The organism is Novipirellula herctigrandis, assembly GCA_007859835.1.
GTDB lineage: Bacteria > Planctomycetota > Planctomycetia > Pirellulales > Pirellulaceae > Novipirellula_A > Novipirellula_A herctigrandis.
This window is the reverse complement of sequence record SJPJ01000001.1, coordinates 2063797-2121467: the sequence shown is the minus strand read 5'-3', so window position 1 is coordinate 2121467 and position 57671 is coordinate 2063797. Positions and strand designations below refer to the sequence as shown.

Annotated in this window: 38 protein-coding genes and 1 pseudogene (1 of these 39 running past the window's edge); 22 read left to right on the top strand and 17 right to left on the bottom strand. The window is 53.8% G+C overall.

Annotated features, from left to right (window positions below; translation table 11 throughout):
- Positions 1 to 182, bottom strand: the beginning of a protein-coding gene (locus tag CA13_RS07575; RefSeq protein ID WP_146395322.1) for a DUF7674 family protein. The gene continues 190 nt to the left of window position 1, outside the view; 182 of the gene's 372 nt are visible here — the first part of the coding sequence; it begins with the start codon at positions 180 to 182; the stop codon falls past the left edge of the window.
- 401 nt (positions 183 to 583) lie between these two features.
- Between CA13_RS07575 and CA13_RS07570 the strand changes: the two genes are divergently transcribed.
- The 15 genes from CA13_RS07570 (at position 584) to CA13_RS07505 (ending at position 24607) form a co-directional block, all read left to right on the top strand.
- Positions 584 to 1093: an RNA polymerase sigma factor gene (locus CA13_RS07570; RefSeq protein ID WP_146395321.1), complete on the top strand. Its 510-nt coding sequence runs from the start codon at positions 584 to 586 to the stop codon at positions 1091 to 1093.
- 3 nt (positions 1094 to 1096) lie between these two features.
- On the top strand, positions 1097 to 2254 hold the full coding sequence (locus CA13_RS07565) for a hypothetical protein (protein WP_146395320.1): 1158 nt from the start codon (positions 1097 to 1099) through the stop codon (positions 2252 to 2254).
- A 697-nt stretch (positions 2255 to 2951) separates the two neighbouring features.
- The gene (locus CA13_RS34825) at positions 2952 to 3122 is read left to right on the top strand and encodes a hypothetical protein (RefSeq protein ID WP_419194057.1); all 171 of its coding nucleotides are present in this window, start codon (positions 2952 to 2954) and stop codon (positions 3120 to 3122) included.
- Entirely contained in the window at positions 3112 to 4374 is a 1263-nt protein-coding gene (locus CA13_RS07560) for a cation:proton antiporter (RefSeq protein ID WP_146395319.1), read from the top strand. The genes CA13_RS34825 and CA13_RS07560 overlap by 11 nt, the downstream gene beginning before the upstream one ends.
- On the top strand, positions 4371 to 7091 hold the full coding sequence (locus tag CA13_RS07555; RefSeq protein ID WP_419194056.1) for a cation-translocating P-type ATPase: 2721 nt from the start codon (positions 4371 to 4373) through the stop codon (positions 7089 to 7091). Before CA13_RS07560 ends, CA13_RS07555 begins: the two co-directional genes overlap by 4 nt.
- 191 nt (positions 7092 to 7282) lie before the next feature.
- On the top strand, positions 7283 to 7642 hold the full coding sequence (locus tag CA13_RS07550; protein WP_146395317.1) for a SpoIIAA family protein: 360 nt from the start codon (positions 7283 to 7285) through the stop codon (positions 7640 to 7642).
- 147 nt (positions 7643 to 7789) lie between these two features.
- Positions 7790 to 11359: a WD40 repeat domain-containing protein gene (locus tag CA13_RS07545; RefSeq protein WP_419194055.1), complete on the top strand. Its 3570-nt coding sequence runs from the start codon at positions 7790 to 7792 to the stop codon at positions 11357 to 11359.
- Positions 11360 to 12985 (top strand): Gfo/Idh/MocA family oxidoreductase, encoded by a 1626-nt coding sequence (locus CA13_RS07540; RefSeq protein ID WP_419194054.1) that lies wholly within the window; start codon positions 11360 to 11362, stop codon positions 12983 to 12985.
- A 40-nt stretch (positions 12986 to 13025) separates the two neighbouring features.
- Complete coding sequence (locus tag CA13_RS07535; protein ID WP_146395315.1) at positions 13026 to 13886, top strand: sugar phosphate isomerase/epimerase family protein; 861 nt, start codon at positions 13026 to 13028, stop codon at positions 13884 to 13886.
- 393 nt (positions 13887 to 14279) lie between these two features.
- On the top strand, positions 14280 to 17852 hold the full coding sequence (locus CA13_RS07530) for a glycoside hydrolase family 88/105 protein (RefSeq protein ID WP_146395314.1): 3573 nt from the start codon (positions 14280 to 14282) through the stop codon (positions 17850 to 17852).
- A gap of 81 nt (positions 17853 to 17933) precedes the next feature.
- Positions 17934 to 19484 carry an alpha-L-fucosidase gene (locus tag CA13_RS07525; RefSeq protein WP_419194053.1) on the top strand — a complete coding sequence of 517 codons (1551 nt, stop codon included), beginning with the start codon at positions 17934 to 17936 and terminating at the stop codon, positions 19482 to 19484.
- A 210-nt stretch (positions 19485 to 19694) separates the two neighbouring features.
- Positions 19695 to 21353, top strand: a complete 1659-nt coding sequence (locus tag CA13_RS07520) for a DUF5060 domain-containing protein (RefSeq protein WP_146395312.1) — start codon at positions 19695 to 19697, stop codon at positions 21351 to 21353.
- A 2-nt stretch (positions 21354 to 21355) separates the two neighbouring features.
- Positions 21356 to 21808, top strand: a complete 453-nt coding sequence (locus CA13_RS07515) for a hypothetical protein (RefSeq protein ID WP_146395311.1) — start codon at positions 21356 to 21358, stop codon at positions 21806 to 21808.
- Between the two features lie 343 nt (positions 21809 to 22151).
- Positions 22152 to 23702, top strand: a complete 1551-nt coding sequence (locus CA13_RS07510) for an arylsulfatase (protein WP_146395310.1) — start codon at positions 22152 to 22154, stop codon at positions 23700 to 23702.
- 20 nt (positions 23703 to 23722) lie between these two features.
- A complete protein-coding gene (locus CA13_RS07505; RefSeq protein WP_146395309.1) occupies positions 23723 to 24607 on the top strand; it encodes a sugar phosphate isomerase/epimerase family protein in 885 nt (294 codons plus the stop codon).
- A gap of 190 nt (positions 24608 to 24797) precedes the next feature.
- On the opposite strand, the gene CA13_RS07500 is transcribed toward CA13_RS07505, so the two are convergent.
- Complete coding sequence (locus tag CA13_RS07500; protein ID WP_146395308.1) at positions 24798 to 25808, bottom strand: hypothetical protein; 1011 nt, start codon at positions 25806 to 25808, stop codon at positions 24798 to 24800.
- Between the two features lie 404 nt (positions 25809 to 26212).
- Here CA13_RS07500 and CA13_RS07495 point away from each other — a divergent pair, with 404 nt between their 5' ends.
- Together CA13_RS07495 and CA13_RS07490 are read left to right on the top strand one after the other, a co-directional pair.
- The gene (locus CA13_RS07495; protein WP_419194052.1) at positions 26213 to 27178 is read left to right on the top strand and encodes a family 16 glycosylhydrolase; all 966 of its coding nucleotides are present in this window, start codon (positions 26213 to 26215) and stop codon (positions 27176 to 27178) included.
- 51 nt (positions 27179 to 27229) lie between these two features.
- Positions 27230 to 29062 (top strand): sulfatase-like hydrolase/transferase, encoded by a 1833-nt coding sequence (locus CA13_RS07490; protein ID WP_419194051.1) that lies wholly within the window; start codon positions 27230 to 27232, stop codon positions 29060 to 29062.
- Positions 29063 to 29175: 113 nt separating this feature from the next.
- On the opposite strand, the gene CA13_RS07485 is transcribed toward CA13_RS07490, so the two are convergent.
- Together CA13_RS07485 and CA13_RS34820 are read right to left on the bottom strand one after the other, a co-directional pair.
- A complete protein-coding gene (locus CA13_RS07485) occupies positions 29176 to 29361 on the bottom strand; it encodes a hypothetical protein (RefSeq protein ID WP_146395307.1) in 186 nt (61 codons plus the stop codon).
- 309 nt (positions 29362 to 29670) lie between these two features.
- Complete coding sequence (locus CA13_RS34820) at positions 29671 to 29775, bottom strand: hypothetical protein (RefSeq protein ID WP_419195094.1); 105 nt, start codon at positions 29773 to 29775, stop codon at positions 29671 to 29673.
- Positions 29776 to 30253: 478 nt separating this feature from the next.
- On the opposite strand from CA13_RS34820, the gene CA13_RS07475 reads away from it, so the two are divergent.
- Positions 30254 to 32707, top strand: a complete 2454-nt coding sequence (locus CA13_RS07475) for a glycosyl hydrolase family 95 catalytic domain-containing protein (RefSeq protein ID WP_419194050.1) — start codon at positions 30254 to 30256, stop codon at positions 32705 to 32707.
- Between the two features lie 25 nt (positions 32708 to 32732).
- Here the strand turns inward: CA13_RS07475 and CA13_RS07470 are convergent, their stop codons facing one another.
- Both CA13_RS07470 and CA13_RS34815 read right to left on the bottom strand, forming a co-directional pair.
- Positions 32733 to 34136, bottom strand: coding sequence for a pyridoxal phosphate-dependent decarboxylase family protein (locus tag CA13_RS07470; RefSeq protein ID WP_146395305.1), 1404 nt, complete (start codon positions 34134 to 34136; stop codon positions 32733 to 32735).
- Positions 34120 to 34293, bottom strand: a complete 174-nt coding sequence (locus CA13_RS34815) for a hypothetical protein (RefSeq protein ID WP_419195093.1) — start codon at positions 34291 to 34293, stop codon at positions 34120 to 34122. Before CA13_RS34815 ends, CA13_RS07470 begins: the two co-directional genes overlap by 17 nt.
- Between CA13_RS34815 and CA13_RS34810 the strand changes: the two genes are divergently transcribed.
- Positions 34231 to 34377, top strand: a complete 147-nt coding sequence (locus CA13_RS34810; RefSeq protein ID WP_419195180.1) for a hypothetical protein — start codon at positions 34231 to 34233, stop codon at positions 34375 to 34377. The two genes, CA13_RS34815 and CA13_RS34810, sit on opposite strands and share 63 nt — an antisense overlap.
- Before the next feature lie 56 nt (positions 34378 to 34433).
- Here the strand turns inward: CA13_RS34810 and CA13_RS07460 are convergent, their stop codons facing one another.
- The 6 genes from CA13_RS07460 to CA13_RS34805 all read right to left on the bottom strand — a co-directional run bounded on the left by CA13_RS07460 (position 34434) and on the right by CA13_RS34805 (position 43978).
- The gene (locus tag CA13_RS07460; RefSeq protein ID WP_419194049.1) at positions 34434 to 37796 is read right to left on the bottom strand and encodes a DUF6797 domain-containing protein; all 3363 of its coding nucleotides are present in this window, start codon (positions 37794 to 37796) and stop codon (positions 34434 to 34436) included.
- A 40-nt stretch (positions 37797 to 37836) separates the two neighbouring features.
- Positions 37837 to 38565, bottom strand: coding sequence for an FG-GAP repeat domain-containing protein (locus tag CA13_RS07455; protein WP_146395302.1), 729 nt, complete (start codon positions 38563 to 38565; stop codon positions 37837 to 37839).
- Between the two features lie 126 nt (positions 38566 to 38691).
- Complete coding sequence (locus CA13_RS07450) at positions 38692 to 40239, bottom strand: sulfatase family protein (RefSeq protein WP_419194048.1); 1548 nt, start codon at positions 40237 to 40239, stop codon at positions 38692 to 38694.
- A gap of 321 nt (positions 40240 to 40560) precedes the next feature.
- On the bottom strand, positions 40561 to 41448 hold the full coding sequence (locus CA13_RS07445; RefSeq protein WP_146395300.1) for a LamG domain-containing protein: 888 nt from the start codon (positions 41446 to 41448) through the stop codon (positions 40561 to 40563).
- Between the two features lie 822 nt (positions 41449 to 42270).
- Entirely contained in the window at positions 42271 to 43746 is a 1476-nt protein-coding gene (locus CA13_RS07440) for a sulfatase (protein WP_146395299.1), read from the bottom strand.
- Positions 43747 to 43801: 55 nt separating this feature from the next.
- Positions 43802 to 43978 (bottom strand): hypothetical protein, encoded by a 177-nt coding sequence (locus CA13_RS34805; RefSeq protein WP_419194047.1) that lies wholly within the window; start codon positions 43976 to 43978, stop codon positions 43802 to 43804.
- A 996-nt stretch (positions 43979 to 44974) separates the two neighbouring features.
- Between CA13_RS34805 and CA13_RS07435 the strand changes: the two genes are divergently transcribed.
- Both CA13_RS07435 and CA13_RS07430 read left to right on the top strand, forming a co-directional pair.
- Positions 44975 to 47548, top strand: coding sequence for a beta strand repeat-containing protein (locus CA13_RS07435; RefSeq protein ID WP_146395298.1), 2574 nt, complete (start codon positions 44975 to 44977; stop codon positions 47546 to 47548).
- Between the two features lie 156 nt (positions 47549 to 47704).
- Positions 47705 to 49732 (top strand): glycosyl hydrolase, encoded by a 2028-nt coding sequence (locus CA13_RS07430; protein WP_419194046.1) that lies wholly within the window; start codon positions 47705 to 47707, stop codon positions 49730 to 49732.
- A 195-nt stretch (positions 49733 to 49927) separates the two neighbouring features.
- Here the strand turns inward: CA13_RS07430 and CA13_RS07425 are convergent, their stop codons facing one another.
- Positions 49928 to 51367: an arylsulfatase gene (locus CA13_RS07425; RefSeq protein WP_146395296.1), complete on the bottom strand. Its 1440-nt coding sequence runs from the start codon at positions 51365 to 51367 to the stop codon at positions 49928 to 49930.
- A 49-nt stretch (positions 51368 to 51416) separates the two neighbouring features.
- Positions 51417 to 52835: a sulfatase-like hydrolase/transferase gene (locus CA13_RS07420; RefSeq protein ID WP_146395295.1), complete on the bottom strand. Its 1419-nt coding sequence runs from the start codon at positions 52833 to 52835 to the stop codon at positions 51417 to 51419.
- 158 nt (positions 52836 to 52993) lie between these two features.
- On the opposite strand from CA13_RS07420, the pseudogene CA13_RS07410 reads away from it, so the two are divergent.
- Positions 52994 to 54459, top strand: a pseudogene (locus CA13_RS07410) (IS701 family transposase).
- A gap of 58 nt (positions 54460 to 54517) precedes the next feature.
- Here CA13_RS07410 and CA13_RS07405 read toward each other — a convergent pair.
- From CA13_RS07405 to CA13_RS34800, 3 genes are all read right to left on the bottom strand, one after another.
- The gene (locus CA13_RS07405; RefSeq protein WP_146395294.1) at positions 54518 to 55894 is read right to left on the bottom strand and encodes a Gfo/Idh/MocA family protein; all 1377 of its coding nucleotides are present in this window, start codon (positions 55892 to 55894) and stop codon (positions 54518 to 54520) included.
- Entirely contained in the window at positions 55891 to 57492 is a 1602-nt protein-coding gene (locus CA13_RS07400; protein WP_146395293.1) for a sulfatase family protein, read from the bottom strand. The genes CA13_RS07405 and CA13_RS07400 overlap by 4 nt, the downstream gene beginning before the upstream one ends.
- A partial coding sequence (locus CA13_RS34800; RefSeq protein WP_419194045.1) for a hypothetical protein occupies positions 57489 to 57671 on the bottom strand: 183 nt, incomplete at its 5' end. The genes CA13_RS34800 and CA13_RS07400, both read right to left, overlap by 4 nt.

The window sequence follows — 57671 nt, the reverse complement described above, 5'->3', positions numbered from 1 at the left end:
GTCACTGCCGCCGCAGCGAGCGCCGTGTAATTGTGCCTAAAGAAACTGCTGAATTCATCGCAGACCCCGTGTAGCGAGAACGAACCATCCTCATTGCGGCAGTAGTTACTGTCGGACTCCCACTGGGCTTCAAACGCAGGTGCCAGTGTAACGAATTTGCGGAGGAGGTCGCGTGGTCTCATAGCCGATGCTTTGACGCCCAACGTGTGTTTGGACGACAACCCGTTTGCCGCACCGTTTCATAGACTATTGTTGCGAATCGCTGGTGTCAAACTATGACTTACCGTACGCCATGGAAAATTCGTTTTTCACATGCTGAAAATGATCCATGGATCTTCCTCCACGAATATTCATCGAATCGAGGTTGGAATTTCCGCAAATTCCCTTTCTAGATGTATTCACCACCAAGTTTATTTTCAGATTGTTTTACACAATTCGGTTGGACGGCAGTTATTACTTTATATACACAACAACGTCGTTTCTTTGCCGCAAATACTCTGACTTTACGCAAGGTCGTCCCGATGCCCCAGATCCGAATTGATTGCCCTGCCTATTGGGTATTGAGTAGCGAGGTAAATTCAACATGAAGCGGTCAAAGCGAGTGGAGCGGTTCAATCGCTTGCGAGCGGAGCATTCGGAAATGTTGACTTCCGTGCTTTGGAAACTCGCTGGTGACCGCGAGGTGTTTGCCGAGGCGTTTCAGAATGCCCTGATGGGTATCTGGGAGCACATTGAAAAGCTCGATGATCAGCATGCTGGCGGGTACATCTACCGGATCACGCTGTCGGCAAACAGCAAAGCTTGGCGAAACCGACTGGGGCGAGACGGGTGCAGCGATCAAAGTTGGGGCGAAGCCGAGGCGTGCCCCGAAGACATGCTTGACCAAAATGAGACTGCAACCACCATCCGGCAAGCGGTCGCGGAACTGCCAACGAAGCAGTCTCAAGCGGTGGCGCTGAGATATCTCGAAGCACAGGACTACGAAACAATCGCTAAGCAGATGAGTTGTAGTCAGGCAGGTGCCCGATCACTTGTTTCCAAGGCAATTGCCACACTACGAACCAAACTCGAATCGTTCATCGAACAGGAGTAACCGATGCAAGACAACCGTATCGAAGGCATCCTGAAGGCAATTCGGAACGAACCCGTGCCGGATGACGTGCATGAACTTGCGACGCATATCACATCAGAATTCGAACAGGAATTCATTGTTAATGGACTATCCACTAGCCTCTGGGAGAGAGTCATGAAGAGTCGCGTAACTAGGTTTGTAGCTGCCGTCGCCGCTGTTGTCATCGGACTCGTAGGCGTCGGCGTGCTGATCGATGAGTCCGTCAGCTTTGCAGAGGTTGTCAAACCCCTGCTAAATGCTGGCACCGTTGAACTTGATTTTGTCGTCGGCGACGAGAAGGACGGCCCAATCGTCCATGATGTGGTCGTAGGATCGAAAATCCGGCGCACATTCTCGAACATGAACACGGTACTGATTATTGATCTCGACGCCGCGAAGATGCTCGCGTTGGAACCGTCGGACAAGAGTGCCGCCTTGGTTGACATCAAGGGGCCAGTTGAGAAAGGGACAAAGAACTATCTTGGAATCGTCAGGAACGTGTTGGCCGAAGTCGAAGCGGATCCTAACCGAACCGCACGCCCATTGGGTGAACGGGAAATTGACGGTCGAACTGCGGTCGGATTCGAAGTGGGTGGCAAGGATATGAAGCTGACCATCTGGGCCGATCCCGAAACGTCGCTGGCGATGCGCATCGAGATGCAGTATGGAGAGTCACGTACCGTGCTGAAGAACATTCGGTTCGATGTGGATACAAATGAATCGCTGGTCAGTATGGACGTGCCCGCAGGGTACACGCTGCAGGAAGCTACCTTCGATATGACTCAGTTCAGCGAAAAAGACTTTGTTGCCAGTCTAGAAGTGTTCGCGGAACAATTCGGTAATGGAGCGTTTCCCGATACTTTGAGTACGGAAGTCTATATGAAGCAAATGGCTGGATTGGCGGCAAAGATCGCACCACTGGATATTTCAGTGAATGAGAAAACACAACTCGGCATTCAGTTCGCTCGTGGGATGCTCTTTCTACAGAGCCTCGACCACCGAGCCGAGTGGGGCTACACCGGCAAGGGAGTCCAACTTGGCGACGCGGAGAATACGATCTTCTGGTACCAACTCAATGGGACCAAGGTGCGCCGCGTGATCGATGGTGACTTGAAGGTCCAAGAGACGGCGGTGGCGGAGTAGCATCGAGTAGCGAGTCACTCGGCGAGCCGATGGACCGAGCGAAGAACCCAGTAAAAAAAAGTCAGGGAAGTGGGCTCTTCGCTAGCGGACAGACCACTCTTTCGAATCGGACGGTCATCTCCGACCGCCGGATTCGCGAACAAGTCGACGTTTGGTTTTCGACCAGACGCCGGCTTCTTTCGTGCTTTTCCGCTCTGCGGGGAACGACCTAAGTCACTGCGTTTCGCTTTTCATTGGAGCCTGTGGGCATCGCGTTGCGGGTTGCTGAAAATAGCCACCTGATGGGCACTCGCCAACATGTCACTTGGTCACAACGGGTGCGCAAAGTCGATTGCAACGGCCACAATGCAAATTGCGGCTCGAACAATCCCGGAACATGAATGATTTGGTGAAGTGGTGTCTCGGTCGTTACCAACTTTTTTTCGCTCGTTGAGAAACTCGCCGGGAGGTTCGGCTGCACGATCAAACGCCGAAGGTCTCCACTACTTTCGATACGAACGTCCTGGAAAGTGCGCATGATTGCACATCGCGTGCACTATTGCACATGCCGACGTCTTACGATCGAAATAGGCAATGATATGAGGTGTGAATCATTCCTTTACGAGGAATCGCAAGTGATTGTTTCGCTTTGGCACTGTTGATGCTTTACTTGTTGATTGTGCGTTGGCTTTGCATCATAAACAGCAGGAGGATCGCGGTGAATGTGAAATCGGAGCAATCGCTATTCGTTCTTTTCGACCGTTGGCGAACCGAAGGTCGCAACGTATTTTTGCGTGTCGGCGAGGTTCGCGGCAGGGCGAAAAGAGCAGACGATATCGAAAAAGTTCTTGCCAGAATGAATGTCAAGAGTTTACCAGATGTCTCATAACTCGCTGTCCGCGATGCTGCTTGATCTCGCGATTCTGTTCTTTGCCACGTACCTGTTGTCGGCAATACTTCAACGAATTCGGATCCCGCCAATCTTGGGCGCGTTGTTTGTTGCGATGGCGGCTCAGTACACGCCGATCGGCCAGCGTTTGCTTGCGGAAGATTTGTACCCGACGTTCAGCTTCATGGCTGAATTGGGCGTGATGTTTCTATTGTTCTTCATCGGACTTGAAATTGACATCGCGGAAATGTCATCGCATGGTCGTGATATCCTGTTGCTCACGGCGATGGGAGCTGCTCTGCCGTTTCTACTTGGTCTCGGTGCGATGCTGGCTCTTGGCTATGGGTTGACGGTTGCACTTGTGGTCGGGATGACTCGCATTCCCACTGCGGAAGCCGTGATTGTACCGATCCTCGATGATTTTGGACTCCTGAAGACGAGAGTCGGCCAGTTTATTGTGGGAGTTGGAACGCTTGATGATTTCTTTGAGGTTATTCTAGTCGTCATCGTATCGGTATGGATTGGAGTGGGGGCAACGGATGCTGAAGCGTCGGCGAGCCACGAAGTTCTGATGGTTGCCGTAAGTGCGGTGGTGTTCGCTATGGTGTGTTGGTTTCTGTACCACTGGGGAATTCACTGGCTGAGCCAGATCGTTCGACGCGACACTCGCCAATTGGTGCTGTTGTCGATGGTGCTCTTGATCGGTTTCGGCGGCGTTTGCGAGGCAACGGATTTGGGAATGGTCGTGGGGGCGATTAGCGCAGGCATCGTAATGGCACCGCTCTTGAAAGAAGATAGACACGGTGAACAGGCGATGCGAGTGTTTCGGAGCATTGGTTATGGCTTCGTGGGAATCGTCTTCTTCTTGTGGATCGGTTTGAGCATTGATTTGGGAGGTTTGGTCGGTAACCCCACGTTGGCGATTTTGCTGTTTCTAGCAGCTTCGGTGGGCAAGGTCGGAGCCACATTATTGATGGTGCCCATGGGGCGACTCGGTATGCGTGAGGCATTGACGATCGGTATTGGCCTCGACGCACGGCTGACCACAGAGATCGTTGTAGCTCGACTTTTGTTTGATGCACAGCTAATCGACCTGTCTTTATTCACTGCATTGGTTGCCGCCGCGTCGCTATCGGCCATCACGGTGCCAGTCCTTTTTGCGGTCTTGGTCAACAAATGGAGCGATTACTTGATTCCCGAACGTCCGGCCGACAGCCCAATGATGGAGAAAGCTGAACCATGTCAACGATGAGCGATTCTCCATTGCAAACCGAAACGTTGCGACATTGTGTTTACGCGGCCGAGGTTGATGAAATTGCCGAGTCACTTCAGACAAACCTATCGCGTGGCCTGCGGGGCGAGCAGGTTGAGATTCGCTTAAAGCAGCATGGTCCGAATACCCTGCAAACGACAGCTGAAACGCATTGGTATGAAGTGGTTGTCCGGCAATTTACAGACATTTTGATTTTGATTCTTGTTGTCGCAGCGATTATTTCGGTTGCTGTTGGTGAGGTGACCGACGCCATTACTATCTTTGCCATCGTCGTCCTAAATGGGGCACTTGGGTTTGCCCAAGAGTGGAAGGCCGAGCGAGCATTAGAAGCGCTCCGCGATATGCTAAGTCCACGTTGTAAGGTCATTCGGGATTCAACAGAACAAGAGATCGATGCGGTGACGCTCGTGCCTGGGGACCTCGTTCGATTGGAGACGGGCGACGATGTTCCGGCTGACCTGCGATTGGCACAATGTGTGAATTTGAAGATGGATGAATCGGCATTGACTGGCGAATCCGTCTCCGTTGCAAAAGCTTCTGTCCCGGTTGGCGAAAACTCACCGCTGGCCCAACGACATTCGATGGTGTGGATGGGAACCGCAGTAACGAGTGGTCGTGCCATTGGCATCGTTGTTGCGACAGGTGAGCAGACCGAGTTTGGCCGCATCGCCACACTTACCGAGTCGATCGGCCGAGAAACAACACCCCTGCAACGTAAACTGGCCGTACTCGGCAAACAGCTTGGTTTTGCTGCCGTCGTGATCGCCATCATGGTGTCGGTCGCAGGTTGGGCAATGGGCAAACCACTGCTTGAAATGTTTCTTACCGGCGTTTCGCTTGCCGTTGCCGTGGTCCCCGAAGGATTGCCGGCGGTGGTGACATTGACGATGGCGTTGGGGATTCGTGCAATGGTCCGGCGCAAGGCATTGCTGCGTCGGTTGCGCGCAGCCGAAGGTTTGGGGGCGGCCACGGTAGTGTGTACGGACAAAACAGGTACGCTGACGCAGAACCAGATGACAGTGCGGACAATTTGGCTCTCCGGCGGATCGATCGATGTCACCGGTGTCGGCTATGATCCGGCGGGACACTTTGAGGTTGCTGGTGAAAAGATTGATTACCACCAACGCAGCGACTTGCTGAAACTGTTGGAAACAAGCTTGCATTGCAATCACGCCCGGCTGGATAGAGACGGCAATGGGTGGCAGGAGCGAGGCGAACCGACCGAAAGTGCGTTGGTTGTGGCAGCATACAAAGCGTGGCTCGAACCGGAGCGACATCCGCACGCGGTCCAGGAGCATTCGTTCGACTCATCGCGAAAACGGATGACCATTGTCGAACACGACAAAGACGGATGGGTGGCACATATCAAGGGTGCTCCTGAAGTGATTCTCTCTCGATGCACACAAGTCCTCGATGATGACCGAGTGCATGAGCTTACCGAAACGCGACGCCAGGAAGCCGAAGCCGCCTACAACGAGATGGCAAACGGTGGATTGAGAACGCTTGCGATCGCACGTCGTGAACTTCCGAGAAACAGTTCGTTAGAGGCTGATACAGTCGAAGAGAACCTGACGCTGTTAGGCATCGTCGGCATGATGGACCCACCTCGCGCCGAAGTGCCCGATGCAATTGGTTTGGCGCAGTCCGCGGGAATACGAGTTGTCATGATTACCGGTGACTCACCCGCGACGGCTCTGGCAATCGCTCATAGCGTGGGATTGCCTTCGACAAATGCGATCACAGGGCAAGAGTTGAACGAGATGGACGATGACACGCTGTCCGTAACACTTAACAATGACGTCGTGTTTGCACGAACGACGCCCGAACACAAGTTGCGGATCGTCGAAATACTGCAATCCGATGGTCACATCGTCGGCATGACGGGTGATGGTGTGAACGATGCACCAGCTCTGAAAAAGGCGGACATCGGAATCGCGATGGGATTACGAGGAACGGATGTTGCCAAGGGTGCCGCCGATATTGTTCTAACGGATGATAATTTTAGCTCGATCGTTGGTGCGATCGAAGAGGGCAGACGCCAGTACGACAATATCCAGAAATTCGTTCGATATCTGCTTTCCTCCAACACGGGTGAAGTCGTTGCGATTTTTGTCAATATCATCATCGGTGGACCGCTGATCTTGCTTCCCGTTCAGATTCTGTGGATGAACTTGGTCACCGATGGTATGACAGCGGTGGCGCTCGGCCTTGAACCAGCTGAGAAAACCGTGATGCAGCGACCTCCACGTAAACCTACTGAGCCGGTGCTTAACTGGTCCGGCATCGGAGTGATCTTGGGCTTAGGTGCTTACATTGGATTAGCAACATTGTGGCTGTTCCACCATTACTTAGGGCATGATGATCCCGAAACGGTCATGCTGGCTGAAACCGTTGCGTTCACCGGAATCGTTTTGATCGAGAAAGCAAACGTGTTGAATTTCCGGTCGCTCGACTCACCACTCTTGTCAGTTGGCATCTTCACCAATCCATGGGTCATCATCGCAATCGGTGTCACCGTCGGGCTGCAAGTCTGTGCCGTCTACGTTCCATTTTTGCAGACTGCGCTGCATACGACACCGCTACGTCTGTCCGATTGGGGGATGATTCTGGCAATGGCGGCACCCGTCTTTGTGGTCACCGAGTTTGCCAAGTGGTTTCGCCAACGAACGTCTGTCGAAAAGGTGTCGCAAAAGTGAGTTATTATTTCCGTTTTTCGGTAACCCAGTGATGAACGTCAAGTCAAGTGCTCACTCAGGTTTCGCGTTGCTCTGACGTTTTAGTGGGGACGTTTGAGAATGCAGTTTTGGCACTGTAATTGCATCTTTCCGTCACCGCCGTTTAGTCAAACGCGGTCATTTCGATTTACGCAAAAACATAAGGGAATGCCATGTCTGTCACGATTAACGAAGTCCAGCAAGAAAACATTCTGGAAATTCATGCTTCTGGTAAACTTGACCAAGAGGCCTATGAGTTGTTCTTGCCGTCGGTGGAACGCCAGATCGAAGAATACGGGAAGATTCGTATTCTTTTTGCCATGCACGATTTTCACGGATGGGATGCGGGTGCCATGTGGCAAGACATCAAGTTCGATGTCAAACACTTCAATGATATTGAGCGTTTGGCGATCGTAGGTGAAAAGAAATGGGAACGCGGTATGGCTATGTTCTGCAGACCGTTCACGACCGCTAAAATTCGCTATTTCGACGTTAGCGAGATCGACGAAGCCCGCCTTTGGCTTGTCGAGTAATTGCATGCGTTGTTAGGCAGAAGTTCGCAAATGCAACTTGCCGTTCCTGTTTGAATCAGCGGGCTACGGGAAACCTTCCCGACTCAAAAACAGCTAAGCTGAACGTCAAAGATGGTTTTGAGAACTTTAGCAGGCAACGAAGGTACGATGAGCAAACTAAATCGAGAACGCTTCATTCTTCCTTTGGTTGGCTTGGTCCTTTCAACTCTTGTCGCTTTGGTCGGTTGCGTCCGTTCATCGGACAGTCCGACCAATGCGGTGTTGCCTGCGGTACCAGAAGATCATCCGCGGTTCCTGACTTGGATCGATTCACGTGTCACCGTTCCGTTGGTTCATGCCGTTTCACCCAATGGACGGTTCGCGATTGCCCAGACTCAAACCGAGACGATCGTTTACGATCTGAACAATCGAAAGGAAATCAAGCATTGGCCGTCGGGGAAGTCGCAATGGTCCTTCAGCCAAGACTCGAAACGTCTGCTGCGGCTTCAGGCGGACGAGATCTCCGTTTTGGCGACCAACTCGCTCGACATGCTTGCTCGTTGGAAAGCAAAACCGAAACTTCCAACGTCGCCGCAAACCTACCTGCAACTAAAAGCTTGTATTAGTCATGATGGTTCACTCGTCGCGGTCGAAAATCGTGACGGATGCTTCGATGCCGCAGTGGATTCTGACTTTCTAATCTTGAACGTCGATACGGGATTCATCTCGCATCAGATTGACTTTCCGTTTGATCGACCGGAAACGCCTCGGGCGTTCCGGTGGGAATTTTCTTTTGTGGGAGCGTACGACCGACTGCTTTTGACACAGCGCACTTTTCGGCTAGGCGAGACGTTGCGTCGGTCAGGGTTAATGCAAATCGACGACGCAGAGCTGATTTGCGAACTTCCCGCCAATGGAATCGTGCGCTACTCGAAAGATCAAAAACTGATCGCGGTAGGAAAATGTAGCGGACGTTCGGATACCAGTCCGGTTCCAACGTCGGCGTCAAGCGAGATCGAAATGATTGACGTTCGCTCGGGAAGTCGACAGCGGTTGATCAAATTTGCGGGAACACTTCGCGACTTTGACATCGATCCCCGTGGAAAGCGTTTGTTGGCCTCGGTGCAAAAGCCTGATGCGAGTCCGCCAATGGAGGTCGATGGTTTTGCAGCTGATCCCGGCGGACGGTTGACTCATTTGTTGCAGTGGAACCTCCGAACGGGCCAACTGAATCGCGAGATCGACCCTCCGCCAATGCCGGTCGCAGCAGTGCGGTACGGAGTCGATGCCTCAAGCTACATGATGGCCATGGAAAGGCCCGATGGAGTTGACGATGGCTTGGAGCAAGTTTGGAGACTGAACGATATTTCGACCGGAAAGCAACTCACGCAAGATGATTGGCTACAACGCGGGACAATGGGTGGTCAACATCAAGATTTTTTTCTTTATCCAGACGGCAAACATTTCATCGTTCGTGGTGGCGAAGTTCAGGTCCGAGCATTACCGGACGGCAAGACGCTTTGGCGGGCCGACGATCGACGCCTTGCTGTACACGATGTGACCTTTTCACCCGATGGCAATTTCTGCTGGGCGGATGGGTTTTTGTCGAGACTGAACGACGGACATCAGCGACGTTGGGGTGGCTTCGGGAAATTGAAGTTCATGGATCGGGGCGAATCCGTTTTCTTTCAAGGCAACAATGAAGTTGGCATCGTGTCGTTGCGAACAAGTACGATTCAGTGGCGGCAGAGCTTTAGCTGGAACGGAAGTATGCTCAGCGCGGACATCTCCCCAGACACGAACTCAATCGCCATCGTGCTGGAACAAAACCGCTACTGGACGCGTGAACTGCCAACGCGAAAAGTCGTGCTGATTGATCGTCGTAGCGAAGACGAACCCAGATCGCTCGATATCAATGCCGCATGCGTTTGTTTCGATCCCACCGGTGAAACCATCTTGATTGCGACGAACGATGGGATTGAGCAGGTCAACGTGGAGACGGGCGCAATCCTGCAAAGAATCGGCCCTCTGCCGGGCGATCCTCTTGCCATCCAGATCAGCCCAGGGGGAAAGCGACTGTTTGTTGCCGGACAATCCGCGCGGAATCCGAATGACTTTGATCGGAATGTGTTTCGGAATGTGTTTCGCAATGTGATGGGAACCGGTTGGCTCGCTCTTGTCGACCTGCAGCAGAATCGTGTGCAACCGCTTCATCAGTCGGAGACGCCGATCACTTGCATCGCACTATCCGACGATGGAAACACTCTCGCAGCAGCAAATGGGACGAGCGATACAACCGACAGTCAGATTTGGATTTGGGACGCACCAACGGCCCCGTCTAGTGAACCGCCACGACAACGTTTTTCAATTGATGGTCATCGTCTCGGAATCAACGATCTGGCCTTCAGCCCCGATGCGTGCATGTTGCTTTCTGCTGCGGATGACGGTGCGGCGCTGTGGGATCTTCGTAGTGAACTTGCCACCCAAAACGGCCACCATGACACGGTCGAACTGGTCTTTCCAAAGCACACCACAACCGTCGAGGCTGCGGATGTTTATCGCGGAGAGGTCCGCCGCGTACCGCCTTACGAAGGTCCACTGCTCTTTCCCGAAAGCCCAGAATCTTCTGGAAACCTAGAAAGCTCTGGAAACTCTGAAACGAAAGCGGCGGAGCGGCCCAAGGCGAATTGGCCACTCGTGTTGATCAACCATTCGTCGAACGAGCATCACTGGCCGGGCTATGAGTTCAAAGAATCGAATATGTGGTTGCGGAATGCCAAGCAACGCATCAATGTCAACTACAAAGTCGATTGGCGTTCGGCTGAATCGAAGTTTCTGCGTCGTTACGAACTGGGGCCGCGCAGTGAAGATTGGAAGTGGCAATTCGCGTTTGATGACAACGAGCGAAGGCCGGTGTTGTTGGACGAGAACCACCAGATAATCCAGGCGTACCCAAAAGTTTTTGACAGCTACCAAAGCACATTGTCGCCATCGGGAAAATGTGTTGCCATTTATTCGGAAAAAACGCGTCAAGGCAGCAGGGCCAACAATCAACTACAAATTGAACTACTCGATGCCACGACCGCTGAGAAGATTTGGACAAGTTCTGCCGTAGCTGGAATTCACGTGTCCGGAATCGAGATGGATCGCGGAGATCAATTCGTGAGCGTCAACGACAACGGCAGGGCCATGATTGTCTTTGACGGACAATCGGGCAAACTTTTGGCGAGGTATCAGCCTGAATACGGCAGTCATCTACTAACACGACTGTCGCCAAGCGGTCAATTTGTTGCGACTGGCCAAAGAAGTCTCGCTGGTGTCATCCTTCGCGATCCGCGTACGCTCGAAAAAGTGAAGACACTGGACACGCAATTTTGCGTTAACTGGTTGCAATGGACCCCCGATGGAAACCACATCATCGCCGGGCAATCCTTTGGGGATGGCATGGAATTGGTTCAATGCTGGGACGTCGAGAGAGGGGAATCGCAGTGGACCCGACGGATGCCAGAGTCACAATTCATTTCGTTTGATCAGGCGGGGGATTGGATGCTTACAGGATCCCGCGCCAATGAAAAGAGGAGAGTGTTGTGTGATGTGAGCGACGGGGCCATTGCGGCCGTGTTCTCGATTTCTAGTGGCTCCCCCGTGGAGCGGCCTGTTTTGTCAAAGTCAGGTGGCGTCGTGCACCTCGGATCGTCAAGTCAACGCGTTGTATGGCCAATGCAAGAACAGCCATAGATGACGGTAGAAATCCGTCCAGACGACATTAACGAAGGGATACGTGGACTGTTTCTCGTCCGTTGCCGCAACCAACGCGATGGAGAAGACGGTACAATGCCGTCTATCGAAAAACGGCAAGAGATGGGGCAGGTCTCAACTCAAGGGAAAAATGCGATGACTCGACGGACTTTTATGAAGTCGGCTGGCGCATCCGCTGCGGCGTTCAATATTCTTCCCAGTCACGTACTGGGTTTCTCGGGACAGGTTGCGCCGAACAGCAAACTCACGATAGCGCTGATCGGCTGTGGTACGCAGGGGCTGCGTGAGATGGCGGGTCTGCTATCCACGCCCGAGGTGCAGGTCGTGGCGGTGTGTGATCCCAATCAAGATAGCGACAATTACGTGGATTGGTCGCGAGATGGCCTGCGGAAAAGTATCGCAAACGTTATCGGCAAGCCTAGTTGGCGATCCGGACAAGCGATTCCAGGCGGACGCGACGTCGGTGCGGAAATGACGGATCTGTATTACGCCAACAAGCGAGCCGCGGACAACTTCAAGGCTTGCGCGAAGTATGCCGACTATCGGGAACTGCTGGACAAGGAAAAGGGTCTGGACGCCGTGAAGATCATGACGCCGGACCACCTGCATGCGACGATCGCCATCGCGGCGATGAAGGCCGGCAAGCGTGTGCTGATGCACAAGCCGCTCGCGAACCGTGTGATCGAGGCGCGTCAGGTGATCGAGACCGCCCGCCAGACCGGTGTCGCCACACATTTCATTCCGTCCAGCTCCGGTGGGGACGTATCGATCTCTGCTCAGCTAATTCGCGGGGGGGCGATTGGCAAGCTCCTCGAAATCCACAACTGGTCCAACCGTCCGGTCTGGCCGCAATACGCGACACTGCCCACCGACACGCCGCCTGTGCCGAAGGACTTCGACTGGAATCTGTGGCTGGGCCCTTCGCTGGATCGGCCCTACCATCCGAATTATACCCACGCAGTGTTTCGCGGCTGGTACGAGTTCGGCGGCGGGGCGGTTGCGGATATGGGGCACTACAGCCTGTGGCGCGTGTTTGCCGAATTCGGCCTCGACGCGCCGGTATTGGTGGAGTCCACGCCAAGCCACGTGTGCACGCTCCGGGATCAGGTCAGCGTCAAGATCCACAACGACTATTCATTCCCGGCGGCGTCGACGATCCGCTTCAAGTTCGCAGCCAAGGGGGAACGTCCTGCGATGGATCTTTACTGGTACGACGGCGGGATGCGTCCACGCACGCCCGAAGAACTTGAACGAGAGAACGCCGAATTGCCGGCTGAGGGAATGATGCTCGTCGGCGAGAAGGGCAAGATCCTGGCCGGGTTCCTGGGCAACAATCCACGGCTGCTTTCCGGAGAGAAGCCGAGCGAAATGCCCGCGCCGACGCCGGTGAACCTAGACTGGGTCAAAGCCTTTCAGGGCGGCGAAGCGACTAGCGGCAGCTTCCTGTTGGCGGGGCCGATTTCGGAGGCTTTCAATCTCGGCGCGATTTCGTTGCGGCTCGGTGGCAAGCGTTTGCTGTGGGATGCGGCCAATAGGAAAATCACCAACTTGCCGAGGGCGGAGAAGTTTCTGACGCGTAAATACCGGAAAGGGTGGGAGATCTGAGCCCCCGGAACTGAATCCACACGAGGAAAGGGAAAGACAGATGCAAGCGATAACGAGACGAAGGTTTTTGGGCCAAGGGGGATTGGCGGCCGGGGCGGCACTGGTAGCGTGCGGTACGCCGGGAGCCGCGCGAGCGAATCCGATCGAGATGCCCGTCGGCGTCCAAACCTATATCGTGCGGGACACGATCGGCCAGGATTTCGCGGGCACGCTACGTCGGTTGGCGGGGATGGGATTTCAGTCGATCGAGATGTGTTCGCCACACGGTTACGGAAAGAGCTGGGAGTCGTTGACGAAGCTCACTGCTACACAGATGCGCGAGACGATCGGTGCGGCCGGTCTTAGCTGCGAAAGTTGCCATTACCCGTTCGTCGAACTGCAGGAGCATCTGGATGAGCGGGTCGCGTACGCCCAAGAGCTGGGGCTAACACAGATGGTCGTCTCCGGTTTCTGGCTCAAAAAGGACGCCACGCTGGATGATTGGCGGAAGTCGGCGGAGGCATGCAACCGGCTGGGTGAGCGCACCCGGAACGCGGGCATCCAGCTCGCCTTTCACAACCACCACTTCGAATTCGCCCAGATCGACGGGACGCTCATCTACGACGAGCTGATGGAGCGGCTCGACCCCGACTTGGTCAAGATGCAGTTCCAGGTGGCGGTGATCAACATCGGCTACAAGGCAGTTACCTATTTCCGGAAATACCCTGGGCGTTTCATCTCCCTTCATTTGGCCGACTACTCGGCGGAAAAGAAACAGGCCGTCCCCATCGGGCAAGGGGTTGTGGATTGGGACGAGCTTTTCTCCGAGGCCAATGCGGCGGGAGTAAAGAACTACTTCGTCGAGATGGGGGCAGAACTGCTAACGCCCAGTGCGGCCTATCTGCACAACTTGACGGTCTGAACACGGATGTCGCGTTTCGTCCGGCTGTAACCTCCGAATCGATCTTGAGGTTGAATAGGCGTGCTGCCTCCAAACTCATGACGAGAGGATGCCACAGGATCTTCTCGCGAGAAACTTAACTTGATAGATGGAAATTGTCGCTCTACACAATTTTTTGCCTCGGTATTCATAGACTCGGTCGAAGTTGTATATCGATTTCGCCTCAACAACTTTCCGTCGAATCGAATGGTGGTTTCGATCGTGATGGATTCGAAGCGTCCTCGCACGATGAAAGTGATTTCGGTATTGGTATGATGAAACGGATAAACGGTTTGTTCTACTACGAAGAATGAATCGACGACCCAACAACAACGAACAACGCTTCAAGCTGATTTGCCAACAGAAGGAACGAACATGTATTTAGTGTCAGGAAATTGGTGCGTGACGTGCGTCTTGCGTCTTGCGAGATGGAGTCTCTTGATCGCCGCAGTTCTGCTATGTCCTGCGAGTTTTTCTTCCGCCGCTGACCCCTTTAGTGAATCAGAGATTTTGAAGGTAATGCAACGGGCGAATCAATACACCGTCGATAACCCCTATCGTGAAAGCGATCGCAATTGGGTGCGAGCCACTTGGTATTCCGGCGTGATGGAAGCGTATCATGCAACGGGAGACGTTGAATATCTCAATCAGGCTGGGCAATGGGCCGAGAAACACCAATGGCGACTTGGAGAAGAAAGATCGGGATTCAACCGACTGTTTTGTGCGATGACCTGGGCAGAACTCTATCTGCTTGACCCCGATCCCAAAAAGACGACTCCCACGATCGACGGACTCGGTGCGGACTTGCCATACGCGCCCGAGGTGGGAAAGGTTTGGTATGGGCATGCGCCCAATCCAACGGATATTGAACGCGTATACGCTGACGCACTGTATGCGGCTCCAATGTTTGCGATGTTGAACAAGGCAACGGGCGACGACAAGTATCTGGATTACTTGAACGATGCGTTCTGGACTGTGACGGATAAAATTCTGGACGAGAACGAAGACCTCTACTATCGCGATCCTTCTTACATCGGACAAGAATCTCCTAACGGCAAAAAAATCTTCTGGTCACGGGGCAACGGTTGGGTGTTTGCCGGGTTGCCAAGAGTTCTGAAACATTTGCCAAAGGACGCTCCGAATTACGACCGGTATGTTGATTTGTATCGGCGCATGGCAAAGTCGCTGGCGTCGCGTCAGGGAGATGACGGTTTTTGGCGGGCCAACCTGGATGATCCCTGGCACTATACGATGCCCGAAAGCAGCGGCACGGCATTCTTTACCGCAGGCTACGCTTGGGGCGTGCGCGAAGGGATCTTGGATCAGGCCACTTACCTGCCGGTAATCATCCGAGGCTGGAATGCACTCGTCAGTGCGATCCATCCCAATGGCCGATTGGGCTGGGTGCAGCCAATCGATGCCCAACCGCGGCCGTCGCATCCCCAAAGCACTCAAGAGTACGCCGTCGGCCCGCTGCTGACCGCCGGCGGTCAGGTCTACCTGCTGGTCCGAGACGGTGTGATTACGCCCTCGAAAATCAAAGCCGCGATTCTCAAACAAAGTGAAATGCTGCCGCCGTCGGCAATCAAGAGCGATCAACTCGTCGCTCGCGACCACCCGCTGAACAAGCAGATCAATGAATTCCAAAAGCACCAACCAAGTCAGGATTTCACTCCGACCAATCTCACCAGGAAGGATTATCTCGACGTGATCGCAGGGCAAGTCTTGGTGATGCGTCAATATCAGGATGACGATGGACGCATCATTGACCCCGTCGAAGGAGTCGAAAAATATTTCACGACGCCCTGTTATGCGCATAGTGTTGCCGTGCTAGCCAAGGCTGGTTATCCGATAGCGAACGATGTCGTCGAAAGCGGCATGAAGGCCCTGGATGTTGCGCTCGACGATATGGCTAACGCGAAGGCAGCGGGCGGACATGGTGACTTTTTCACTTGGCCGATCGTGTTAGCATTTGAGTTGTTTGACAAAACGGCTTCGCAGCAACGCAAGGACACTTGGAGCACGAGTCTTGGCCAGATTGTCCCCGAGAGTGCCTACAACGTTTACCGCAAGCCGATTGATCCATCGGACCACAGGGGCTTCTACCAGACCTACGGTTCGGACTTTGCCAATAACTGGAACCTTGTCAATGTAGCCGGCGAATGGGGAAGGGTTCAGCATGGGTTTGCTGATCCGTGGTATGTGGACTATTGCCTGACGATGCAGTTGGCGAATTTTTCATCATTCGGGATGTATAGCGAACACGGCGATCCCTTGCCGTATGATTTGTTTTCCCGGCACTATTTGGCGGGGATGCTGCAGCGAGGATATCGTTCGTTCGCGTACACCACGTACCGCGATATTCTATGGCGCGGTGCTTGGACGTCTCTGTTCATGCAATCGCCCTTCGGTGAATTGCCGACCGGATACCGCAGTAGTCAGCATGTCTGGAATGAGGCCGAGCAGGCGGTGATCTTTGAAATCTATGCGTCGGCCTACGCAAAGGTCGGACGCGTGACCGAGGCGGGGGCCTTCAAACGGGCCGCGCGACTTTCGTTATCCTCCATTAAGAATTGGATTCGTCCCGATGGCTCGGGCTATATCGTCAAGAACCGTTACCCCATCCAGGCCAAGCATGGATACGAAACCTATTCTGTCCATACTTGCTACAACATGTTGGCCTGTTCGATGCTGGCTCAGGCGTGGCAGTTCGCAGAGGATGGGATCGCAGAGAAACCTTGTCCCGCGGATGTTGGCGGATTCGTTTTTGAGATCCCAAACTTCCACAAGGTCTTCGCCAATGCTGGTGGCACCTACTTGGAATATGACATTAGCGGCGACCAGAAATACAATCCAACCGGCCTGTTGCGGATTCACCTAAAGGATGGCAACCCACAGCTCGGACCGTCCGATGGATGTGCGGCATTTTATAGCGGCAAGGATCAGCTTTTTGCGGTCGGACCCGCCTGGAAGAGTGCGGATGGCGATTGGATCAAATTGGCGGAACTGACTGGGCAAGAGCCAACCGTCGAGGTTCTCGATGCTACAGTTGACCAAGTGCGTTTTAAGGTGAGCTACCGGCTTGATCAGAACGCCTCCGGTACTTTCGTTGGCGTGACGCAGGCGAATACGGTTGCCCTAAACGGCACCGCTTCCTGGTATTCGACCGGTGCGGCTGAGATCGGCAAATGGTTTCAAAGAACATTCAATGGCCACGACATCTACGAAGTCCAAAGCCGAACGGGAATGAATTCGGGCTGCGAGCTTAAGACGACGATTTCGGGACTCAAACCAAACCAGCAATACGCCGTCGGTGCGGTAAGCGGGTTCCGTGACGATGAAAGGTGGCAAGTTCTGTGCGGCCTGACCCCGAACAAAACGGATGCGGTCTTGAGTCGCGGCATGACGGAGTTGACGGGGGACGTCGCACGTCGAAGCTTCTATCATCCCTTGATTCATCAGGGACGCAAACCGATGGGGACGGCTCAGGCTTCTGCGGATGGAACGATCGATGTCTATACTTTCATCCCAGCGGATCTTGTCAATTCAAAACGTTGTTGGCTGGCCGGATTCACGTGCGAGTCGGTCGACTCGAATGCAAATACAAATGCGGATCGTACGGTTACGGCCAGCGAAACTTTCACGGTCACACCCGATGAGGTGCTGGTGGAAAACAGTGTCCAGGGCGCTGGCGTATCACAACTGCGAATCGATTACCCCATGCTGGTCTTTGATGGTGAGAAAAAGACGGACATCCAGATGGATCGTCATTCGGTCAGCTTGAAACTTGGTGGCAAAGGCGTCCGTTTTGAAATGTTGAAACCGACCGATACCGAATTGGTTCGGTCTGGCCAGAAGTTGAACCATCGCAATGGAATCGTCGAACTGCTCAATTGTGACGTTAAGGGAACCACTGCCCGCTACCGTATCGCTCCCATCCGCCCCTGAGATTTGGGCGTGCCAAAGAGCCCTCCCGCTATCATGTCGATCGTCGGCATGATCTTTATTTGCCTCGAACTTTTATTCAGCATGACACTTTATTCACCCATCAAGATTCAACTGCTTTCCCTTGTTGTTTTTGCATTCTCGTTTACACCGTGCGTGGCTGAAGATTACCAGCCGGATTGGAATTTGATCCGCGGCAATTACGAAGTGCCCGAGTGGTATCAGGACGCCAAGTTCGGCATCTGGCCGCACTGGGGCATCTATTCGGTTCCCGCGTATCGAGGCGATGGATTCCCTGCGGAGTGGTATGGCCGGGGGATGCACAGCATCGAGAAGGGGCCCGATGTTCGTCCTAAGAAGAACGACCCCAACACGATTATCAACGACTTCTACGACTCGCGTGGCCTTAAACAGGCGAAGCACCACTTGGAATCGTATGGTGGACCCGAGAGGTTCGGATACCACGACTTCGCCGATCAGTGGAAGGCTGAGAATTTCGACGCCGAGGAGTGGGCACATATGGCGGTCGACTCAGGAGCCAAGTTCTTCTGTATGATGGCTCAACACCACGATAGCTTCTCGCTGTACGATTCAGAGCACACCGAGTGGGATTCGGTTGACAAGGGCCCGAAACGCGACCTATGCCGCGAGGTGAAGGAGGCGATGACCAAGCGGGGCCTGAAGTTCGGCGTCTCAAACCACATGGCGTGGAATGCGACCTTCTTCAAGTTCTACCACTCCAACTACAGCAAGCTGCCCGGTAACGAGAAGTACAAGGATCTGTACTCCGACGGCGTCGTCGATGACGCGTACATCGACCGGTGGTGGAAGCGTACCACCGAGGCGGTCGATAAGCTTCAGCCCGACCTTTACTACTTCGATTGGGGATGGGACACGGGCCGCCTAGCTGACGAGGGCTACCATCCGAAGTTTGCAGCGTACTTGTACAACCGGGCAGTGGAGCAAGGGAAAGGCCAGTTCGGTGCACCGGGCGTCGTCATGTGTTCCAAGGACCACGACGACCCGCCGAATTGTGTCGTTCGCGACATTGAGCGAGGCCGGATGGGCAGCATCCAATCGAACGTTTGGCAGACCGACACATCAATCAGCGTCCACTCGTGGGGCTATGCGTCCGATGACGAGTATCACAGCCTCGACTACCTAATCGAAACGCTGGTCGACGTTGTCAGTAAGAACGGCGTGCTGATGCTTAACTTCGGCCCGCGGGCTGACGGCACAGTCGCTCCCGAATACATGAATCGGTTGCTGGGGATGGGCAAATGGCTCAAAGTGAACGGCGAGGCTATCTACGCCACCCGACCGTTCTCTATCTACCGCGACGGTCTCGATCGCCGAGAGATCAAAGTCCGTTACACACGCAGCAAGGATAACACGACCCTTTACGCTACAGCTTTGGACTGGCCCGGCGAGACTTTCACACTAATCAGTCTTAAGGCAGACAAGTCTGAAACAAGCAATATTAAATCGGTGCGTCTATTGGGCGTCGACGAAGAACTACAGTGGAGCCAAGACAACAACGGGCTACACATCACGATGCCCACCAAACCGGGATACGACTTGGCTTACCCCGTAAAGATCCAATTCAGGGGCGAGTTGCCGAAGCTAGACCGCTAAGTATCAAACGGCAAATGAGTTTCGCATTTTTGTTAGGAACTGGCCCTACGCCATGGTGAATCCTATAAGTCCCAAACTGACTGTTCGCTTGATCCTAAGTGGGAAGCTCAGTAGCCGTTCTTCAAGACAAGGCTTTCGCCCCGTTGGCTTTGTATCGCTAGCCGACATGGCAGATACCCACTCCGTAATCATCGAAAGGCAATCGTACTCATGAAACGACTCTTTGCATTTATCACGATCCTATTGACCGCGAGTGCAATCCTGTTGCCCTGCATCGCGGCAGATCAAGTCAATCACAATGCGGAAGTCGAGACGGTTGCGCGGCAATGGGACACGATCGACATTTGTTTTCAAGCCAAGAGTCTTTCTGCTCAACCGGTCGATGCTGAGTTTTCGGCACTGTTGCAGGACGACACAGGAAAGCAAATCGAAGTCCCCGGTTTTTACAACGGCGATCATGATTACTTGATTCGTTTCACACCGTCGAAAACGGGACGCTGGAGTTATGTGACACGCTCGACGCAGCCAGATTTGAATGGAAAAAAAGGTGTCTTTATTGTTGAGTCTGCTCGCGCCGGGCGTCGCGGGGCGGTTGTGATCGATCCGGCTTCGCCGCGCGAGTTTCGATATGAGAATGGTGACTCGTATTATCCGATCGCGTTTGAGTTGGATTGGTTGTTTGCACTCGATTCGGAAAATGCCGGTGATATTCCCAAGACGCGAATGCTGGTTGATACGGTGGCGGATGGTGGATTCAATCAAGTCGTGATGAACGTGTTCGCGGACGACGTCGATTGGCCAAAGGATGAGGCGTTGCCGACCGAGTATGAATACGGCAGTCCGAAGGTGTTTCCTTTTGCAGGCACGAACAGCGATCCCGACCATTCGCAGTTGAACATCGAATACTTCAAGCGACTCGATCGCGTGATCGAATATCTTGATGAACGTGAGATCGCAGCTCATCTGATGATCTACGTTTGGAACAAGAATGTAAGTTGGCCCAAAGCAAACTCCGACGAGGACAATCGCTACTTCGATTATGTCGTGCGTCGCTATCAGGCTTATCCGAATCTGATCTGGGATATTTCCAAAGAGGCGTTGGGTTACGGGCACAACGACGTGAATTACATCAGCCAACGTATTGAACGTTTACGCAAGCTCGATTCGCATCATCGCTTAGTTAGCGTCCACGATTGGGGTTACTGCAAGAGGTTCCCGGAAAAAGTCGATTTCATGTCGGTTCAAATTTGGAGTTCGGAGCTATACAGCCGAATGCAAAAGATCCGTGCAGAATCACCGACCATGCCTGTCCTGAATATCGAACATGGCGGTTACGAAGAGGGGCCTTACGCTGTCTTCACCGGTTGTTACATATCTCCCGAAGTATGTCTCGAACGGGCATATCAATGTGTCTTTGCCGGGACTTATCCGACCCATTATTGGCAAGACGCGGCCTGGAACGTGATCATTCCAAACATCCAGGAATTGGATCCTGCGAACCGTCCGCGGTTGGACTACTATCGCCATCTGCGCTCACTGGTTGAAAGATATGACATGGGCCGATTAAGGGCAGAGCAGAAGCATAGCAATAGCGGATTTTGCATGCACAACAACGATGATTTGTTCATCTATTATGTGCCTAAAGAGAATGTCAGTATCGGCATTAAGTTGCCCAAGAAGAACAACGGCCGAAAGATGATCGGAACTTGGTTCGATCCCTTTACTGGGACGTTTAGTGAGCCGATCGTTGAAACCAATTCGGGTTGGCCCGGGTTTGACAAACCCGACGGTGACCGCTTTGCGATTTTAATTGTACAAGTTCAGCCTAATCCAGAAGACAGCGCGTTTGACGAAAAGCAGAACCGTTGACCGTGCCGGCGCCGGATCGCGTGTTTCAGGAGCAGGATGGCTACGTCGTTATCGAAGCCGAGAACGCAACGTTGCCACGCGGTTGGGGTGTCAAGAATCGACTGCCTGATTTGACCGGTTTGGGCTACATCCAATGGGAAGGCAGCCCACAAATGGGCCTTCATCTCGCTCCGCAACAGGTCAAAGGGATCTTGACGTATCGTTTCCACATTACCACGCCGGGCGTTTATCGTGTGATGTGGCGTACGCGACAGTATCCAACGGTGAAAGCGAGAGACCAAGACAACGATATGTTCTTTCGCTTCGCTTCAGGTGAGAAGATGCCTGACCTTCCTGATGTTGACAACTTTCTCAAATTCGGAACGCAATCGCAGGATAATTGGACATGGCGAAGTTGGGTCTTTCCCGGAGAGCTTGGTGTTTCGTGTACTGAACGAATGAGGGCCGACGCCTAGCCGATGCTCTTTGGGCCTTTCGCGAATGTTTGCACGATTGTGTCTTTCGCCCGCATCAAGCGATGCAGGCTGAGTGATCTATGCCGTTGCTGTTATTGTATTAACGAGATGGATACGAGAGGGAGTCCTTCGCATGTTTTGCAGGCCACCTTTGAAGACGCGGATGTGTATACTGGTGATTCGAGACCTACTGCTCCGTCCAAATTTGTTTTTAGGGTAGTGGGCGAGGCTGCGAGTCCACCGTAGTTGCTATTGCGGCAGGGACTCGTTGCTTCGTCCACTACGGCGTACCCAAACTATAAATCTGGACAAAGCCTACATCCTACCTGATCGAAATTCTGACATGCCCCTATTGACCCGCCTCTGCATTGTCTGGCTAGTTGCACTGCTTCCGATCGTTTCGGCAACTGCACAGGAGTCGCATCCTAATATTATCGTGATCATGGTCGATGACATGGGTTGGTCCGACATCGGATGTTATGGCTCGGAAATCGACACGCCCAACATCGACCGTCTCGCCACGGACGGGATGTTGTTCACTCAGTTTTATAACAACGCCAAATGCACGACGACGCGGGCATCCCTGCTGACGGGGTTGTATCCTCGTAACGGAGGACGCGGGCAGGATGCACTGATCACAAAAAACATGCTCACGCTCGGTGAAGCGATGAGGCACGCTGGCTATGCCACCGGTTTGTCTGGCAAATGGCACAACGGAAAGGCTGTGGGAACTCGCCCTTACGAACGGGGCTTCGATGAGGCGTATGGACTTTGGGACGGATGTTGCAATTTCTTTAATCCCAAAACACCAGACCCCGAATTCAAAGGCGGCAACGTTCGGGCCTTTGGTCATAACGACCGCAGTCTCCGTTACGACGACTTTCCCGACGACTACTACACCACGGATGCCTTCACCGATCATGCGATCAAAACGGTCAAGGCTCACGTTGCTTCTAAGAAGCCTTTTTTTCACTACCTGCCGTATACCGCCCCGCATTACCCGCTGCACGCGAAGCCCAAAGACATCGCGAAATACAAAGGCAAGTATGCGGAGGGTTGGGATGTCTTGCGCCAGAAACGACTCGCCCGGCAGAAGGAACTTGGTCTGATCGACGAAAATTGGGAAGTCGTCGAGCGTGACGACCGCGCCCAGGCTTGGGAAGATGCCAAGAAGATTGACGAGAATTGGCAGCAACTTCGTATGGAAGTCTACGCGGCTATGATTGACTCGGTCGATCAAAACATCGGTCGTCTGCTCGACACGCTTGATGAAGTTGGTGTCGCTGACAACACGCTTGTTCTGTTCCTTGCCGACAACGGTGGCTGCGCCGAAACTCCTGGCGGCAACGACCCGAAACAAGTACCCGGTCCCAAGGACTTTTATTCCCACGTCGGTCCTGGTTGGGCCACTGCATCGAACACTCCCTTTCGGCGTTACAAACAGTATTGTCACGAGGGTGGCATTGCGACGCCGCTGCTTGCTCGTTGGCCGGCTTCCATCAAACCCGGATCCCGCTGCGAACAGGTCGGACACATCATTGACTTGCTTCCCACTTTTCTAGATATCGCTGGTGCCGACTACCCAGACGAACATCCGGCGTTCGGAGAGCAGACGATTCCGCTGGACGGTAAATCGCTGTTGCCAACGCTGAAAGGACAACAGCGTCAGCCTCACCATTACCTTTACTGGCACTGGGCGACCAATCGTGCAGTCCGCAGAGGGGATTGGAAACTCGCCTGGGATAAGCATGCTAAAACGTGGGAACTCTATGACCTCAGCACCGACCGCACGGAAGCCCATGACCTAGCCGCCCAGCACCCCGAACTCGTCGCCGAGATGACCGATAAATGGAATGCTTGGGCGAAAATGACCGACGTCAAAGTCAATAAGTAACACTCGTAAATCGAATTAACATGAAACCTATATCCCGACGATCGTTTCTAAATCGCGCTTCCCTCGCAGCTGGCGGAATTGCCATTGGCGCCCACCCGTTTGCCTCGATCGCCAAGGCGGCTTCGAAAGATACCGGCATGCGTCTCGGTCTGGTTACTTACCTCTGGGGTAAAGACATGGACCTACCGACGCTGATCGATGTCTGCGAGAAGTCCGGCATTGGTGGTGTTGAACCTCGGACCGAGCACAAACATGGTATTGAGCCGATCCTGTCCAAGGCCGAACGCATGGAAGTCAAAAAACGATTTGCGGACAGCCCTGTGACTTTGGTCGGCTACGGATCCAACGCTCAATATCACGAGTCGGACCCGGCAAAGGTGACGCAAAATATTGAGTTAACGAAAAAGTACATTCATCTGATGCACGATTGTGGAGCCACCGGCGTAAAGGTGAAGCCCAATGGGTTTCCAAAGAATATTTCGCGAGAGAAGACGATCGAGCAGATTGGCAAGTCGCTAAACACCGTCGCACAATACGGCGCTGATTATGGGCAGCAGATTCGGGTGGAAGTTCACGGCCAAGGTACGCAAGAAATCGAAGTCATGAAGGCCATTTTTGATGTGGCTGATCATGAAAATGCGACGATTTGCTGGAATTCCAACGATGTCGATCTGCAAGGCAAAGGCTTGGAACACAATTTCGATCTTGTCAAAGACCGCTTCGGGGCGACGGTTCATGTCCGTGAGTTAAACATTGGCGATTATCCTTACGCGAAGCTAATGAAGCTGTTCATGGCAATGGATTACAAAGGTTGGATCCTGCTTGAAGCTCGCACGAATCCGGAAGACAAGATCGCCGCTCTAATCGAGCAACGCAAAGTGTTTGAAGCGATGATCGCATCGTAACCAGCACCAAACGGATGAGAGTGCCGGTCAATCGGCGTCTCCGTCAAGTACTCGGGGCGGACCGTCCAGAACCTCGATGGCCCAGGTGAAAACGCCGGAGAAAAAGTGCAGTTCGCAACAGATTCTTGTCATGTCGAGTGCTATTGGTGGTTGTGAGAAGCGGGAACTTCGTAGCAGCGAGGAAGTTCAACTAGCCGCCATTTGGAAGTTGCTTTTCCCACTTCCAGTCTGCGTCTTGAATGCTCTTATGACGATAGTATCTGAAATAGTCTATGTCGAAGGACATGTCCTCCATGGTGTGCTTGATTGTCTTGGATTCAATCGCTGGCACGAGATATCGAGAAACGACGTTTCCCAATAGCCAGAAGCAAGGTTGCGCCGCTTTCTTGCCTATGGTCGTTATCGTGTACTTGCTCTCAGGTCGCCTGAGGTCGTCTTCCACGAAGGCCACATGCCGGTCATTGTAGTATTCCCATCGACCGTTCTTCCATTGCCAAAGCTTAAGAAAATCCGGCGAATACTCTAGGCCAACCGTTTGCCACCGAGCATCATGGATTGCAACCTCATCTTTCATGATCGCTTTTTCCATACCATGTCCTTTGGTGACAACTTTGCGTTTCACGCCCTTGCTATCCACCAATCTCGCTGGCGCATCACAGCTCCATCCACCTGTCTGTGTCTCCCATTCCACAAAATCTATTTCTAGCCAGTAACCATCACTGGCCGTGGTCCGATTTGCATCGTCAATATTGTCTGATTTCCCCGACCACACTGCAGGATGCCAAATCGTCTTCTTTTCGATCACTTCGGGCGAGTTCAAACCTCGGTATCTGAAACGCACCACATAAAACCCGTAGTAACCCGAGGCTCGCGAGACGATACCTCCGGTCCGCACGGGCCCATTCTTGGCTGTCGCCTTTACGGACACATATTGAGTGGATGAATGGTCGTCGGATTCTTCAGACTCCATCACAATTAAGCTGTCATCGCCAGAATGGTCAGCAACACTTGCTCCTCCCGTATTTCGTCTGCCCCATTTTTGGGTGTCCAGACGACTCGAATTGAATTCGTCGGAAATGCTGGGATCGATTGCATCTGCATAGTGCCGGCTGCTTTCCGCAGGTAAGTCTGTTACTTCCTGCGCCAAACCGCATACAGAGCAGCACAACAATAACAAAGCGATCAGGGTAATACGCATCATAAATATCTGCGAAGAAAGAGGGATGTCATGACCTCTCCGTTAAGGTAGTTGTTGGTCACGTGTTCATGTGTCGCGTTCTCGTTGTAGTCCGATATCAGGGAAACCACGCTGCGCTATCGATTTTGGAGCTTTTCTCCGGAAGATTATTAAGTCTTTGATCAAACAACGGAGTTTTTCCAAAAAGACGTCCAAATTCCCCGGTCGATTGCGATTACCTTCCTGTCGTGGTTTGTGAGCGGTCTTGGCTTGTGAGCGGTCTTGGCTTGTGAGCGGTCTTGGCTTGTGAGCGTCGGAGCAACTGATGACGCACCCTCTTTCTACCTGCCAACTGCACGTCGAACCGCGAGAAATTTCACGGCGACAATCCTACCTCCCCCACCGTTCTTATGATTGGGAACTCCACAATGATCAAGAAAACTATCTGGATGCTGACTGCATGTCTTCTGCAGGCTTCGGTAACAACAGATGCCTGGGCACAAAATGCCAAGCAGGTCCAGTACCGATCCGCCATTGAACACATGACGAACCTGCCCGAACCGCCGGAGGGTTTTAAGTGGGCTGTGAACCCGGATTTCACTGACGAGTTCGAAGGTGGCACGCTGAACGCAGAGAAGTGGTATGACAAAAGTCCCTACTGGACCAATGGTCGGTCACCGGCAACATTCAAGGCCTACAATGTCAGCGTGGAGAACGGTTGTTTGCGGATCAAGAACAGCCGGCTCGACCCGCCCGAGGGCAACGATGGCGAGCCAGGCGACAAGTACCATTTGGCCGGCGGTGCAGTTGCATCCAAGAGTGACCAAGCTTGGTACGGTTACTACGAAACCCGCATGAAAGCCTCGCCCACGCCAATGTCGTCGACTTTTTGGCTTAAGAACCTCCCCAAGAGGATCCGGTATGTGGACGAGACAGGCAAACTTGTCATCGAAGAGCACCGCCAAGAATTGGACATCCTCGAGACCATGGGCAAGCCGACCCGTCATCCCGATTGGGGTCGACAGTTCAACTCGAATACACACTACGGGCTGAACGTGGAAGAAGGGAGACAACGCGTTCCCAACTTAAGCGTTTCTGGCCCAAAGGACGATCATATTGCGATTGAGGATACGGCGAAGGATTTCCATACCTATGGCCTCTGGTGGGTCGATCCGAACACGCTCCACTTCTACTACGAGGGGGAGTTTCGTTTTACGATCAACCCAGGCACCATGTACAACCGCTTGCCATTTGCACGGCCGATGTATATGCACTTAGTTACAGAGACCTATAGCTGGGAACCGAGTCTTCCCACCGATGAAATGCTAACCGATGATCCGAAGAACAGTACTCACTATGACTGGGTCCGCAGTTATGTACTGGTCAGGAAGTAAGTCATCTAAAGTCTCGTCGTCCCTTAACACCTTTTCCGAAATGAGATCGCCGTGTTACACATTCTTGAACGCTACCGTCTTGCACTTCCGGCCATTCTCATCATCTGGGCCGCGTTTACCGGAACCATTCTATCGAGTTCCGTTCAAGCGATGGAGCGTCCGAACGTTGTCCTGATCCTGATCGATGACTTAAGCCACTATGGCGTTACCGCTTACGGCGCTGACCATGTCAGCGAACGACGCGGGTTGTTTGAAAATCGCAAGATCAGCACTCCTTCGATCGATCGGCTGGCGAAAGAGGGCGTCCGGTGCGATCAGGCGTTCGCGTATCCGCTTTGCGAACCGACGCGTATCGCGTTGATGAGCGGGCAGTATGGCTCGCGGAATTTCTTGCGATGTAAGTCGCAACATGCGTCGGAAATCACCTTCGGCGATCTGTTCAAGAAAGCCGGTTACGCGACCGGCATCTATGGAAAATGGAAACAAACGCGTGGAACAAAAGAAATTCACGCAAAGGATTACATCTTCGAATTTGGCTGGGATGATTTCTGCTGCTTCGACGTCGTGGGCGAGAACCATAGGTACATCCATCCGGATCTAGTGATCAATGGCGAAATCCACGATTACTCGGGACGCGCGGATGTCGATCCGCATACCGGACGTCAATGGTATGGCCCGGACATATGCAATCGGCATGCCTTGAACTTCATCGAGCAGAACAAGGATACCCCCTTCTTTCTCTATTACCCGATGTTGTTGGTGCATGATGAACACCAACCGACGCCCGATACACAGCCGCATTCCGTGTTCGACAATTTTATGAATCAGAATCAACGGGACGACCGCAGGTTCTTTCCCGATATGATTGCCTATATGGATAAATTGATCGGCAAGGTTGTCGACAAATTGGATGAACATGGACTGCGCGAAAATACGGTTGTCATCGTCATGGGCGATAACGGAACGAAAGAGAACTTCACGCACATCTTGCCTGATGGCTCGGAATACTTCGGCGGAAAAGGCGGCAATCGGGACAATGGGTTGCATGTGCCATTGATCGTGTCGTGTCCTGGTACGATACCTTCCGGAGGCGAGCAGAAGGTCAGAGCCTATGATGGCCTTGTCGATGTAACCGATGTCTTCCCGACGCTCTGTGAAGCAGCCAATATCGCCATCCCGAATCCCAATGGAATCGACGGTATCAGCTTTTGGCCGCAACTGTGTGGTGCCCAAGGCGAACCTCGCCAAGTGATTTACACTTGGTACAACGGTAACATCTCAGCCGACGATCAATCGCGGACTCTACGTTACGCTTTCACAAAAGAGTTCAAACGGTATGCGCCTCATCCCAATTTTCCCAAGGGACGTTTCTTCGATTTGCGAACGGATCCGATGGAGCAGGATGGGGATTTGGAAGCGGAGGCCCATTTTAGGTTGACAGTCAGCCCGCTACAGAAAGTCGAAAGTCGCGAAATGCGCCGCGATTGGAATCATCCGCATCGTAGCGGACTCAAACTCGATTCCCTTGATGCCCCGCAGCAGAAAGCCTTTGCGGAACTGGGACGCGTCATCGAGGACTATCGCCATGTGCCGGTGACGGCATTGCATATCGCAACGCTCCAAAAGACGATCAAGGTCGGCGAAACGGTTGTTCTAGCACATCGAATTGAGCCGACGAACGCAACGCGTCAGAACGTGATTTGGGAGTCGAAAGATCCAGCCGTGGCTACGGTCAACAAGTTCGGCCAATTGACTGCCCACGCCCCGGGGCTCGCGACGGTCACAATCTACTCGTGGGACGACGCCAATCCCGCATCTGCCGGACAGCCGGAGACCTACGTTCGCGACGGCATCCAAAATTCGATTTCCGTTGAAGTGCAGTAACGCAAACGAATGGGAGACGCGGGTTGTCTACTTGGTGCCTCATCGTTGGCCCATGAAACCCGACCTCCGCTAAAACCGATACGAAGGCAAGTGAAGTTCCGAACGGTATTGAACTAGCCCCCCTTTTGTTTTCTGACGGTTTTGATGTCGTCAAAGGTGGTCATGTCTTTGTTCTGTATCGAGAAGACATCAGCGTCCAGATCAATTCGGGCGGTCAAGCCGTCACTGGATTTTCCCAATAAGTTGACTGCCAGCTGTTTCCACATTTCTCGCGTTTGTGTATTTGAAAGCGACGCCATGGTAGCATCCACAACGTGTAACGCAGTGCGTCTGCGGTTACTCCGTTCGGTTCTCGGAGCGGAAGCTCGCGCAATGCGGCTATACCGCATTGCGAAATTAAACGTTTCGCCTGATCTGCAATCTGCTGGAGAGCCGCCTTTCCAAACGCTCCTGGTCCCATCACGCGGATGCCAGCAAGCAGCCTTTTTTATCGGGGTCACCCAGTGAATCCTTCACGACAAAGTCGAAGAACATTGCAATCACTGCACAAGGATCGTCGACAGACTCCAACTGACGCAGCTGCTCCCTTCTCTGCTCAGTCTCATCTTTCACTGCTCAGTGTCATATTTCAACAGTGACTGCAAAAACAGATCGTGCTTTCCATCAAACGTGTTGGACAGACTGCCCCGTTTGATGCCCGTCGCTTCGGTGATGTCGGAAATCGACGTCGCAGCATACCCCTTGTCCCGGAAGCACGTGCATCAGCCATCGATTACGCCTTACTTGCCAGCGTTGGCGAGTTTTTCCAGTATAGTAGGCCGGACCAAACGCAGCACCCTTCCGACAGAGTGCGACCTAAGCCCTCCATGCCGCACATTCGATTGCCGGAACGTTGTCGCTTCGCTTCTTGATCTGGCCTGCTTCACTTGTAGCCATGCGAGTGGTCAATTTTGTGTATCATCTGCTTGGCCGCAAAGCTGACCGAGCCTTTTCGTTTCTTTAAGATTTGCTCGGTTGTATTACTTAATGAGGATTGCAAAAGTGAGAATGAAGAAAGTTCCATGCGAGCAAACGGCTAGGATCGATAGGACGTGGCCGGCCTGCTCGGTCGCGATCGTCGTACGCGTTCGTAGCATTTTTGGTGACGGAAATCAGTGGTCCAGGCGGGTAAATTCCAGCTGTAGCGATCTCATGCACACGCTATTGATCGTGTTCGTGACAATGTTTTTCGGCAAGGGGCTGTTATTGGCCACCGATTCGCTGCCGGTGCCGGAGCGAGGGTTTGTCAGTTCGGAACCAGCCGAGACATGGGAGCAAGGGTTGATCTGCGGTAATGGCACGATCGGTGCCAACGCTTTGAGCCGTCCCCTCGACGAGCGTATCATCTTCACGCATGAACGTCTCTTTCTGCCGATGGGCGCACCGGTGATGCCGCGCGATCAGTCAGCCCGTTTGTTTGAGATCAGACGACTCATCGACCAGGGCCTCTTCAAGCAGGCCTGCGAATTGCAGTTCAATCTTTCGGGGCAAGACGGTTTCATGTATCCCGACTATTTTGTTCCGGCCTTCGACCTTACCATCCTCAGCCAAGCAGAGGGCGCAGTTCGCGACTACGCACGCTCGGTGGATTTCCAAACCGGCGAGACGACAGTTCACTGGGCGGACGAACGAGGAGCCTTCGAGCGTCGTATGTTCGTGTCACGCGATGAAGGTGTGGCGGTGTTGCTGCTGACCGCTCCACAGTCGGCACTGAACTGCCAGCTTAAGCTGGAACCGCGGGAACCGAGCGACGAGTTCAATGCGGATTCCGACATCAACAAACGCTCTGACGAAGTTTTTAAGGAACATGTTTCCGATATGAAAAGCACAGCCGGCGACCACTGGCTGACCTATCGCAATCGATTCAGCAAAGCCTATCCGGGCAGTATTCACTCGTTGGAGAGTTACGTTCGGGTTGTGGCAACAGGGGGAACGACCAAGTCGCGGGATGACGGCACGCTCGTTGTCACGGGCGCGGACCGAATCCTGCTATTTGTGGATATTCGTTTGTTGTACGATCCGGAGAAGTCGGTCATCGAGGAAATGGAACACTCGCTCGAACAGCTCCCCCCAAACTACGGTCGACTGCTCGAAAGCCACGCCCTGCTCCACGGCGAACTCTTCAACCGGATGCGTCTGGACCTCGGTGGCGGTGTGGACCACCATCGGACCACCGAAGAACTGTTAGAGCTTTCGAGCTACGAAAAACCAAACCGGGCACTGATTGAAAAGGAGTTCGATGCCGCTCGCTATAACATCATCTCCAGCACTGGCGAGTTGCCGCCGACCCTGCAGGGAGTCTGGGCCGGAACCTACGTTCCCGGCTGGGCAAGCGACTTCACCCATAACGGCAATGTTCCCTCCGCCATCGCTTCCTATTTAATGGGCAACATGCCCGAACTCATGCCGGCCTACACGTCCTACATCGAGTCGCTTGTCCCTTGGATGGAGATCAACGCCAAGCACTTGTTCGGGGCACGCGGCGTCGCGTTGCCGTCTCGCTCGACCACCCACGGTTTCAATAACGCATTCAACGCAAACTTCGCGGGGGGGATGTGGGTCGGCGGTGCTGGCTGGGCGGCACACTTCTTCTACGACTACTACCTCTACACTGGCGACCGGGAATTCCTCGCGAATCACGCCCTGCCGTTCATGGAAAGGGCGGCTCTATTCTTCGAAGATTATCTGTACGAGGGGCCAGACGGAAAATTCGTCTTTTCACCAACCCAGTCGCCGGAGAACACGCCGGGAAACTCAAATTCCCAGGCTTCCTTCAACTCCACCATGGACGTGGCAGTGGCGAAAGAACTGCTGCGCAACACGATTGCTGCATCTCGTGAACTCGGGCGCAACGAGAAGAAAATCCCCATTTGGGAAGCCATGCTTGCGAAAATGCCCGACTATATGATCGACGATCATGGTTTCATCAAGGAGTGGCTCACACCGCGACTCGAGAATAGGGACGACCACCGCCACTGCTCGCAACTCTACCCGCTTTTCGATGGCATGCCGGAAGAGATCGCGCAGAGTCCTGAACTGCAAGCGGCATTCCGCAGCAGCATCGAGTACAAACTCGACAGGCATTGGAAAGACAATCAGCGTGGATTCATGTCGTTCGGGCTGGTACAACTCGGGCAGGCATCCGCCAGTTTGGGCGAAGGAGAAAACGCCTACCATTGCCTCAGGCATCTCGTGAACCGTTTCTGGCTGAACAATCTGGCCTCGATGCACAACCACCGCTCGCTGTTCAACATGGACATTAGTGGAGGCATGCCCGCGGTGATTATCAAGATGCTGGTGGCTTCTGAACCGGGCAAGCTTCACTTGCTGCCGGCTCTGCCAAAGGCCTGGCCGACGGGGACGATCGAAGGGGTCTCGTGCCGTGGCCAAATCGAGGTCAAAGAACTGACGTGGCAGGAAGACCGCATCCTCGTTCGCCTTCTGTCGGCTAAGGATCAGCAAATCACACTACAGATGCCTGAGGAAGTCGGCCAGATCGTCGTGTCCGCAGGTCAGGCGTCGATCGAGCAATCGAGTCCATCGAAAACTCGTCGTATCACCCTGCCAGCGGGACAACAGGTGGCATTGCGGATTATGCTCGATTAAACGTTGCTTTACTTCTTGATCCAGCCTAACTATCTGAGTCCAACGCGGATAACATCCCTTTCCAGACCTGTGAAATGTCTTGCTGGGTTGTTCGCCAATTCGTCACGGAAATGCGAATCGCCGGCGTTTCAGAATATTCCGTCGGCGTCATGTAAAGCACTCCGCCCGATTGCACGCGGTGTAAATACGTTTGCACTTGGCGGTGCGTCACTTCTTGACCCGCCAGTGTAAACACAATGCCATTCATTCGTACTGGCGCGAGCAAATGAAATTGGTCGGAGGCTTGGATCAATTCACCAATTTCCCAAGCGATCTGGCAATTTCGCATCACGATTTCACGGTAACCCTCGCGGCCATAAGCCATTAGCGTGAACCAAGCTGGCAAGGCGCGGAATCGACGTGAGTTTTCGGGAGTGAGGTGCACGAAATTGGTCGGTGTCGGATCAGCTTCGAGGTACGCTGCTGAGTTCTGAAAAACTTCTCGCTGCAGTTGCAGATGACGCGTGAAGACCATCGCGGAATCGTACGGCACGTTGAGCCATTTGTGCGCGTCAATGGTGATGGAATCCGCGCGATCCATCCCATCAACAAGCGATTGTTTTTCAGGAACGCACGCAGCAAAGCCACCGAAGGCAGCATCCACGTGCAACCAAACTGCGAACTCGTTACACAGATCCGACAGCGCGTTCAAGTCATCGTAGTCGACGCTATTGACCGTTCCCGCATTGCCAACGACCAAACAGGGTTGGCCAGATTCACTTAGCTCAATCAATCGCTTTCGCATCGCTATGACGTCGACGGCCTCTCGATTAGGAAGCGTTGCGATTCGCTCCAAGCTGTTGCGTCCAAGCCCCAGCATCGCGATCGCTTTGTACACGCTGGAGTGAGGCGTTCCACAAAGCACGCGGATTGGCGGCACTCCCGACATTCCTGACTGAGCAATGTCGACACCACGCCCGTGTCCAACCCATTGTCGGCCCGTGGCTAAACCAACAAAGTTAGCCATCGTCGCGCCGGACACAAATACTCCGGCGTGTGCTTCCGAAAGACCAAACAACTCACGCAGCAACCCGATCGTGGCGAGCTCGATCTGCGGAGCGATCGAATCGTTGGAACCTGTCGCATTCTGGTCATAGATCGTCGTGACCCAATCGCCAGCGATACTTGCTGGTGTCGCTCCGCCAGTGACAAGCCCAAAGTAGCGCGGGCCCGCCGACCCACTCATCCAGTCAGCATACTTGGAACGAAAAAGGTCAAGCGTTCCAGACGCTCCGATGCCGGTATGGGGTAGCGTCTCGGCGACAGTTACCGGCGGCACGACCGCAGTTGGCCTAGAACCAAGCGTGCTGAGGAACCGGACGCTGTCGTCCAATACACTCGTCAAAATTTCCTGGATGTGTTCGCGGTCGGCGTCAAGCTGTTCGTGCATAGTGTATTACTGATTTTGGAAAAGCATCATGGCTAGGTGTCAATGCGTCGCGCGAAGGCGTGCATGCAGAACTCGCGGAATGGGCATGCGTCAAATGAAGACCCTCCTTGATCAGCCGATCGATATTGGGCGTGTGGGATTTGGATTCCGGATTCAGGCAGCTGACGTCGCCATAGCCCTGGTCGTCGGTGTAGATGATCAGCGGGTTCGGATTGGCGGTGGACGCAACGAGGGATGCTGATGATGCAACCAGTGTAAGCCCGAGACAACATTGGAGTATAAAACGTTTGGCCAATCTCATTTCTTCTTCGCTTGTTCTTTCGCAGCAGAGATTTTGCGAGGGATGTTGTGAATCGTCCAGTAGATATCTTCCTCGAACGGTTCGCCCTCTTGGTCACGAATACTCAGCTTTAGGTGGAGTTGGTGCACCGGGCGGAGGTCGGGAATCAAGAGATCTACCGAACGTTGGTCGGATGCGGATTTGGCGCCTGCGATGTTCACAAGCTCCGTTCCAACTTTGCCGGTGCGCGGTTGATACATTTCGGAACCGTACTGCGGTTGCCAGCTATAGTTCCAACGGTGTATCTCGTAAGACGACCGGTCGCTTGCCACCGTTGGATCGATTACAAAATTAAAGTTCACTCGTAGTCCATCGGTAAGCACCTGGCAGTCCGAAACCATCCGATGCGGTTTGCCCGTGTAGCGAACCCGCTGGATCCCTTTGTCTTTGAGGCCAGGACGCCCGCCGCTGTTCCAACCGTCGAGCCCGGTCACATAAACTTGGCCATCGGTCGGATTGACGCGACCGCGCATGATGCCTGTATTAAAATGATGTGGCAACTTGACAAGCGCCGCCTGAGTTACCCCCGCAACTTCCTGGGGCATCAGCGAGTACAGCCATCCTTTGCCAAAACTGGTGTGAAGCATCCGCCCCGAAAGTGGTCCCCAGCGTGGATCGTCGACCCAAATCTGTCCGCCAGACGAATTGTCGACATGCTGCGGCATCCAAATCATCGGCTGGTCAAATGTGTCCGGAGGAACGACTTTGGTATGGTCGATCCGACCACCATCGGGAGCCCATCTTTGGCCCGCAGAGTGTGTCTGGACGTAGCCGTAAAAGCCACCTTGTTTGACGAGGTTGATCTTCGATGCTGGCATCCAGTTTCCCTGGTTGTCGCTGACCGTTAAGCGATCATTCGGAAACATGCCGATTCCGTTCGGAGTCCGAAAGCCAGTGCAAACGACTTCTCGCGTTGTCCCGTCGGGAGAAACGCGGATGACCGATCCTGGTAACTCGTAGTCAGTGTATTGTCCACTCTTGGCGTAATAGAAATTGCCCGCCGAGTCACGTTCGAGTCCAAAATTGAAGGCGTGGAAAAAACTGGATACATCGGTGTCAGCACTGAAGCTTTCATAGAAGTCCGCTTCGTCATCGCCATTAAGGTCATGCAAGCGAACGATGCGATCTTTGCAGCAAACATAGATCAGGCCATCAACCACCTGCATTCCAAGCGGCTCATAGAGTCCCGCTGCAAATCGTTTCCATTGGATGTCGAGTAAGTCCTTGTCAATTCCAGAAACGATCCAGATCTCTCCACCCAGGGTGGCGACGACCATGCGGCCATCTTGAAGGAAATTTATCGATGAAGTGCGAAACCAGGTATTCCACGGTGTCGATTCCGGAATTGTGATCGTGTCGACTGCATAGGCTCCCTTTTCAAAACCCAAGTAGCCAACGGTTGATAACGTTTTTGGCCAACGACTCGGACCACCATCAAGCAATTGTCTGGGCTGCCTCGACACCGATGTCAGTTGTTTAAACTTTCGAAAATCCGCCGAAGTTTCGCCGCTGAAAGTCGCTATTTCAATGGTTCGAGATTCGGCGTCTTCAGGGATTTTCAAAACAAGCCGTTGTTGCTCGTCCACCTGCCAGGATAGGTTTTCGGTATCTCCCCAAACACGTGCAGCCGTGAATGCTCCGGCGACGTGCCCCGAAATCGCGATTGTACCGGTCGCTGGACCCGATTTTCCATCCGGTCGATCAGCACCCGCCAGGATCACGCCCTGCATCGATTTCCCAGGCGGTACCGGATGATGCATCGCACCGGTCCCTGCGGCGAGAACCAATGAGGTTCCCGATTCAACTTGTAGCGTGTGGCGAATGCCTATGTGCTGCGGGATCTCTTCGGGGACTTCCAAAATTTCCCGGCCATCGATGGCGTAGCTTAGGATGATCTGATCCCCATGAATGTAGTAGCCGTGATAGTCGAGCCAGTTTTTTGGAAGCGGGCCGCGTGGTAGCAAGTCAGTATTCGGGTAGTCGAGTGATCCGTGATGGCCCCAGGCCCATCCATTTAACCTTGGCATCAGCGTGCCTTCGGGTTGAGGAATTCCCTCACCGCGAGCTCGTTGATGCTGAGTGGATTTCAGGTTCAAAAAGCCGCCCCGCCATACATCGACTTGATCGAGTGTATGCAAGTCGTACGCGGCGGATGTGGCTCCCAATTTCATCGACAGCACGCTTGTTATGTCACGGTCGAATTGCGAAGCAAGTGCCAATCCGTAGTCCCGCTCACCGGCCGGCGTGAATTTGCCCTGCCCGGAGCCCTTGGGTAGCTTCTCTAGATACGCTTGGTCGATTGGTTGGTAGTCCGGATTGGAGTCCCGCATGAATTCTTCGCGAATGAAATGGACAACTTGATAACGTTCCTTCGGCGACAAATGGGTGGTTGCGGCCATCAGGCCATTTCCGCGTGAAAGCGTCATGAACATGTTGTAGGGATCGGCACCGAACTTGAGTTTCTGGGTACCGAAGGCGCGCGCAGTCGGAAGCGATGGTGTGTTCCCGTCTTTGCCGTGACAATTCACGCACAACCCAAAATAGATTTTTCGACCGGATGCGATGTCACCTTTATTGAAGCTATTCAAAATGCCCGCGTGGTTCAGATCTTTCGTGTCGTCGGGAATCACAAGTTGTTCAGCTGTCGGATGTAACTCTGCTGCCCGTGCCGCACCGCCATGAGCCACTTCGAAGACGTAGCTGGCTAGATCAAGGAATTGCGGAATCGCCTGAAGCGTAGCGACAAGTCCGGTCGGCATCATTGATTGTTTGGAAGTCCGGCGAGCTTCAATATCGTCGACCGCGATGGTGATCTCGTTTTCCATATTCTTTGAATCACGAAGGACCAACTGGTCGTCCGATTCTCGCGAGACTACTCCGCTAAAAACTCGGCCATCGAAAAGCAGGAGAGTCACTGTCTCATAGCCTTTTCGAATCGAACGAGACGGCAACAGCAATGCCTCAATCAGATGCTTGTCGGTTGTGTCGGGCCCGATGGTCGCAAGGTCCGGTCCTAAAGAGTTAGCGGCGTCGCCTTGACCGTGGCACTTGACGCAGCCGGCAGCCGAAGTAAAGAAAGCGATCGCGCCTCGCTGCGGATTTCCTCGCAATCGAATCTGTTCCGCAAGGACGTCACTGTCGATTGCCTTGAGCTGGGTTTCAAGATTCGCCGTAGCAGCATCCTCTGGCTGATATTGGGAGGCGATATCCAGCGAATTCGCGGCCCCTGATTCCTCAGCGGCAATGCATTGCCCTGACAACAGAGCAACGAGCCAAAGCAGAATGGTGGCAGGCAACCTGTTGGTAAATGATATGTTCATAACGCGTCGTCCTACTATTTCAGCGGATTTTCGTACCAGATTACACCGAGGCCGGCGTTGCCGTTCTGGGAATTGTTGTTCTCTTCCGTTTTGATGATAGCCCGTCCCCCTTGGAGTCTCTGCAGATGATGGACATGGTCCATGTCGCATCAGTCAGTTTATGAAACTTCCAGGCATTCGTGTCTCGCGGATTGGCGGGGCTTTCTAACCAGCCAATCGAACCGCCTTGCCTCTTTCCACCAACCATAACGTCTGGGCCGTGCCTGCCATCGACATCCATGGCCACGGCAAACATCCAGCGGCTGCCGTTTTCAAAGAGCGTTTCCGTTTTCCAAAGAGAGCTATCCGGATAGTGCTTGGTCGGCGGTGGGGCCCAGTGGACGAGGACCTTTCGATGGTTCCCTTCGGTTGAGCTCACTACCTCAATCGCTCCGTCTTGATCCAGATCCACCAACAGCGCATCTTCGACGGCAGGTGCCGCCCCCGCATCCACGTGAATCCACCTAGGGAGTGACTCTGGTTTTCGCTGCATCAAGTAGATCCGATAAACTCCTCCCTGTTCCCAACCGCAGACAAGATCAGGAAGACCATCGCCGTTGACGTCCGCGCTGCGAACACCGTCCACGCCGAGTGATGTGGTATCAATTGAGTGTCGTTTCCACTCTTCGGAGCGGGAAGACGTGTCGGGAGTCTCTGCGTAGCTGACAGCTGAATGTGAGCAGCCAATCGCGATTGCGACCATCGATGCGATCAGATGTTTACTCGTCATGCTTCGTACTTCCGCCAAAAGGTCATCCAATGGGTGGTAACTCGCAACCCTCGCGACGCGGCATCTCCGGTCGAGTGTTATTGCGATCTCCGACTATGGCACTCCGGTTGCTAGGAGGATTTCCAATCACTTCAAATACTTATCCAGTACTTCGATCTGAGTCCAGGTTTCGCCGATTCGAAGAGGAGCGTTTTTTTGTGGGGCGCCTGGGGTGCTGCGACCAACCTTGATCAAACTCGCAAAGTCTTTTTTCAATGACTCCACCACTTCGGGATGCTGATGCAGCAGGTTGGTGGTTTCCGACTCATCCTTCTGCATGTCGAAGAGCAGATGATCCGCGCTGTCGATGACCGGATTGCTTTTCTGTTCGTTCACACCGCGCCGGGATCCACCGTCTTTGTCAAACATAAGTTTCCATTTACCTTTGCGGATGGCAAAGACTCCCGCATCCGAATGATGGACAATCATCCGCTCGTGCACACCCGGAATCGTGTCGCCCTTGAGTGCGGGAAGGAAACTAATGCTATCCTCGCCGACATTATCGGGAAGCTTCTGCTCAAACAAATCGGCGCAACTGGCCAACAAGTCAGTTGAGCAGATCGTTTGATGTGACTCGGTGCCTGGCTGGATGTTGCCTGGCCAGCGGACGACGAAGGGCACACGATGACCACCTTCCCAAAGCGTGCCCTTCAGACCACGGTACTTCCAACTTGGGTTGTGGCCTTTTTCGAGTAACGTGCCAACGTCGGCCGCCGGCGATGTGCCATTGTCGGCGGTGAAAATCACGATGGTGTCGTCCGCCAGTTTTAGTTCATCCAGAGTTTTGAGCACCTGGCCGACGACCCAGTCAGTCTCCATGCAGTAGTCCGCATGGGAATTGAGCCCACTCTTGCCTTGGAAATCCTTGCTGGGCACGATCGGGTTGTGCGGTGAATGAAGGGCCAGATAAACAAAGAACGGCTGGTCCGGTGCCTGGCGAATCCATTGGTCCGTCTCTGTTGCCATCAGCGCAAGACGATCCTCGAATGCGAATCCATCGATCGCCCAAAGTTGATTAAACTTAACCTCCGCGCTGGTCCGCTTTTCGATTTCTGCTCTGGAACCAAGCAGCGTGACTTCTCCATCCACTCTTCGATTTCGGATGTAGTGCATGTCATGGCTGTCGGCGCCCAGGAAGAAGTCGAAGCCGCGATCGAGTGGACCATTCGTGATTGGTACGGTTGGGTCGATGTGTTTCGCGGAGACCCTCCTGGAGCCTAATGAGTTGCTGTGTTTCCAATTCATACCGAGATGCCACTTACCTAGGCATGCCGTGCGATATCCATGGTTTTTAAGAAAGGAGGCGACGGTTTCCCGATCGGCTTCGATCAACGGGGGACTGTAAGGGCCGAGAACTCCCTCTTTCAGTGAGGTCCGCCATGCATATCGCCCGGTCAGAATGCCGTAGCGAGTCGGGGTACAGACGCTCGAGCTGATATGAGCATCCATAAACTTCATGCCCTGACTCGCCAAAGCGTCGACATGCGGGGTGGGGATCTTTCCTTCGGAGTTGTAGCAAGCGATCTCGCCGATCCCCATATCGTCGGCAAGGATGTAAACGATATTGGGCTTCTCTGCCGCCGCAATGATTGTGGCCGGACACAGCAGTGCCAGCAGCAAAGTTGGAAGAATCATAGCTTTGAGTTTTTGCACCGGTTCTCCTATCGAATTCGCGTACCATTGGAAATGCATATTGGAGGCGTTGATTAGACAAAAATCGGAACGGTCCGCAAACTTTTGGCGAAACGGTTGCCGGAACGTCTTCAAAAAAAGAGAAGTGCCGATCCCGGGGACCGTTGCAGTATACCGGTGAATCCAAATTGGAAATTGCGATTGCTTCGGTCCTTTGTTTTTCTCTTCTCCAACATGTCGATGTCAGGACCGACACCATTCCCAGGACCTTAATGAACTTCGATGTGTCCTTTTCGTGGCGTTAGCGAGCGATTCTCAGCAGGCTCATTGATCTTGTGTGATCGTTCGCTGAACCGCTTGCTTTTTGACAGGGACAAATTCGAACTGATCGATGATGACTTCTTGCGGCGTCGCGCGCGCCGGGGGTTCCTCGATGCACCAAAAATTCAAATGTACCTGGGGCGTGCCGCCAGGAACGTTCGGTCCAGCGTAGGTCCATTGGGTGAGTTGCTGGTCGGAGATGTGTTCGCCCTTGGGGCCACCGCGCCACGCACGACACTCAACACGCTTGGGCAGCCAACGAAACGTATGGGTACTAAGCACATCATCACCCACGAGTGAGAACCGATAGGGGTGCAAGCTATCTTTGTGATGCCAGGGCTGGCAAACAAACTGAGCCGGAGCACGCTTGGGGTCTTTCCAGGTTCCAAATTCGATGTCGAATTCGTTGGCCACATTGCGCGCGTTGGATTCGTCGTAACTTGCTTGATATTCCCATAGAAACAGACCGAAGACTAGATTCGGGTCGAGGTCATCGATCCGGCCAACGGTCGTAAATCGGTAATCACCGTGGCCCAGTGGTTCGGTAAGGCGAACTTCCGCGGAGTGCCAGACGCCATCGATTTGTGTGACTCGCAAATGCAACCGCCCTTGCTTGTCGACCCAAACGCTTTGGTCCGATGCACCGAATGGAAAGCCGCCCGGACCGTAACGCTGATTGGGACCGCCGCCCTTGACCCGCCACGAATGTCCGCTGAACTGGATCATCCGCCCGCTGGGGAAATTGTCCCATTGATCCACTTTGGACTCAATTGCCGCAGCGTCATTCGCAGCCTCGGCATTGATGTTTCGTTGGGCATGGGCAACGGATCCGGCCAGTAGGCTAATCATCACCGCCAATTTCGCGATGGGGTTGGTTGGTTTTGGTATCATGTTTCCGCGTCCATTGGTCCTTGGCTTTGTGGGTCCGTGGCTTTATTCGTTGAATTCGAATAAGTAAGCATAAACGAAATCAAATCGTAACGAGCCCATTTGGGTCCGCCGTGAAATGCCGACTGCGGAAAGTTCTGGCTCGTCGGTAATTCGGCGCGGTGGTTGCCGAGATTGCGTTTGGCGCATTTGCGAGTGCCCCTATAACGATCCCCGTCTCTTTTGGTTCCAAACCAATCCTTTGGCGGTGAAGTTTTCGCAGAGATCGCGATAGCCGGCACCGGAGGAGATCGGACCCTAACGCTTTCCAAACGCCATTCGTCTCGCCTCTTCAGGATCGGGGTTGTAAAAGCCCAGATAACAAGTGATGTAGTCGTTCCCCAGTTGATGTTGGGGGTGTCAGTCCACGCCCCGGATTCAGTCCACGCCCCGGATTCAGTCCACGTCCCGGATAGCGTATACGGTCCCCAATGGGCGTAGAGTTGAAACTTCGCATCGATTCTTTCGACAGCTTGTCGATCCGCGGCGTTTTATAAAACGTGCTGCTGTTGTAGCCGAATTTGATCCATCCAAAATCATCGATCCGAATGAACAGGCCGTTGGGATTCGACGAGCTCGCGGCGGGTGAATTTTCCCTACTGCCGTTGAGGTGGCCAGTGCGACCAGGAACAGCCAAATGAGATTTTGCATATTGGAACTCATCCGATTACGCATGACTGTTAACCGGATTGTTGGCGACCGGAAGACGGCCCGAGGAGGACTCTCTGCGACGAGATACGGTGACGACGTTTCGCATCAACATCGTTGATCGGCACCATGCGATTGTTACCGCTTGTATGGTTTCAACCGCACATACTTCTTCAGTTGACCGGACAGTGCCGCCACCGTCTTTGCATGCTGCGGCTCGTTAGCAAGGTTCGTGATTTCGTCGGAGTCGATCGAATGGTCGTAGAGTTCGCGGCCGGCCCGGCCTTCCAGCCATTCGGTATAGCGGTAGCGGTCGGTCCGAATCGAATAGCCCCACGCTTTCTTGCTGTGCCAGATCTGTGTGACGGCAGGTTTGGTCCATACAGAAACGCCCCCCACGCTACCGGTCGGATTACTCAGCAGGGGGCGGAGCGATTGGCCTTCCAGGTTAGCGGGTGGCTTCAGTCCACACAGATCGGCGAGCGTGGGGTAAACGTCGAGCAGTTCAACGGGCTTCGTTGTGTTCTTGCCTTGGCTCAGGCCGGGAGCCGCGATAATCAACGGCATGCGAGCGGAACGCTCGAAGGCTTTTCGCTTGTACCACAAGCCTTTCTCGCCAAGAAAATATCCGTGGTCGGACCAGAACACAATGATTGTGTTGTCCATCAAGTCGTTTTCTTCGAGCGCATCGAGCAACCGGCCGACTTGCACATCCACGAACGAGATGGTGGCGAAGTACGCCTGCTTGCATTTGCGTGCCTCTTTGACAGTAACGTCCTTAAAGTAGAAGGGCCAGTTCTTAGTGTCGCGCATGACGGCCATGGGCGGGACGTCTTCAAGGTCAACTTTCGCCGCGTCAAGATCGGGCATGGTGATTTGATCGAGCGGGTACAGATCGAAGTACTTCTTCGGGGCCACGTACGGGCAGTGCGGATTGAAGAATCCGGCAGCGAGGAAAAACGGCTCGTCCTTCTTTTGCTTGATCAGATCGACGATCTTCGCTGCGACCATGCCGTCCGTGTGCTCTTCATCGCGGCTTTCCGGATCCCACCATGCCATGCTGATGCCAAGGTTTTTGTCATCCTCGCGACCGGCTCCGTAACGAGTGATCTTTTCCTGCTGCGAACGATCAATGCCGATCGGGTTGTGGCGCTGGTCCCACGTGGCCGGATCGTCATTGCCATCGGTCCCAATCATCTTGGGGTTACCGTAGTGATAGATCTTGCCGGCTCGAGCCGAGTAGTACCCTTGCCCGCGAAACATCTGTCCGAGCGTCACGACGTCCGGGTTCTTCTGACGCAGTTCATGCTTCAGCGTGTGCATGTCGAGCGTATCAGGGCGCAACCCGGTCATGATGCTGGCTCGGCTGGGGCCACATAGTGGCTGCTGACAGTAGGCCGCGTCAAAACGGACGCCCATGCTGCAAAGGCGATCAAGATTCGGCGTCTTTACCAATGGATGTCCGTAGGCTCCCAGATCGCAGTTCATATCATCAGCCGAGATGAACAGCACGTTGGGCTTGTCCGCCGAGAATGCAACCGAGCAACCAAGTATAAGAAAACTCGCGCAAAGACGCAGAGTCGCGGAGGCAATGGAATTCCGGTGGATACTCATTCTGCTATTTCTCGCAATCACTTTGTCATTGTCTCGATGTGTTTTCGGAGGACATTTACAGCGTTGCGTGCGTACGTCGCATCAACGCATTGGGCGAACTCGCGTGTTCTCCGACCGAAGCCGGCGAGACCGTGTCCGGCTTGAGATGCTTCGCGACGACTTCAAATTTCTTCAAGACGCTCTCCGCCTCCGCTGGCTTGTTTTCACGGACGGCCGATAAGGCCTTGTTCACAGAGATCGTAGAAATCCTGTGTACGTTCCCCATCGACAAACATGCGTGTTCACTCCCGTTGATTGCCGAGACGCTGGACGCCGCAGAACTGTATTTGGGAATAAATAAACGTCACCCGCATCTCGTCCGTGTATTCCTGGGGCATTGTATCATGGTCGAACACCTCGATTGTCCTTTCGGCTCTACAACACAATGCCGGCCTCCACTTTTTGCCTGTAGAAGTTTCGGCTTGTAGTAGAGCGTTTCCAGAGGAGCATGTCCCTCCTTCCAAGTATTGTTCTGGTTGATCATGTGGCGGATCATCGTTTCGCACTGATCGAAGCCAGATTTCATGAGCTGCTGTAAAATGTTTGTGTACAACAAAAGGTGCCAGTACGAATGGCACGGGGGTTGTGGCTGAGACCTAGGCGGTCGTGCTGGATTTGGCTTGACTCCGACAGGCCAGCGAAACTGGCCTTTGACAGCTTTTCGTTATCCGACACCCATTATTATTTTAACGGGCGCTCAACCAGCATTTTGCGGCTCGTCGCGATCCCAGAGTTCGGCTGATTCCAGGTTCGAAAACACCTCAGGCCACAGACCAGATCGTTGGCAACAACAGGCCGTTGATCGGGACGCCCGGTAAAGTTGCTCCGTCGATCAATACTTCGATTTCGGTAGTGGACAGTTTAAGGTTGCAAATTCGAGCGGATTGTGTCGCCACTGCAAGCTTATGAACAAGAAACTCAATCGTCGGAGTTTGCATCGTGCGTGTGATGAAGTGTCGCAATTCCTTGATCCGATGACGCAAAACATTAATAGATGACCGCTACAGGGTACTCGAATTGCAGCTTTTAAGTATTTATCCCAAAAACTGACGTATTTTGCCTAAACCGCAGGCCTTACCGCTTGTACCATGGGACAAGTATTGTCCTCAGGAAAGACCGAAGCCTGAGGAGTGGGGATTGGCGACAATCCACTTTCTACTCGAATTTTTCTACAGGTTGATTAGTCACCATGAGAACACGCTTCCTCTTATTACTGGCCATCGGTGGTTTTTGTGCGTTCATCGCAACTTCCACCGCTTCGGCGCAACTCACTTGGGATCCCGCTGTTTCGGGAGGCACTTCCCCTGGCGGAACCGGCACATGGGACACCACCACCGGCAACTGGTGGGACGGCTCGAGCGACACGACATGGGACAACACCGGTGCCACGACTGCGAACTTTACGACAGCGAGTGCCACTGAGGTGGTCAGCATCGGCTCCGGCCTGACCGTAGGAGACTTGACCAAAACCACGGGTCAGATCTTGCAATTCGATGGCTCCGGCGGCGATCAGGCGATCACGATCAAGTCGGGTGGAGCGACTTGGACCTCGACAGGTGGCAACGCCTTTCAGTTTCTGACATCGGGCAACGACGCTGGCCTCAGTGTGAGCAGCGGCGATACGCTGACCATCAACAGCGATAGTGGATTCCAAGCCATCGGTGCTCCTACCACAGCCTGGGCGGTCAGCGGCGCAACCCTCGACTATACCGGAACAGACGGTCAAATCAGGGGGAGCAATACTACCATCGGGCAGTTCGGAACGGTCAAGATTGCAGCTGGGACAACGAGATTCCTCGCGGATGTGAATAACACCACTTTGGCCAACGACTGGGTGCTCGACGGAACCGGACAAGTGGCCTTCGATGCCCAAGCCGCCTACAATTACACATTGAGCGGAGACATCTCTGGAACTGCAGGGATGAGGACTGAGTTTATGGGCAAGAAGATCGTTTACATTCGCGGTGACAACTCGACCTGGTCAGGCGGACTGGAGATTGGCAACGCGTCAAAAGCGTCGATCAACAATGTTAATCAGTTGGGCACGGGGAATGTCACACTCTCTGGGAATGATCTTGCCAATGCAGGTGTCCTCCTCCTCGGGGGAGTGAACATGGGCAGCAGCCGGGAACTCCATGTAAATGGTTTTGGCGGCTCCATCGTGAACCAAGGAGCCAACGCATTTGGCGGGAAGATTACCGGCTCCGGCATCCTTCATATCGGGCATGCCAACCATGACGGCAATACCAATACACTCACCGTCAGTGGAACGAACTCAGACCATACAGGCATTACCAGGGTCTGGAGAGGCACGCTCGCTCTAGGAGCCGACGACGCACTGTCGCATGCCACTGTCTTGCAACTCGGAGGAGAAGGTTCGAGTCTTTTCCAAATGAATGGCTTTGATGCAGAAATCGCCGGCCTGACAAGCACCGCCTCCAATACTCGTCGAGTCGATAATAACGGCGCAACGGTCTCCACCTTAACCATCAATGTGGCTGACGCAGCTAACTACACCTACGGGAGTGCTTTCGCCGTAACAGGCCCTGGCATCAATGTGGTTAAAAACGGATTAGGCACACAAAAAATTACCAATGGCGAAGCAAAAGCAGTTGACCTTACGGTCAACGCTGGCGAACTCGTGTGGGCTGGAAATGACCCCACCGGCGCGGTAACCGTGAGTGCCAATAGCACCCTGCAGAGCGGTAACGGCGGCGGGACGGGTGGCATTGCAACTGCCGATATTGCCAATGATGGTGCGGTTGTTTTCAATCGCTCGAATGCCATTGCCTACAGTGGTGTGATCAGCGGCGAGGGTGGTGTGACTTATAGTGCTGGTAGTAATGCGGTCACACTCAGCGCCGTGCAAACCTACAAAGGCAATACAACGATTGATAGAGCGGTCCTGACTGCACAATCAGCGAATGCACTCTCGGCTGACTCTGCGGTATTGATCGGTGGTGCTGGCTCAGGACACACTTCCGCCTTTGAGATGAATGGATTTGCACAGGAGATCGGTGGTCTGGCTATCGTAACGGGTAGTCATACCAGAACACTGCAGAACAATGGTGCCGACGCAACACTCACTCTTAATGTAGGCACTGCCGAAAGTTATGCCTACAACGCTAACGTCGCGGGCAGCGGAACCATCGACATCGTCAAGACCGGCGACGGAACGCAGACCTTCAACCGGAGCGGTGGATATACCACAGCCTTCGGAGACGTGACGGTTTCCGCAGGCGAACTGATTTGGAATAACAACACTGGTTCGACCGTCAGCGGCACAGTGGCCGTCGGCGCGAACGGCACACTCAGCGGTGCCGGTGTCCTCGGGGGAGCCGTGACCGTGGACGGTAAGCTGAACCCGGGCAACAGCCCTGGCACCCTGACCTTCGACGAGGCCCTGACGCTGGGATCCACCGCGACCACAACGCTCGAACTCACGGGAACAGGTGCTGGTTTCTTCGACGTTCTGCTCAACGATGGCGGCGATGTGCTCACCGCAGGTGGCATACTTGCCTTGGATACTACCGGCTACGTGGCCATGAATGGAGATTCCTTTCTGGTCTTCGAAAACTGGAGCTCCTTCTCAGGAAGCTTTGCATCGATTACCGGAACCGATCTCGGTGGTGGCCTCTCGTTTGACACCAGTGACTTGCTGACCGGCGGTACGCTAACCGTAACCGCCGTTCCGGAACCTTCGACCGCCATGTTGTTGGTCCTTGGATTTGGTGCCGTTGCGGTTCGACGTCGCCGGCGCTAGGCCAAACGGCTGCATCCTTCTATTGTTAAATCGAATAGTGCCGATCAGGACGATCGGCATTTTTTTTTGTTACAAGCCGGTTCGCGTGATCCCGCCGCGCAGCGGTCTTTTCTCTTCCTCCCAATACTCTTCTTCTCTTTTAAGATTCTCATGATCATGAATTCTCGATTCAGCATGCGGACCGCGTTTTGCTGCTTGACTCTACTGTTTGTTGCGGCGGTAGCCAATCACTCCTGCCTCGTTGCCCAAGATGATGTCAAGCGTGGTTTGGGAGCTGGAAGTTCGGCAATTTCCAATTCGACTAACTCCCGTTGGGCCTACAATTGGAAACACACGAAGATCGATGGACTCAACGGCGAATTCGTCCCCATGTTCTGGAGCGGTGGGAATCTGCAGACCAAAATTAACGCGATCAAAGGCTACGGAGACACGAAGTACGTGCTGGGTTTCAACGAGCCGGAGTTGCCTACGCAAGCGAACATGACGGCCGAAAACGCGGCAGCTCAATGGAAGACAATCAGTGACGGGTTTGCCGGAACCGATATCAAATTGGTCAGTCCTGCCGTTTCAGATAACCAGAACGGACGCGATTGGTTGGCCGATTTTATGGGGCGGGTGGCAGACAACGGTGCCAGAGTCGATGAGATTGCGTTTCACTGGTATTCGGGGATTCAAACAAGCAATCCTACGGCTGCTGCCAATCGGTTTTTGGATAAAGTCGATCTGTACCACGAAACTTACGATCGTCCCATTTGGGTGACTGAGTTTGCCATGCTCGACTATGGTAACCCTGGCAATTTTACACTCGAACAGGCAAATACGGCCAATACGATTTTCTTGGAAACCGCCATCGCAGGGTTGGAAAGCCGTGACTTTGTGACACGCTATGCATGGTGGAACCACAACAACGATTCGCGATTGGTGGCCCAAGATGCGAACGGACTCTATCGCCCAACCTCGATGGGTGATAAGTACATTCCCACGTTGGTCAATGGGGACACGAAAGACCTCAACGGATCCGGAACGGGAACCGACATGCATTACCTGCGCGGCGGATCGCTGGTCAACAATGGATCCGATCTGGGCAACAGTTCCGTCGCCAGAGTTTACGCGCTGAAGAACCTGGACGGCTCGGCATTGAGCAGCACGTTTGGGGGCTCTGGTGATTGGGGGGTTATCAATTGGGGGTCGGTCAGCGTCGAAGCTGACGCGACGCTCCGTAAGATCGGGGCCGGCGCGGTCACTTGGCGAAACATCGATATTTACAATGACGGAAAAATTCTGTTGGCCTACAGTAACAACAATGTGAACAATGGAACGCTGAAAATCTCCGGGTCGGGAACCAACGCAGCCGGTTCCGGCACGATTCAGATTAATGGGGGAGCAAACCTAGTTTTGGGTACGGCTGCAGACAATGCCGGATTTTCGCTCGGCTACGATACCACGTACGCCGGCGGCTCGGTGACCGTCGATGGAGTTGGCATTTCTCTCACCGGAACCGGGGCGATTCACTCGCAGACAACCTTCGTCGCCAACAAAGATTTTTCGTACGATGGGAATCTTGTTCAAGGTGGAACATCCGAACAGGGCATTGTCAAACGGGGTTCCGCCACGCTGACCCTCAACGGTGACAACACTTATGTTGGCTACACCACCGTCGCCGAAGGCACGCTGCTGGTTAATGGTTCGATCGCAGGGAACGATGTGATACTTAGAAATGGTAGTACGCTGGGAGGCGATGGCCAGATCGCGGCCGATATCAATGTCTTGTCTGGCATTGTGGCTCCGGGCAACAGCACCGGAACGCTTTTCGCAGATAACGCGATTTTTGCCAGCGGTTCACGTTTGGAATTGGAGTTGGCATCGGCAATTGATTTTGATCGCTTGGTCTTATCCGATTCTCTCTCATTTGACCCGGACGCGATTTTGGAGATCGTCTTGTTGGACGGCTACCAACCGATGGTTGGCGATGAGTTTGATATACTCGATTTCACCAGTTTTTCTGGTACTCTCGGCAACATCGATGCTCCGTCCTTGGCCAACGGGTTGCAATGGGATGTCAGCAGCTTTGGTGCCAATGGAACCATTGGCGTGGTCAGTGCTGTTCCAGAACCGGCGACCTTCGGATTGTTGATGCTGGGAATGATCTCGTTCGTTGCACGCCGTCGTCGTCAATTGTCTTGAACATCGGAGGAGCCGGCTCGAGTCTTTTCGAAATGGCTGGGTCTGCTGGTTCGAGGGCGTTTCGGCCATCGTTACCGTCCAGCCATCGAACATCTCGACGATGCGGTCCTGAAGAGCCACGCCCGGTCGACCGCTTCCTTGCAGCACTTGCGGTCCACTTCAACAACTGCTCAAACTTTTGTCCCGCCATGCACCTTAGATGCCCTTAGGGCTCCAACTCGGAATACCACGCTTCGATTTCTGCTGGTAGTAAAGCGTTTCCAAAGGAGCACGCTCCTCCTCCCATGTGTTGTTCTGGTTGATCATGTAAGGGATCGTCCTTTCATACCAATCGAAGTGGGCTTTGCTGAGCTGCTCAACGACCTCTGGGTATTGATCTGCCACGTCGTGATCTTCATATGGGTCGTTCTCGATATCAAACAACTCTTTGCCGACTAAACGCCAACGATCGGTCCGCACCGACCACAGCTTATCCGCCGCATTCCGAGGATCAGCGCCGAGATTTCCGCGATGGGTTTGTAGCGTACGCGGCGCCCAATCTGCTGCTGGGTTCTCCAGCAGCGGAAGCAGGCTGCGGCCTTCCAGTTTCTGGACGGCTTGAGACGCATCGGCGCCTGCCAGTTCGCAAAAGGTTGGGTACAAATCGATGTGAGCGGTCAGCGCAGGAATGTCTTTGCCTTCCTGAAGCTTTCCTTTCCAGTACCAGAATGACGGCACATGCACACCGCCTTCGTACGGGGTCCCCTTGCCGGTTTTATGCCCCGCCCTGAAATTGGGGTCCTCCGATTTATGCGGCGAACCATTGTCAGTTGTGAAAATAACTAGCGTGTTGTCGAGCATCTTCCACTGGTCAAGCTTCTGCATCATGATTCCGAAGTTGTCATCGATGTTTTCAATCATCGCCAATCGTTCATTGGGTTTCTTGATTCCGCGGTCTGCCATCCGCTGTAGGTTTTCCTTGGGAGCAATCAAAGGGGAATGCGGGGTGTTGGTCGAAACGTAAGCAAAGAACGGTTGCTTGTTTGCATGCTGTTCCCGCATCCAGGCCAACGCGGCATGAAAGAAGATGTCTGCACAATAACCTTTGGTCTGCACGATCGTGTCGTTGTGCAGCAGAACCGGATCGAAGTATTTCGCCGCTTTGCCTTCACCCTGATTTGGTGGGAAGTCCGCATAGCTTGTGAGTTCAACGCCGCGCTCTCGCTGGCCGATCCCGCCCGCACCATGCACTAGCACCTCCGAGAAACCACGGTTGCCGGGACGGTGAGCTTCAAGATCACCCAGATGCCATTTGCCAAAGAGTCCCGTTTCGTAACCCGCCTGCTGAAGAAGCTGTGGGAACGTCGTCAGGTCAAGTGCCATTCGTTCGCATTCGGCATGGGTGGCGGTGACCGCCGCACGAAACTCATGGACTCCGCTCATGATTGCCGCCCGCGTCGGCGCGCAGTTGGGGCTTACATAAAAATTGGTAAACCGCAACGACTTCTCTGCGAAGCGATCAATGTGCGGGGTTTGCACCTCTGGATGTCCGATACACGAGAGGTTCATCCCCTGATCGTCGGTCATCACGAAGACAATGTTCGGCTGCGAATTCTCCAGCGTTGTCGCTTCGGCGGTTACCGCAACTAGCGTCATTGCGACGAATACAAATGTATATTTTATAATACGAATCTCATTCGTATTTCTATTTCGATGATTTCCGTCTGCTATCGACGACCATGATTTTAACAGGCTCTTTGCCTTCCAATCCAGGTGCGCGCTGTATGTGCTTTTTGTGTCCTTTGAATGGAATGATCTTGTAGGAATCATCCGTCTTCTTGATTTTCTGGTACTCGGTGAGTTCAGCACTGAGCAACCTAAATGCTTCCGGAAAATCTCCTGGCGATGAACACTCCTGCTCACTGTAGCGAGCCTGATTGCTGGTGACCGGAATGTCGTAGAGCTTGCTGTTTTCATGAATGCGAAACCGTTTGTCACGAACCATGTAGAAGCCGCCTTCCCATGCCAGGTGCACAAACTCGCGATCCTTACCAGGTTTACCAAGGAAGTTGTGTGACAAATCCCTGCCACTAACTTCGTGTTTCATCGGCAGGTCTGTAAGGCCTGCAAGTGTCGGAAACAGGTCGGCGTGCGTAAAAAAACTATCTCGTTGTCCCACCGGAATTTTGCCGGGCCAGCGAGCGATATACGGCACACGATAGCCGGACTCTTTCAAATGGAGTTTGCCACCCTGGACTTTCAGATCGCCGAGAAGGCTGGTGATCGCGGCCGGTGTGCCGTTGTCTGCGGTGAAAATCACAAGAGTGTCTTCGGCAATGCCAAGTTCTTCGATCTTGTCCAGAACACGTCCGACCAGATGATCCATGTAGGACACCATCAGGCCGAATTGATCATTGTCTTTTCCGGGGTTAGTCAGGTTGTGCTTGATCCTGCCGTCCAACAGCGGTGGCTTGTGGAAGGGCTTGTGCACAAGTGACATCGGATAATAGGCGAGAAACGGACCGTCTTTGTTCCGCTGCATGAATTCACAGATGTAGTCGCAGCGCATATCCGGTCCGTACTGACCGACGTATTGCGTGAGCGTGCCGTTCTCCCAGACTGTTGGATCGAAATAGATCGAGGACTTGACCCCGTCGTAGGTGCCTGGTGCCAGAAAGTATTCATCAAAGCCATGCGCGACCGGGTGATTCGGGTACCAGTCAAAGTTCCCCAAATGCCACTTGCCTGCGATCGCCGTCTTGTAGCCGTTCGCTTTGAACATCTTGCCGAAGCCTGGGATGTGTGCCGGCAATCGGTTCTGTGTGCCTTGCCCCAATCGCTCCATGATGCCGCTCTTGTTCGTGTAGAGCCCGGTGAGGATCATCGCGCGACTCGGTGAGCAGGAAGGTGTGCCATAGGCGCTGTCGAACAGGGCTCCTTCCGTAGCAAGGCGATCAATATTCGGAGTTGAGAATCCGGTGTTGCCATAGGCGCCGACGCTCTCCGCACCCAGATCATCGACCATGATGATCACAACATTCGGCTTATCTGCAGCAAGGCAGACCAGAGTCGTGCAGCATGCTGTGGCGAATACCGCCGCAAGTATTGCTGGATTCGATTTCATGATTTCAGCAGTCCCTAACTGGACAGCGCCACTTCGTGGCTTCCTGATTTCGTAAGTTGTGACTGTGCCGCGAGTTATCTCGCTTGACTTGGGAGTCAAAAAGAAACGACCCTCCGTGTGCTAATTGTTTCACGACGAAACCACGGAAGGTCGCCTCTATGTCACTACAGGATATCGCATCGCTCGGAAAGATGCTCGCCCAATTTCTCGCCATCTTTGCCGATTGTTTCCACGGCGTCAAAGGCCGAAGGCTGTTTGCCGCGTATGTTCGCGGACTGCTCTCGGAACTGCAGCGAAAGAACGTCGAAGCGATTGCTTTGAAACAAGGCATTGCACCGCGAACGCTCCAACGATTCCTCGAGTCCATCAAGTGGGACCACGACGAAGTACTCCAGCGATGCCGCAACGTGATCGTCCGCGAACAGGCCGACCCGCAGGCCATCGGAGTGATCGACGAAACCGGTACGGCCAAAGCCGGCAAGGAAACCGTCGGAGTCAAACGACAATACAACGGCAATCGCGGCAAAGTTGAAAACGCGGTTGTCAACGTCGCTCTATCGTTTGCCACAGCGACTTTCCAGTGCCTGATCGCCGCCCGAACGTACTTGCCCGAAGACTGGGCCAACGACACCGCGCGCCGAAAAAAACTCATGTCCCTGACGAGGCCCAGTTTCTGACCAAGCCGCAGATCGCCTTGGTGCTGATCGACCAGGCAATGGCCGATGGCATCACCGTCAAAGCCTGGACGTTTGATGAACTTTACGGTCGTGACGGGAAGTTTCTCGATGGGCTCGACGAGCGCAAACAGGCATTCGTTGGCGAAGTACCGCCGAACTTTCGGGCATGGGCGCGGAAGCCAAAAGTGCTGCGAAAATCGAGGCAAAAGACCAAGAGGCGGCAAAAGAAATACCCTCGCTTGGCCACCAGCGACTCGAAGGCTTGCCAAGTGCAGAACTTGGCCAAGTACTCGCCCGGCCTGGCCTCGCAAACACCGCAGCGTTACCGCACACGGGACTCGCATAAGGGGCCCGAGATTTGGGAAGTTCGCTGGCATATCGTCCATCGCAAGACTCACGACGGTCGCTTGGTCAGCTCGCAATGCACATTGATCGTTGCCAAGAACGTTCGCACCGGAGAAGTAAAGTACTTCATCAGCAATCGAATTCCAGGCCGTGATGGATGGACGGTTCGCGAGTTGCTGCGAATTGCGTTCGGACGCTGGAAGGTGGAAGCGTGCTTTCGCGAAGCCAAAGAGGAATTAGGCTGGGATCACTTTGAATGCCGTGGATGGGACTGCGTTCATCGTCACATGATCGTGGCGATCGTCAGCCAATTGTTCTGTGCCCGGGTTCGTCATCGTCTGTGCCGCACGGAGGTCGTCACCGACGCTGAGCGTCTGACGCTTGAACAGGTTCGACGGGCGGCCGATGTGGTGATCCGCTGCATCGGTCTTCCCAAGCGACTTCGAGATGAGCAGTACGAAGCAGAGCGTCTCCGAATCAGCTACCATCAACGTCGTAACGCGGAAGCAAGTCGTTGCCATCGTAAGAAACGTATCGCTGACTGTCATGACCTTGGAATCGACCCCGGTCAAATCAAAAGCGTCGAGCCAAAATCCGCGTGAAACTATAACCAATAACATCAAACTGGCGCTGTCCAGCTAATGTCTTCTGGTGAGAGGTTCAGTTCGTTGACGCTTCGATCTCGTATCCCTCACGCTGTTTCCGGCTAAGCATCGCGTTTGCTTCGTCGTCGCCGATAAACCGCTCGTTGACCGGATCCCACTTCAGTTGGCGTCCTAAACGCAGGGCGATGTTACCCAGGTGGCAGGCGATTGTGCTGCTTCCAACACTGACGACATCGGAGATCGGCTTCTGTCCGCTTTCGATGCACTTGAAAAAGTTGCCCATGTGCGAGCTCTTGGCACGCGTCCAGTTCTTGCCGTTGTGTCCGCCAAAGCTTGAGTAGTCATTGATTTCGATGTCGGAATGACCGTAGGGGCCCTTGTAAAGCCGTTCGGCTGATTCACGAATCGTAGCGTGAAGCTTCGGATCGGCCGTGATATGGTTAAGCATGTTTCCGACCAGCTTGCCGCGGTTGACGAAGACCCGTTCTCTGTCGCCTTGCAGCAGGATGCCGTTATTCTTGCTGCCACCGTCCGCGAAAACGAGCTTCGTGCCGTTGGCGAACCTCATCGTTCCGTGAAACGTTTGTGCCGTGTTGAAGCAATTCTCACGCTTATCGTGAAAGCCTTTGCCGCTGATTTCGACCGGGCTGCTATCGAGCGTGTTCAGGGCCCATTGCGCGATATCGATATGGTGGGCCCCCCAATCGGTCAGCTTGCCGCCGGAATATTCATACCACCATCGGAACGATTTGTGGCACCGATGAGCTGTGTAGGGAATGTCAGGTGCCTGTCCCAGCCAGCGGTCCCAGTCCAGAGCATTCGGGACGGGCTGAGCTTTGAAGGGGCCCCCGGCCTTACCTTCGTCCAGGTAACAGGTTGCCGTAAGGTTGTCGCCGAGTACGCCGCTTTGTGCAATCGCGACCGCTTCACGGAACCACTGGCAACTACGCTGCTGGTTGCCCACCTGAAAAGTGCGATCTGACTGGGCGACCACCTTCCGCAGGACCTTCACTTCGTCAATGGTCAAGGTCATCGGTTTTTCGGCGTAAACATGTTTGCCCGCCCGAATGGCGTCGACATAGATCGGCGTATGCCAGTGGTCGGGAGTTGCGCAGATCACCGCATCGATGTCATCCCGCTGCAGCAATTCTCTGTGATCGGAATAGAAATCCGGCTTGTGTCCGCCGGTACCGCTGACGGCCGGGTTTTCTGCAAAGCGATCAATCTGCCGGCGGTCGACATCGCACAACGCAAAAAAATCACCGTGCTCCGCGGCAAGCTTCGCGTCGTCGAGTCCCTTGCCACCGCAGCCGATCATTCCAAGCCTTAGGCGGCTGTTCTTGTCACGTGCGGCCGCGGCACCAGTCCAAACGGCCGGCGCGGCGATGGTTGCTGCTGTGACCTTTAGGAATCGTCTTCTTGAATAAGTCACTGCAATTGCTCCTCGGGGTGTTTGGCTTTGTATTGGTCCGCTGTCATCCAACTGACCGCCGGCCACCAGCCAGTATCGTTAGACTGGCGGGGTCCCGGTGTTGAACGTCCGTTGCAGACAATATCCGTTAGCTGCGCTTCTAACCTTTTCGCGACTTCCGGATGCTGTTTGATGAGATTCTTTTTTTCGCTAATATCAACAGTAAGATCGTAGAGCCCACGCCCATTCTTGCCTGACGGCATCACCAACTTCCATTTGCCGGCGGTGATAGCAAAATGGCCGTCGCGATTGTTGGTACAGAGCAGTGGAATGCGCTCAAAATTTGAGGCGCGGTTGAACAGCACATCCGCGAAGCTCTGGCTGTCTTCCGCTGCATTGTCAGGGATGTCGGCTTTGATGATTTCGGCGAGTGTCGCCATTATGTCCACCTGACAAACCGGCTTGCCCCAGACGCGGCCAGCCTCAATCACCGCCGGCCAGCGGATCGCAAAGGGGACTCGGTGGCCACCTTCATATTGCGAACGCTTGCCATCTCTCAGGATGCCGCTGCTGTCGTGGCCAAACTCCTTGATGCGGTCTTTCCAAGTATTCTCAGGGCCATTGTCACTGGTAAAGAGGACGATCGTGTTTTCACGCAGCCCCATCTGATCGAGATGATCGAGCAGACGTCCAACGTGGTAATCGGTCTCCATCACGAAATCGCCGTATCCGCCGCATCCACTCTTACCGATGAAGTCCGCTCGCGGTGCCACCGGCTCATGCGGCGAGGTCAACGAAAAATACAGAAAGAACGGCTTGCCGCTTTTCGCGTCGTCCGCCTTTTTTCCAATCCACTGCATCGCCTTGTCGGTATAACGGGTCAGCAGTTGATCATCCTCCCAATCGGGCGCCACTTCGTTGATGAATCGCTTGTTCTGAATGGTCTCCAGCGGCTGTTGCTTCAAGTCCGTATAGTACGGCTTCATGATCCGCCAACGCGGCCCGAGGTTGGGGAGATTCTTTTTGTGGTAGGTCAGTAGTGTTGGCTCGGCGGCACCGGGCGCCAGCCCACGATTCTCGAACCAGGCACATACCAGCTTGGGCGACGTTGGAATGCCAAACCAATAATCGAACCCGCGATCCACTGGGCCTTCTTTAATAGGCTGCGACCAATCTCGTTGTCCGCGTGAGCCCGGAAGCAACATTCCCAAATGCCATTTACCAATGCAGGCCGTATGGTAGCCGCCATCACGTAGCATTTGCGGAAGCGTCAAACGGCCTTGGGCAATCATCGACGGCTCGTCAGGTTTGCCCACACCAAATTTCAGATGTGTGCGCCATGCATAGCGGCCAGTCATCAACGCGTAACGCGAGGGCGTGCATGCCGAACCCGCGGAATGGGCATGCGTGAAGTTGAGGCCCTCCTTGATCAACCGATCCATGTTCGGTGTCTGAAATTTGGATTCCGAATTCAAATGGCTGACATCGCCATAGCCCTGGTCGTCGGTGTAGATGATCAAGACGTTTGGATCTTCGGGCGCAGCAAAGATGTGTGCTGACGACGCAACCAAAACGAGGCCAAAACACCAGCGGACTAAAGCACGACTGACTAAACTCATCGCTCCTCCGACAAGTCTTCATGACGTGAGTTTTGTTGGAGAGGACTTGGTTCATCCCGAAGATGCCTGCCAAGTACTTCGATCTGAGTCCATGTTTCGCCGATTCGAAGAGGAGTGTTTTTTTGTGGGGCGTCTGGGGTGCTGCGACCAACCTTGATCAAGCTCGCAAAGTCTTTTTC

Bases quoted from the DNA above. Each gene is read 5' to 3' on its own strand.
- CA13_RS07570 (WP_146395321.1), top strand. From the start codon at position 584: ATGAAGCGGTCAAAGCGAGTGGAGCGGTTCAATCGCTTGCGAGCGGAG.
- CA13_RS07565 (WP_146395320.1), top strand. From the start codon at position 1,097: ATGCAAGACAACCGTATCGAAGGCATCCTGAAGGCAATTCGGAACGAA.
- CA13_RS07560 (WP_146395319.1), top strand. From the start codon at position 3,112: ATGTCTCATAACTCGCTGTCCGCGATGCTGCTTGATCTCGCGATTCTG.
- CA13_RS07555 (WP_419194056.1), top strand. From the start codon at position 4,371: ATGAGCGATTCTCCATTGCAAACCGAAACGTTGCGACATTGTGTTTAC.
- CA13_RS07550 (WP_146395317.1), top strand. From the start codon at position 7,283: ATGTCTGTCACGATTAACGAAGTCCAGCAAGAAAACATTCTGGAAATT.
- CA13_RS07545 (WP_419194055.1), top strand. From the start codon at position 7,790: ATGAGCAAACTAAATCGAGAACGCTTCATTCTTCCTTTGGTTGGCTTG.
- CA13_RS07540 (WP_419194054.1), top strand. From the start codon at position 11,360: ATGACGGTAGAAATCCGTCCAGACGACATTAACGAAGGGATACGTGGA.
- CA13_RS07535 (WP_146395315.1), top strand. From the start codon at position 13,026: ATGCAAGCGATAACGAGACGAAGGTTTTTGGGCCAAGGGGGATTGGCG.
- CA13_RS07530 (WP_146395314.1), top strand. From the start codon at position 14,280: ATGTATTTAGTGTCAGGAAATTGGTGCGTGACGTGCGTCTTGCGTCTT.
- CA13_RS07525 (WP_419194053.1), top strand. From the start codon at position 17,934: ATGACACTTTATTCACCCATCAAGATTCAACTGCTTTCCCTTGTTGTT.
- CA13_RS07520 (WP_146395312.1), top strand. From the start codon at position 19,695: ATGAAACGACTCTTTGCATTTATCACGATCCTATTGACCGCGAGTGCA.
- CA13_RS07510 (WP_146395310.1), top strand. From the start codon at position 22,152: ATGCCCCTATTGACCCGCCTCTGCATTGTCTGGCTAGTTGCACTGCTT.
- CA13_RS07505 (WP_146395309.1), top strand. From the start codon at position 23,723: ATGAAACCTATATCCCGACGATCGTTTCTAAATCGCGCTTCCCTCGCA.
- CA13_RS07500 (WP_146395308.1), bottom strand. From the start codon at position 25,808: ATGATGCGTATTACCCTGATCGCTTTGTTATTGTTGTGCTGCTCTGTA.
- CA13_RS07495 (WP_419194052.1), top strand. From the start codon at position 26,213: ATGATCAAGAAAACTATCTGGATGCTGACTGCATGTCTTCTGCAGGCT.
- CA13_RS07485 (WP_146395307.1), bottom strand. From the start codon at position 29,361: ATGGCGTCGCTTTCAAATACACAAACGCGAGAAATGTGGAAACAGCTG.
- CA13_RS07475 (WP_419194050.1), top strand. From the start codon at position 30,254: ATGCACACGCTATTGATCGTGTTCGTGACAATGTTTTTCGGCAAGGGG.
- CA13_RS07470 (WP_146395305.1), bottom strand. From the start codon at position 34,136: ATGCACGAACAGCTTGACGCCGACCGCGAACACATCCAGGAAATTTTG.
- CA13_RS34810 (WP_419195180.1), top strand. From the start codon at position 34,231: ATGAAGACCCTCCTTGATCAGCCGATCGATATTGGGCGTGTGGGATTT.
- CA13_RS07460 (WP_419194049.1), bottom strand. From the start codon at position 37,796: ATGAACATATCATTTACCAACAGGTTGCCTGCCACCATTCTGCTTTGG.
- CA13_RS07455 (WP_146395302.1), bottom strand. From the start codon at position 38,565: ATGACGAGTAAACATCTGATCGCATCGATGGTCGCAATCGCGATTGGC.
- CA13_RS07450 (WP_419194048.1), bottom strand. From the start codon at position 40,239: ATGATTCTTCCAACTTTGCTGCTGGCACTGCTGTGTCCGGCCACAATC.
- CA13_RS07445 (WP_146395300.1), bottom strand. From the start codon at position 41,448: ATGATACCAAAACCAACCAACCCCATCGCGAAATTGGCGGTGATGATT.
- CA13_RS07440 (WP_146395299.1), bottom strand. From the start codon at position 43,746: ATGAGTATCCACCGGAATTCCATTGCCTCCGCGACTCTGCGTCTTTGC.
- CA13_RS07435 (WP_146395298.1), top strand. From the start codon at position 44,975: ATGAGAACACGCTTCCTCTTATTACTGGCCATCGGTGGTTTTTGTGCG.
- CA13_RS07430 (WP_419194046.1), top strand. From the start codon at position 47,705: ATGAATTCTCGATTCAGCATGCGGACCGCGTTTTGCTGCTTGACTCTA.
- CA13_RS07425 (WP_146395296.1), bottom strand. From the start codon at position 51,367: ATGACGCTAGTTGCGGTAACCGCCGAAGCGACAACGCTGGAGAATTCG.
- CA13_RS07420 (WP_146395295.1), bottom strand. From the start codon at position 52,835: ATGAAATCGAATCCAGCAATACTTGCGGCGGTATTCGCCACAGCATGC.
- CA13_RS07400 (WP_146395293.1), bottom strand. From the start codon at position 57,492: ATGAGTTTAGTCAGTCGTGCTTTAGTCCGCTGGTGTTTTGGCCTCGTT.